Source organism: Burkholderia sp. BCC0397, from assembly GCF_902832865.1.
Lineage (GTDB): Bacteria > Pseudomonadota > Gammaproteobacteria > Burkholderiales > Burkholderiaceae > Burkholderia.
The window spans coordinates 56,691-111,013 of sequence record NZ_CADFDL010000019.1 but is presented as its reverse complement, the minus strand read 5'-3'; the positions used below and the strand labels follow the sequence as shown (position 1 = coordinate 111,013).

At 67.8% G+C, this 54,323-nt stretch carries 58 protein-coding genes and 1 pseudogene (2 of these 59 cut by a window edge); 26 read left to right on the top strand and 33 right to left on the bottom strand.

Annotated features, from left to right (window positions below):
• Window positions 1–44, top strand: partial view of a LysR family transcriptional regulator gene (locus tag HWX03_RS34405; protein ID WP_175874356.1) — the end only. The gene continues 940 nt to the left of window position 1, outside the view; 44 of the gene's 984 nt are visible here — the last part of the coding sequence; the start codon falls outside the window, past its left edge; the stop codon is at window positions 42–44.
• 29 nt (window positions 45–73) lie between these two features.
• Here HWX03_RS34405 and HWX03_RS34400 read toward each other — a convergent pair whose 3' ends face one another.
• The 4 genes from HWX03_RS34400 to HWX03_RS34385 form a co-directional block, all read right to left on the bottom strand.
• Window positions 74–712, bottom strand: coding sequence for a 2-hydroxychromene-2-carboxylate isomerase (locus tag HWX03_RS34400; protein WP_175874355.1), 639 nt, complete (start codon window positions 710–712; stop codon window positions 74–76).
• Between the two features lie 107 nt (window positions 713–819).
• Window positions 820–1,296 (bottom strand): SRPBCC family protein, encoded by a 477-nt coding sequence (locus HWX03_RS34395; RefSeq protein ID WP_175823588.1) that lies wholly within the window; start codon window positions 1,294–1,296, stop codon window positions 820–822.
• Between the two features lie 119 nt (window positions 1,297–1,415).
• Window positions 1,416–1,901, bottom strand: coding sequence for an SRPBCC family protein (locus HWX03_RS34390; protein WP_175874354.1), 486 nt, complete (start codon window positions 1,899–1,901; stop codon window positions 1,416–1,418).
• On the bottom strand, window positions 1,873–2,238 hold the full coding sequence (locus tag HWX03_RS34385) for a metalloregulator ArsR/SmtB family transcription factor (RefSeq protein WP_175874353.1): 366 nt from the start codon (window positions 2,236–2,238) through the stop codon (window positions 1,873–1,875). Before HWX03_RS34385 ends, HWX03_RS34390 begins: the two co-directional genes overlap by 29 nt.
• 204 nt (window positions 2,239–2,442) lie before the next feature.
• Between HWX03_RS34385 and HWX03_RS34380 the strand changes: the two genes are divergently transcribed.
• From HWX03_RS34380 to HWX03_RS34370, 3 genes are all read left to right on the top strand, one after another.
• Window positions 2,443–2,973 carry a GNAT family N-acetyltransferase gene (locus tag HWX03_RS34380; RefSeq protein WP_175823585.1) on the top strand — a complete coding sequence of 177 codons (531 nt, stop codon included), beginning with the start codon at window positions 2,443–2,445 and terminating at the stop codon, window positions 2,971–2,973.
• A gap of 11 nt (window positions 2,974–2,984) precedes the next feature.
• Window positions 2,985–3,770 (top strand): YhfC family glutamic-type intramembrane protease, encoded by a 786-nt coding sequence (locus tag HWX03_RS34375; RefSeq protein ID WP_175874352.1) that lies wholly within the window; start codon window positions 2,985–2,987, stop codon window positions 3,768–3,770.
• Window positions 3,771–3,936: 166 nt separating this feature from the next.
• Window positions 3,937–4,515 (top strand): hypothetical protein, encoded by a 579-nt coding sequence (locus HWX03_RS34370; protein ID WP_174429405.1) that lies wholly within the window; start codon window positions 3,937–3,939, stop codon window positions 4,513–4,515.
• 39 nt (window positions 4,516–4,554) lie between these two features.
• On the opposite strand, the gene HWX03_RS34365 is transcribed toward HWX03_RS34370, so the two are convergent.
• Window positions 4,555–5,139 carry a TetR/AcrR family transcriptional regulator gene (locus HWX03_RS34365; protein WP_175874351.1) on the bottom strand — a complete coding sequence of 195 codons (585 nt, stop codon included), beginning with the start codon at window positions 5,137–5,139 and terminating at the stop codon, window positions 4,555–4,557.
• A gap of 341 nt (window positions 5,140–5,480) precedes the next feature.
• Between HWX03_RS34365 and HWX03_RS34360 the strand changes: the two genes are divergently transcribed.
• A complete protein-coding gene (locus HWX03_RS34360) occupies window positions 5,481–6,185 on the top strand; it encodes an SDR family oxidoreductase (RefSeq protein WP_175874350.1) in 705 nt (234 codons plus the stop codon).
• Between the two features lie 49 nt (window positions 6,186–6,234).
• Here HWX03_RS34360 and fabV read toward each other — a convergent pair whose 3' ends face one another.
• Complete coding sequence (fabV, locus tag HWX03_RS34355) at window positions 6,235–7,437, bottom strand: enoyl-ACP reductase FabV (protein ID WP_174429403.1); 1,203 nt, start codon at window positions 7,435–7,437, stop codon at window positions 6,235–6,237.
• Between the two features lie 163 nt (window positions 7,438–7,600).
• On the opposite strand from fabV, the gene HWX03_RS34350 reads away from it, so the two are divergent.
• From HWX03_RS34350 to HWX03_RS34325, 6 genes are all read left to right on the top strand, one after another.
• On the top strand, window positions 7,601–8,134 hold the full coding sequence (locus tag HWX03_RS34350) for a MarR family transcriptional regulator (RefSeq protein ID WP_069749293.1): 534 nt from the start codon (window positions 7,601–7,603) through the stop codon (window positions 8,132–8,134).
• A gap of 89 nt (window positions 8,135–8,223) precedes the next feature.
• Entirely contained in the window at window positions 8,224–9,543 is a 1,320-nt protein-coding gene (locus tag HWX03_RS34345; RefSeq protein ID WP_175874349.1) for an SDR family oxidoreductase, read from the top strand.
• Window positions 9,540–10,010, top strand: coding sequence for a DUF2269 domain-containing protein (locus HWX03_RS34340; RefSeq protein ID WP_174385657.1), 471 nt, complete (start codon window positions 9,540–9,542; stop codon window positions 10,008–10,010). Before HWX03_RS34345 ends, HWX03_RS34340 begins: the two co-directional genes overlap by 4 nt.
• A gap of 93 nt (window positions 10,011–10,103) precedes the next feature.
• A complete protein-coding gene (locus HWX03_RS34335) occupies window positions 10,104–10,973 on the top strand; it encodes a DUF393 domain-containing protein (protein ID WP_175874348.1) in 870 nt (289 codons plus the stop codon).
• On the top strand, window positions 10,970–12,469 hold the full coding sequence (locus tag HWX03_RS34330) for a TIGR01777 family oxidoreductase (protein ID WP_175874347.1): 1,500 nt from the start codon (window positions 10,970–10,972) through the stop codon (window positions 12,467–12,469). The genes HWX03_RS34335 and HWX03_RS34330 overlap by 4 nt, the downstream gene beginning before the upstream one ends.
• Before the next feature lie 72 nt (window positions 12,470–12,541).
• The gene (locus tag HWX03_RS34325) at window positions 12,542–13,165 is read left to right on the top strand and encodes a glutathione S-transferase (protein ID WP_175823576.1); all 624 of its coding nucleotides are present in this window, start codon (window positions 12,542–12,544) and stop codon (window positions 13,163–13,165) included.
• 78 nt (window positions 13,166–13,243) lie between these two features.
• On the opposite strand, the gene HWX03_RS34320 is transcribed toward HWX03_RS34325, so the two are convergent.
• Complete coding sequence (locus HWX03_RS34320) at window positions 13,244–14,665, bottom strand: serine hydrolase (protein WP_175874346.1); 1,422 nt, start codon at window positions 14,663–14,665, stop codon at window positions 13,244–13,246.
• A 236-nt stretch (window positions 14,666–14,901) separates the two neighbouring features.
• Between HWX03_RS34320 and HWX03_RS34315 the strand changes: the two genes are divergently transcribed.
• The 5 genes from HWX03_RS34315 (at window position 14,902) to HWX03_RS34295 (ending at window position 19,078) form a co-directional block, all read left to right on the top strand.
• The gene (locus HWX03_RS34315) at window positions 14,902–15,321 is read left to right on the top strand and encodes an HIT domain-containing protein (RefSeq protein WP_089492911.1); all 420 of its coding nucleotides are present in this window, start codon (window positions 14,902–14,904) and stop codon (window positions 15,319–15,321) included.
• A gap of 254 nt (window positions 15,322–15,575) precedes the next feature.
• The gene (locus HWX03_RS34310; RefSeq protein ID WP_162838116.1) at window positions 15,576–15,740 is read left to right on the top strand and encodes a hypothetical protein; all 165 of its coding nucleotides are present in this window, start codon (window positions 15,576–15,578) and stop codon (window positions 15,738–15,740) included.
• Window positions 15,741–15,910: 170 nt separating this feature from the next.
• Entirely contained in the window at window positions 15,911–16,570 is a 660-nt protein-coding gene (locus HWX03_RS34305) for an isoprenylcysteine carboxylmethyltransferase family protein (protein ID WP_175874345.1), read from the top strand.
• Window positions 16,571–16,947: 377 nt separating this feature from the next.
• Window positions 16,948–17,385: a hypothetical protein gene (locus HWX03_RS34300; protein WP_027781621.1), complete on the top strand. Its 438-nt coding sequence runs from the start codon at window positions 16,948–16,950 to the stop codon at window positions 17,383–17,385.
• Between the two features lie 856 nt (window positions 17,386–18,241).
• A complete protein-coding gene (locus HWX03_RS34295) occupies window positions 18,242–19,078 on the top strand; it encodes a bifunctional allantoicase/(S)-ureidoglycine aminohydrolase (protein ID WP_174385663.1) in 837 nt (278 codons plus the stop codon).
• A gap of 469 nt (window positions 19,079–19,547) precedes the next feature.
• Here the strand turns inward: HWX03_RS34295 and HWX03_RS34290 are convergent, their stop codons facing one another.
• Window positions 19,548–20,456, bottom strand: coding sequence for a LysR family transcriptional regulator (locus HWX03_RS34290; protein ID WP_175874344.1), 909 nt, complete (start codon window positions 20,454–20,456; stop codon window positions 19,548–19,550).
• A gap of 121 nt (window positions 20,457–20,577) precedes the next feature.
• On the opposite strand from HWX03_RS34290, the gene HWX03_RS34285 reads away from it, so the two are divergent.
• The 3 genes from HWX03_RS34285 to HWX03_RS34275 are packed head-to-tail and all read left to right on the top strand — an operon-like array spanning window position 20,578 to window position 23,006.
• On the top strand, window positions 20,578–21,291 hold the full coding sequence (locus HWX03_RS34285) for a type 1 glutamine amidotransferase domain-containing protein (protein WP_175874343.1): 714 nt from the start codon (window positions 20,578–20,580) through the stop codon (window positions 21,289–21,291).
• Between the two features lie 21 nt (window positions 21,292–21,312).
• Entirely contained in the window at window positions 21,313–22,155 is an 843-nt protein-coding gene (locus HWX03_RS34280) for a type 1 glutamine amidotransferase domain-containing protein (protein WP_175874342.1), read from the top strand.
• Between the two features lie 56 nt (window positions 22,156–22,211).
• Window positions 22,212–23,006, top strand: coding sequence for an SDR family oxidoreductase (locus HWX03_RS34275; RefSeq protein WP_175874341.1), 795 nt, complete (start codon window positions 22,212–22,214; stop codon window positions 23,004–23,006).
• A gap of 491 nt (window positions 23,007–23,497) precedes the next feature.
• Here the strand turns inward: HWX03_RS34275 and HWX03_RS34270 are convergent, their stop codons facing one another.
• The gene (locus HWX03_RS34270; protein WP_175874340.1) at window positions 23,498–24,292 is read right to left on the bottom strand and encodes an aminoglycoside phosphotransferase family protein; all 795 of its coding nucleotides are present in this window, start codon (window positions 24,290–24,292) and stop codon (window positions 23,498–23,500) included.
• Between the two features lie 242 nt (window positions 24,293–24,534).
• Between HWX03_RS34270 and HWX03_RS34265 the strand changes: the two genes are divergently transcribed.
• Together HWX03_RS34265 and HWX03_RS34260 are read left to right on the top strand one after the other, a co-directional pair.
• The gene (locus HWX03_RS34265) at window positions 24,535–26,673 is read left to right on the top strand and encodes a PBP1A family penicillin-binding protein (protein WP_175874339.1); all 2,139 of its coding nucleotides are present in this window, start codon (window positions 24,535–24,537) and stop codon (window positions 26,671–26,673) included.
• 8 nt (window positions 26,674–26,681) lie between these two features.
• Entirely contained in the window at window positions 26,682–27,293 is a 612-nt protein-coding gene (locus HWX03_RS34260) for a trimeric intracellular cation channel family protein (RefSeq protein WP_175874338.1), read from the top strand.
• A 30-nt stretch (window positions 27,294–27,323) separates the two neighbouring features.
• On the opposite strand, the gene HWX03_RS34255 is transcribed toward HWX03_RS34260, so the two are convergent.
• The 10 genes from HWX03_RS34255 to HWX03_RS34210 form a co-directional block, all read right to left on the bottom strand.
• A complete protein-coding gene (locus HWX03_RS34255; protein WP_175874337.1) occupies window positions 27,324–27,713 on the bottom strand; it encodes a VOC family protein in 390 nt (129 codons plus the stop codon).
• Between the two features lie 105 nt (window positions 27,714–27,818).
• Window positions 27,819–28,640, bottom strand: a complete 822-nt coding sequence (locus HWX03_RS34250) for a heme ABC transporter ATP-binding protein (protein WP_175874336.1) — start codon at window positions 28,638–28,640, stop codon at window positions 27,819–27,821.
• Between the two features lie 19 nt (window positions 28,641–28,659).
• Entirely contained in the window at window positions 28,660–29,748 is a 1,089-nt protein-coding gene (locus tag HWX03_RS34245) for an iron ABC transporter permease (RefSeq protein ID WP_175874335.1), read from the bottom strand.
• A gap of 15 nt (window positions 29,749–29,763) precedes the next feature.
• Window positions 29,764–30,681 (bottom strand): ABC transporter substrate-binding protein, encoded by a 918-nt coding sequence (locus HWX03_RS34240; RefSeq protein ID WP_175874334.1) that lies wholly within the window; start codon window positions 30,679–30,681, stop codon window positions 29,764–29,766.
• Window positions 30,678–31,769 (bottom strand): ChuX/HutX family heme-like substrate-binding protein, encoded by a 1,092-nt coding sequence (locus HWX03_RS34235; RefSeq protein ID WP_175874333.1) that lies wholly within the window; start codon window positions 31,767–31,769, stop codon window positions 30,678–30,680. The genes HWX03_RS34240 and HWX03_RS34235 overlap by 4 nt, the downstream gene beginning before the upstream one ends.
• 49 nt (window positions 31,770–31,818) lie before the next feature.
• The gene (locus tag HWX03_RS34230; RefSeq protein WP_175874332.1) at window positions 31,819–34,098 is read right to left on the bottom strand and encodes a TonB-dependent hemoglobin/transferrin/lactoferrin family receptor; all 2,280 of its coding nucleotides are present in this window, start codon (window positions 34,096–34,098) and stop codon (window positions 31,819–31,821) included.
• Window positions 34,099–34,330: 232 nt separating this feature from the next.
• A complete protein-coding gene (locus HWX03_RS34225) occupies window positions 34,331–34,558 on the bottom strand; it encodes a hypothetical protein (RefSeq protein WP_175874331.1) in 228 nt (75 codons plus the stop codon).
• Between the two features lie 197 nt (window positions 34,559–34,755).
• Entirely contained in the window at window positions 34,756–35,139 is a 384-nt protein-coding gene (locus tag HWX03_RS34220; RefSeq protein ID WP_175874330.1) for a DUF6232 family protein, read from the bottom strand.
• Window positions 35,140–35,263: 124 nt separating this feature from the next.
• Entirely contained in the window at window positions 35,264–35,524 is a 261-nt protein-coding gene (locus HWX03_RS34215; RefSeq protein ID WP_011548992.1) for a DUF2866 domain-containing protein, read from the bottom strand.
• A 221-nt stretch (window positions 35,525–35,745) separates the two neighbouring features.
• Window positions 35,746–36,903 (bottom strand): porin, encoded by a 1,158-nt coding sequence (locus HWX03_RS34210; RefSeq protein ID WP_175874329.1) that lies wholly within the window; start codon window positions 36,901–36,903, stop codon window positions 35,746–35,748.
• Window positions 36,904–37,212: 309 nt separating this feature from the next.
• On the opposite strand from HWX03_RS34210, the gene HWX03_RS34205 reads away from it, so the two are divergent.
• On the top strand, window positions 37,213–38,019 hold the full coding sequence (locus HWX03_RS34205) for a MetQ/NlpA family lipoprotein (protein ID WP_175874328.1): 807 nt from the start codon (window positions 37,213–37,215) through the stop codon (window positions 38,017–38,019).
• A gap of 152 nt (window positions 38,020–38,171) precedes the next feature.
• On the opposite strand, the gene HWX03_RS34200 is transcribed toward HWX03_RS34205, so the two are convergent.
• The 4 genes from HWX03_RS34200 to HWX03_RS34185 form a co-directional block, all read right to left on the bottom strand.
• Window positions 38,172–39,287, bottom strand: coding sequence for a succinylglutamate desuccinylase/aspartoacylase family protein (locus HWX03_RS34200; protein WP_175874327.1), 1,116 nt, complete (start codon window positions 39,285–39,287; stop codon window positions 38,172–38,174).
• Window positions 39,288–39,511: 224 nt separating this feature from the next.
• Entirely contained in the window at window positions 39,512–40,294 is a 783-nt protein-coding gene (locus HWX03_RS34195) for an ABC transporter substrate-binding protein (RefSeq protein WP_175874326.1), read from the bottom strand.
• Between the two features lie 226 nt (window positions 40,295–40,520).
• The gene (locus tag HWX03_RS34190) at window positions 40,521–41,441 is read right to left on the bottom strand and encodes a LysR substrate-binding domain-containing protein (RefSeq protein WP_174429379.1); all 921 of its coding nucleotides are present in this window, start codon (window positions 41,439–41,441) and stop codon (window positions 40,521–40,523) included.
• A 67-nt stretch (window positions 41,442–41,508) separates the two neighbouring features.
• Window positions 41,509–42,456, bottom strand: a complete 948-nt coding sequence (locus HWX03_RS34185; RefSeq protein WP_174429378.1) for a helix-turn-helix domain-containing protein — start codon at window positions 42,454–42,456, stop codon at window positions 41,509–41,511.
• A gap of 107 nt (window positions 42,457–42,563) precedes the next feature.
• Between HWX03_RS34185 and HWX03_RS34180 the strand changes: the two genes are divergently transcribed.
• Both HWX03_RS34180 and HWX03_RS34175 read left to right on the top strand, forming a co-directional pair.
• Complete coding sequence (locus tag HWX03_RS34180; protein ID WP_175874325.1) at window positions 42,564–42,872, top strand: DUF3817 domain-containing protein; 309 nt, start codon at window positions 42,564–42,566, stop codon at window positions 42,870–42,872.
• A complete protein-coding gene (locus tag HWX03_RS34175; protein ID WP_175874324.1) occupies window positions 42,869–43,270 on the top strand; it encodes a CopD family protein in 402 nt (133 codons plus the stop codon). The genes HWX03_RS34180 and HWX03_RS34175 overlap by 4 nt, the downstream gene beginning before the upstream one ends.
• A 174-nt stretch (window positions 43,271–43,444) precedes the next feature.
• On the opposite strand, the gene HWX03_RS34170 is transcribed toward HWX03_RS34175, so the two are convergent.
• Both HWX03_RS34170 and HWX03_RS34165 read right to left on the bottom strand, forming a co-directional pair.
• Window positions 43,445–44,833 (bottom strand): NCS2 family permease, encoded by a 1,389-nt coding sequence (locus HWX03_RS34170; RefSeq protein ID WP_175874323.1) that lies wholly within the window; start codon window positions 44,831–44,833, stop codon window positions 43,445–43,447.
• 478 nt (window positions 44,834–45,311) lie between these two features.
• Window positions 45,312–45,944, bottom strand: a complete 633-nt coding sequence (locus HWX03_RS34165; protein ID WP_244132848.1) for a TetR family transcriptional regulator — start codon at window positions 45,942–45,944, stop codon at window positions 45,312–45,314.
• A 93-nt stretch (window positions 45,945–46,037) separates the two neighbouring features.
• Here HWX03_RS34165 and HWX03_RS34160 point away from each other — a divergent pair, with 93 nt between their 5' ends.
• The gene (locus tag HWX03_RS34160; RefSeq protein ID WP_175874321.1) at window positions 46,038–46,712 is read left to right on the top strand and encodes a class I SAM-dependent methyltransferase; all 675 of its coding nucleotides are present in this window, start codon (window positions 46,038–46,040) and stop codon (window positions 46,710–46,712) included.
• A 99-nt stretch (window positions 46,713–46,811) separates the two neighbouring features.
• On the opposite strand, the gene HWX03_RS34155 is transcribed toward HWX03_RS34160, so the two are convergent.
• From HWX03_RS34155 to HWX03_RS34125, 7 genes and pseudogenes are all read right to left on the bottom strand, one after another.
• The gene (locus HWX03_RS34155; protein WP_175874320.1) at window positions 46,812–47,330 is read right to left on the bottom strand and encodes a DUF3455 domain-containing protein; all 519 of its coding nucleotides are present in this window, start codon (window positions 47,328–47,330) and stop codon (window positions 46,812–46,814) included.
• 149 nt (window positions 47,331–47,479) lie between these two features.
• Window positions 47,480–47,664 (bottom strand): annotated as a pseudogene (locus HWX03_RS34150) (cyclase family protein); the annotation flags it as partial.
• A 19-nt stretch (window positions 47,665–47,683) separates the two neighbouring features.
• On the bottom strand, window positions 47,684–48,799 hold the full coding sequence (locus HWX03_RS34145) for an alkene reductase (RefSeq protein ID WP_175823547.1): 1,116 nt from the start codon (window positions 48,797–48,799) through the stop codon (window positions 47,684–47,686).
• A 64-nt stretch (window positions 48,800–48,863) separates the two neighbouring features.
• Window positions 48,864–49,670 carry a 2,5-didehydrogluconate reductase DkgB gene (dkgB, locus tag HWX03_RS34140; protein WP_175874319.1) on the bottom strand — a complete coding sequence of 269 codons (807 nt, stop codon included), beginning with the start codon at window positions 49,668–49,670 and terminating at the stop codon, window positions 48,864–48,866.
• 146 nt (window positions 49,671–49,816) lie between these two features.
• Entirely contained in the window at window positions 49,817–50,767 is a 951-nt protein-coding gene (locus HWX03_RS34135) for an LLM class oxidoreductase (RefSeq protein WP_175874318.1), read from the bottom strand.
• 13 nt (window positions 50,768–50,780) lie between these two features.
• Window positions 50,781–51,104 (bottom strand): hypothetical protein, encoded by a 324-nt coding sequence (locus HWX03_RS34130; RefSeq protein WP_011549010.1) that lies wholly within the window; start codon window positions 51,102–51,104, stop codon window positions 50,781–50,783.
• Between the two features lie 28 nt (window positions 51,105–51,132).
• Window positions 51,133–52,335 (bottom strand): MFS transporter, encoded by a 1,203-nt coding sequence (locus HWX03_RS34125; protein ID WP_175874317.1) that lies wholly within the window; start codon window positions 52,333–52,335, stop codon window positions 51,133–51,135.
• Between the two features lie 101 nt (window positions 52,336–52,436).
• On the opposite strand from HWX03_RS34125, the gene HWX03_RS34120 reads away from it, so the two are divergent.
• Complete coding sequence (locus tag HWX03_RS34120; protein WP_175874316.1) at window positions 52,437–53,378, top strand: LysR family transcriptional regulator; 942 nt, start codon at window positions 52,437–52,439, stop codon at window positions 53,376–53,378.
• Between the two features lie 70 nt (window positions 53,379–53,448).
• Here the strand turns inward: HWX03_RS34120 and zwf are convergent, their stop codons facing one another.
• Window positions 53,449–54,323, bottom strand: the 3' portion of a protein-coding gene (zwf, locus tag HWX03_RS34115) for a glucose-6-phosphate dehydrogenase (RefSeq protein ID WP_175874315.1). 601 nt of this gene lie beyond the right edge of the window; 875 of the gene's 1,476 nt are visible here — the last part of the coding sequence; the start codon falls outside the window, past its right edge; it ends in the stop codon at window positions 53,449–53,451.

Below are 54,323 nucleotides of genomic sequence, written 5' to 3'. Positions count from 1 at the left end.
TGCGCGAGGCCGTGCCGATGCTCGTCGAAGGGCGCGACGGCTGAAGCGGGCGGCGCCGGGTGGCGGTTCGCCGTCAGCCGCGCCGGATTCCTTCGGGCAGCGCGCTGATGCGGCGCACTTCGGGCGAGTCGAGCCACGCGCGCGACGTCGCGCAGTCGACGAACATGTCGGTCGCGTCCTCGCCCCAGAACAGGTCGCCGTCGAGTGCGAAGGTCGGCACGCCGAACACGCCGTCGGCGATCGCGCGATCGGTGTTCGCGCGTAGCGCGTCCTTGACCGGCTGGGCCTCGACGGCCGTCACGCCTTCCGGAAAGCCGACGGCTTCGCATAGTGCGGCGAAGCCTTCCGGCGTCGAGACGTCCTGGCCGTCGCGCCAGATATGCCGGAAGATCCGCCGGATCGCGTCGCGCGAGCTGCCCATCGCGATCGCGAGGCGCAGCGGCTTGATCGGATTGAACGGGTGCGCGGGCGGCATCCGGAACGCAATGCCGAGCTTGTCCGCGCGGTATTGCGCATGCCGATAGGTGAACACGCGTTTGGCCGCGATCTCCGCCGGCGCTTTCTGGCCCCAGTGCGTGAGCAGCGCGCCGAGCACGATCGGCCGCGGCTCGAACGCGGCGGCGGGCGGCAACCGGTCGAACTGTTCCTGTTGCAGGTAGGCGAACGGCGAAACGAAATCGAAATACCAGCTGGCGGTGCGCGCGGCGTTCATCGCGGGTGTCTCCTCGGGCGGATCCGGGTGGGGCGGGTGCGGGTCAGTGTCGCACGCGGCGGCGTTTCGCGCTGCCGCACCGTTTTCCGTCGCCGGCGCGAACGGCGCTAGGCGGCCTCCACCAGCGCCGCGAGCCGCGCCAGCGCCATCTGCCAGCCGGTCTCGTTGTCGGCGGCCGGCACGCCGGGCGGGACGCCGTCGTGCACGGCGTCCACGCGCGTGCCGCCCGCTTCGTCGGACAGCGTGATCGTGATCGTCATCGCGCCGCGCAGCATCGGGTCGTCGGTTTCGAATACATCGATCTCGACGATCTGCTGGTCCGGCACGAGCGTGACGAAGCGGCCGTGATAGGTGTCGGTGTGCGCGGTGGTCTTGCCGGTGTCGGCCGACGGCGCGTCGTAGCTCAGCGACACGCGCAGCGCGCCGCCTTCGCGCGTGTCGTATGCGTGCACGCGGCAGGTCATGCCGTCGGGCACTTTCCATTGCTCGACCGCGTGCGGGTCGAGCAGCGCGCGGTAGACGCGCCCGCGCGGGGCGTTCAGGTGCCGGCTGACCCGGGTCGAATGCGTGTGCGTGTGCAACATGTTGCCTCCCGCGAAGCGCGCGCGACGGTGCACGCCGGCGTCCGGCGTGTCGTCATGCCTTCTTCAGGAATCCTAGACGCGGGCGCGGCGGCATGCAATGACCGCACGCGAAGCGACGTTCAGCGCAGGGTGGCGGCGAAGGCGTCGAGCTGCGTGATGCAGGTGTTCCAGCCCTCGAAAAAACCGAGCGCTTCGTGGCGCTCGCGCGTCGCGGCGTCGGGATGCATCACGCGCGCCTCGTAGCGGCTGCCCGCGTCGTCGTCGGCCATCGTGACGATCGCCGTGAAGCCCAGCCACGGCGTCTGCGGCCGCCAGCCGCCCGCGAGCATCGACGTGAACGCGATGCGCGATTCCGGCACGATTTCGAGGAAGCAGCCGGGGTTGTCGCTCGTGCCGCCGTCGGGGCCGCGCATGAACGTATGGAAAGCGCCGCCCGGCCGCAGGTCGAACGCGCGCACCTCGGTGGTCCACGGCTTCGGGCACCACCATTCCTTCAGCAGTTCGGGGTCGGTCCATGCGCGCCACAGCGCGTGGCGCGGCGCGCGCAGCGTACGCGTGATGACGAGATCGTGGGCTTCAGCGGGTTCGACGTGGCTGGCTGACATCTTGCTCCTCCTGGTGACGGCGTTCGACGAATTCGACGAGACGATCGGATCGCGCTTCCCACTGCGCGCGCTGTGCGGCGAGCCATGCCTCGGCCTCGGTCAGCCGGCTGCCGACCAGTACGCAGGTGCGCGAACGGCCGGTTTTCCGGGTTGCCACGAGGCCGCTGCGCTCGAGCACGGCGACATGCTTCATGAACGACGGCAGCGCCATGTCGAACGGCGCTGCCAGCGCGGAGACGGTCCGCTCGCCCTGGCCGAGCGCGCTGACGATCGCGCAGCGCGTCGGGTCGGCGAGGGCATGGAACACGTCGCTGATGCCGGGTTGAATGTTATCCATTTGGCTAAGTGTAGGCGATGTCGAAACCGATGCAGCGAAAATTTCCGTCGCGTACGATGATGGGGCGGTAACACGCGCCGACCGGGCGCCGCGTTGCCGGACGCCCGCCGTCGTCGCGCGAGCCTCGATGCCTGGCCGGCGTTCGTACCGATTCCAGCCCATGCCGAACCCGCGCGTGCGGCCCACCTGATTACCGGAGATGGCATGACCGAACCTGTTACCGTCCGCCGCGTCGGCGCGAGCGAAGCGATGGCCTGCGTCGATGCGCTGGCCGACGTGCTGATCGATTGCGTCGAAGGCGGCGCGTCCGTCAGCTTCATGTTGCCGATCGAGCGGCACACCGCCGTCGCGTTCTGGACGCGTGTGGCCGAGGGCGTCGCGAACGACGAGCGCATTTTGCTCGTCGCCGAGGATGCGTCCGGCCGGATCGCCGGCACCGTGCAGGTCGTGACCGCGCAGCCCGAGAACCAGCCGCATCGCGCGGACATCTCGAAGATGCTCGTGTCGCGGCATGCGCGCCGGCAGGGCATCGCCGCGCGGCTGATGGCGGCGGCCGACGCGGCCGCGCGCGACGCCGGCAAGACCGTGCTCGTGCTCGACACGGTGACGGGCGGCGACGCCGAGCGGCTGTATGAACGGGCAGGCTGGCAGCGCGTCGGCATCGTGCCGAACTATGCGCTGATGCCCGACGGCGCGCTGTGCGCGACGACGTTTTTCCACAAGCAGCTCGCGTAACCGCGTCGACCATGCATCCGGTCGCTCCGGCGCTGCTGCTCGCCACGCTTGCGGCCGGTGTCGTGGCATTGATCGCGCCGGCGTGGCTTGCTGTCGTGTGGCGTCGCCGCACGCAGGTGCCGTTGCGCGTGTTTTGCTACGGGATGCTGACCTTCTTCGTGTTCCAGCCGGTATTGCGCCTGTCGTGGCAGGCGCCGCTGTTCCACTGGCTCGGGACCGAGCCGCGCTGGCATCTGCCGATGCTCGTGTTCGCGGCGTTGACGGCCGGGCTCTTCGAGGAATGCGGGCGCTGGGTCGCGTTCCGGTATCTGCTGCCGAAGCGGCACGACGCGCAGACGGCGGTGATGCTCGGGCTCGGGCACGGCGGGCTGGAGGCGATGTTGCTGGTTGGTGCCGGGTTTGTCGTGCTCGGCGCCGGCTACCTGCTCGCGCATGCGGGCTTCGTCGTGCCTGAAGGCGCGCAGTCGCTGATCGGATCGCAGTTCGCGGGGATGACGCTCGCGTCGCCGTTTCTCGCGCTGTTCGAGCGCGTGAGTGCGATGGCCGCGCATGTCGGGCTGTCGCTGATCGTGCTGCAGGCGTTCGTGCGCGGCGCGAAACGCTGGCTCGTGTATGCGATCGCCCTCCATTTCGTGTTCGATCTCGCCGCGGTGCTGCTGACGCGCTACTGGCACGTCGATACCGTGCTGGTCGAGGGGCTTTTGTTCGTGGGTAGCGTTGCGTTGCTGTGGTTGGGGGTGCGCTGGAGCCGACGGGGAGCAGGCGCTGGCGATACGCGTACGGGGCACGTCGTGTGACGGGCTTGGCACGTGTCAGTCGTATGCGGCGGGGCCCCGAGCGTGCCGGCAGCCGCCTCGCGAACGGAAACCCGCCAGAAAGAAAAGCAGAACCGGGCGCCCCGGTCCGATATATTCACGTTCGCGCAGAAAGACGCCAACGACACGCCACGAAACCGCCGCCTCGATGAAACGCTCCCATGTCGCTTTCGCCCTCACGGGCCTGCTCGTCGCGCTGCCGATTGCCGCATATGCGCTCGTCAAGCCGCTGCGCGTCGTCGCACCCGCGCTGGTTCCCGGCGTGTCGTGCCCGAGCGCCGACATCTGCACGGACGATGCCGCGAAGCTCGGCGACGCGCAACAGCTCTATCGCGATGGCTACGCGCGCGCGGCGGTGGCCGTCGGCGCGTTCCGCGACGCACCGCGCGTCGTGTTCTGCTCGACGCGCACGTGCGCCGACGCATTCGGCCTCGGCACGCGGGCGGCGCTGACGCTCGGCGATTTCGGCGTGGTGATCGCGCCGCGCGGCTGGCAGACCTACTTTCTCGCGCACGAGCTGATCCATCACCGCCAGGCGGAGGTGCTCGGCAACCTCGCCGTCTTGACCAAACCGCGCTGGCTGATCGAAGGGATGGCGTATGCGCTCAGCGACGATCCGCGTCATCCGCTGAAGGAGCCGTTCGAATCGTGGCGCACGCAGTTTGCCGCGTGGAATGCGGCGCGCGGCACGCAGCCGCTGTGGGATGCCGCGCGGGCAATCGAATAGCGCGACAAGGGCGTGGGCGCTGCGTCGAAGGGCGCGCCGTTACGCCGACGTGACCGAATCGCCGCGTCGGCCGGTCAGCGCGTCCCGCCCCGCGTCCAGAATCTCGTCGGCCAGCGCGGGATCGCTGCCGGTGATTGCGCGGGACAGCACGAGCGCACCGACCATCTGGCTGAAGACCGCAAGCGCGTCGCGACGCGTCTGCTCCGGCGTGGCGCCGTCGGTCGCCACCATCCGTTCCAGTCGATCGAGATACGCGGCGAGCCCGTGCGCGTAGCATGCGCGCGCCGTATCGGTCAGCCGCGGCGCATCGCCCGCGAAGCCGGACAGCGGGCACCCGCCCTCGACGTTGTCGCGATGCGCGGGCGACAGATACGCGGCCACCTGCGCGTCGAGACTGCCGGCGTTCGGCGAATCCGCGCGGTCGTGCATCGCCTTTTCCATCACTTCGGCGACCAGCGCGTCTTTCGACTTGAAGTGGTTGTAGAAGCCGCCCTGCGTGAAGCCTGCCTCCTTCATCAGCTCCGTCAATCCCACGGCGTCGACGCCGCGCACGCGAAACAGCCGCTCGGCGGCCGCGACGATCGCGTTGCGGTTTTCCGCCGCCTGTTGTCTCGAGACGCCCATCGATCCCTCCCTCGTTCCGGCAATTGCGTCGATTGAAAAACACAATGGCGATCACCATTGACGCGCCGGCATCACGCTGGCACCATGCATCGCAAAGACGATGGTGATCGACATTGAGATTCGAGTGTAGCCGACTTCGCGGACGAAGCGAAGCAACCGGTGCGGCACGGATCGACGTTGATCAGGGTCTAGGGTGCGGCGAGGCGCGGGCGGCGGGACGGCCTGGCTTTCGGCACCGGCGGTGCAACGGTTCGGTACGCGATGGCAGCGTGGTTTTTCACCGGATCCCGAGCGTGCGGCGAACCGGCGCGCACGGGATCGAATCTCCGAAAGGATGGGTCATGAAGATCGAAGGTGCAGTCGTTTTCGTCACGGGCGCGAACCGCGGGCTTGGCCTCGAGTTTGCGAAGCAGGCGCTCGCCAGAGGGGCGCGCAAGGTCTACGCGGCGGCGCGCGATCCGGCCAGCGTGACGCTGCCGGGCGTCGTGCCCGTGAAGCTCGACGTGACCGATCCGGCGGCGGTCGCCGCGGCCGCCGATGTGGCGCGCGACATCACGCTGCTGATCAACAACGCGGGCATCGCGCGGCTCGGCAGCCTGACCGACGACGGCGCGGTCGACGCATTGCGCGCTCACCTGGAGACAAACGTGTTCGGGATGCTGGCGATGTCGCGGGCGTTTGCGGGAACCCTCGCGGCCCACGGCGGCGGCGCGATCCTGAACATCCTGTCGGTCGCGAGCTGGGTGAACCGGCCGATCCTGTCGGGCTACGGCGTATCGAAATCGGCCGCATGGGCGCTGACCAACGGGCTGCGCCATTCGCTGCGCGAGCAGCGCACGCAGGTGGTCGGGCTGCATGCCGGCTTCATCGATACCGACCTGACGGCCGGCCTCGACGTGCCGAAGGCCACGCCGGCCGACGTCGTGCGCCAGGCGTACGACGCCCTCGAAGCGGGGGCGGAGGAAGTGTCGACCGACGAGTTCACGCGGCAGGTGAAGGCCACGCTGTCGTCGGGCGTCTATCTGGAAGAACCGGCGCCGCGTTGACGCCGCCGGCAATGCGGACCCGCCGCAAGCGTGGCGGCGGGTCGTGCCGTCAGACCGTCGTGTCGATGATGCCCGGGATCTTCACGTCCGGGTTCACGTCCGCGTCGTAGTCGACGCCGGCGATCTCGAAGCCGAACAGACGCAGGAACTCGGTCTTGTAGCCGGCGAAGTCGGTCATCTCGTACAGATTCTCGTTCGTCACCTTGTCCCACATCGCGACGACCTTCGCCTGCACCTGCGGATCCAGTTCCTTGTAATCCGCGCGCAGACGGCCTTCTTCGTCGATGTGCGGCGTCGCGCCGTACAGGCTGTCCTTCAGGAGCCCGTACACCTGCTCGATGCAGCCTTCGTGCGTGCCGGTTTCCTTCATCACCTTGAACAGCAGCGACAGGTACAGCGGCATCATCGGGATCGCCGAGCTGGCCTGCGTGACGACGGCCTTCAGCACCGACACGCGGGCATCGCCGCCGTGCGCGGCCAGCTTGTCGCGGATCGACAGCACCTTCTTGTCGAGATCCTTCTTCGCTTCGCCGATCGAGCCGTTCCAGTAGATGTCGTGCGTGATCTGCTCGCCGAGGTACGTGAACGCGGTGGTCTTCGCGCCGTCGGCCAGTACGCCGGCTTCATCCAGCGCGTCGATCCACATCTGCCAGTCCTCGCCGCCCATCACCGCGACGGTGCCGTCGATCTCTTCCTGCGTCGCCGGTTCGAGCGACACTTCGCGGATCACTTCCTTGTCGGTGTCGAGGCCGCGGAACGTGACGGCCTTGCCGATCGGCTTGAGCGTCGAGCTGATGGTTTCGCCCGTCTTCGGGTGCGTGCGGCGCGGCGCCGCGAGGCTGTAGACGACCAGGTCGACCTTGCCGAGATCCTGCTTGATGGTGTCGATCGTGACCTGTTTGATCTTGTCGGAGAATGCGTCGCCGTTGATGCTGCGCGCATACAGGCCCTTTTCGGCGGCGAATTTCTCGAACGCGGCGCTGTTGTACCAGCCGGCCGTGCCCGGCTTCGTTTCGCTGCCGGCGCGCTCGAAGAACACGCCGAGCGTGTCCGCGCCCGAGCCGAATGCGGCCGAGATCCGGGCGGCGAGGCCGTAGCCGGTCGACGCGCCGATCACGAGCACCTTTTTCGGGCCATTGGCGATCGGGCCGTGCGAAGTCACGTAGTCGATCTGTTCCTTGACGTTGGCTTCGCAGCCGACGGGATGAGTCGTCACGCAGATGAAGCCACGCACGCGCGGTTTGATGATCATGGAAACCTCTGTCTATCAGAAAGGCGGGGACGGCCTGAAATCGGAAAAATCCCGCGCATTGTAAAGGAAGCGGCCGATCGCGGGCGGGCGCGGCCGGAAGGTGCCGGATCGCCCGGTTATTTCTCTCTTGACAGAAATAACTGAAATGAATAAATTTCCGGACATGGAACTCACACCGATTGCCGAACGATTCATTCTCCACTGGGGCGAAATGGGCTCGCGGTGGGGCGTCAACCGCACCGTCTCGCAGATCCACGCGCTGCTCTACCTGGCCGGCCGGCCGGTGGCAGCGGACGAAATCGCCGAGACGCTCAACGTCGCGCGCTCCAACGTCAGCACGAGCCTGAAGGAGCTGCAGGCATGGCGGCTCGCGAAGGTCGTGCACGTGCTGGGCGATCGCCGCGACCACTTCGAGACGTCGACCGACATCTGGGAGTTGTTCAAGCTGATCGTCGAAGGGCGGCGGCAGCGCGAGATCGAGCCGACGCTCACGGTGCTGCGCGATTGCCTGACGAATCCGGAGATCGCGAACGAGAGCCGCGAGACCGAACAGCGCATTCGCGACACGCTGCAGTTCGTCGAGACGCTCACGACCTGGTCGGACGAGATGCTGCGGCTCAAGCCCGATACGCTGATGAAGGCGCTGGGCATCGGCGCGAAGATCAGCCAGACGGTCAGGCGCAAGTCGTCGAAGTAGGCGGTAAACGGGAGAGCGGGCACGCAGCCCGCTTTTTTAGGGGTTGTTATTTCTGTCTGTACAGAAATAACTGTAAATAGAGGATGAAAATGAACGCAGCCTTGCCGTCGGCCTGCCCGCCCGAGCGCACCGGCGCACGCGGCATGACCGTGCTCGTCTGCGGCGCGAACGGCTTCATCGGGCGGGCGCTGTGCGCGCGGCTCGAAGCCGGCGGGCATCGCGTGCTGCGCGGCGTGCGTCGCGCGGTCGGCCCGCACGACGTCGCGATCGACTTCGCGCAGGACGTCGATCCGCACGCGTGGCTGGCGCGGCTGAAGGGCGTCGACGTCGTGATCAACGCGGTCGGCATGCTGGCCGACCGACGCGGCGCGACGCTCGACGCCGTGCATCGCGCCGCGCCGTGCGCGCTCTTTACCGCGTGCTGCCGTGCCGGCGTGCGGCGCGTGATCCAGATCTCGGCGCTCGGGGTCGAGCGCGGCGATACGCGGTACTTCGCGAGCAAGCAGGCGGCCGACCGTTTTCTGCAGACGCTGCCGATCGACTTCCGCATCGTGCGCCCCGCGCTCGTCTACGGGGCGGCCGGCGCGTCCGCGCGGTTTTTCCGGATGCTCGCGAGCCTGCCCGTGCAGGTGCTGCCGGCGGACGGCCATCAGCGGCTGCGCCCGGTGCATGTCGACGATCTCGTCGAAGTCGTTGCGCGGCTCGTCGTGCCAGCGGGCGATTCGCAGGCGGCGGGCAGCCGGGTGATCGACGTGGTCGGCCGCGACGAAGTCGAATACCGCGAGATGCTGGCCGGCTACCGCGCCGCGCTCGGATTTTCGCCGGCGGCCCGCGTGACGCTGCCCGGCCCGCTGGTCGGCGCGGCGGCCGCACTGCTCGGCGTGTTGCCGGGGGCGATGCTGACGCGCGACACGTGGACGATGCTGCGCGGCGGGAACACCGGCGATCCGGCGGCCACCGCGGCCGTGCTCGGCCGGCCGCCGCGCGGTATCGGCAGCTTCATCGGCGCGGACGCCGCCGCGCTGCGCCGCGACGCGCTCGCGATGTGGCGGCGCCCGTTACTGCGGGGCGCGCTCGCGATCGTATGGATCTGGACGGCGATCGCCAGCGCATTCATCCATCCGCTGCACGCGAGCCTCGCGCTGCTTGCGCCTGCACATCTGACGGGGCTGCCCGCACTGATCGCGCTTTACGCGGCCAGCGCGCTGGATTTCGCGTTCGGCATCGCGACCGTCGTCGCGCCGTCGCGGCGCCTGTGGGCTGCGCAAGCGGCGCTGATCGTCGCGTATTCGGCGGTCATCGCGGTCACGATGCCGGGCCTGTTGGCCGAACCGTTCGGCCCCGTGCTCAAGAACGTGCCGATTCTCGCCATCCTGTTGATCCTGTTTTCAGAAGAAGAACACGCATGAATACCTATCTCGTCATCAAGGCGCTTCACATCCTCTCCTCGGTGCTGCTGGTCGGCACGGGGTTCGGCACCGCGTTCTACCTGTTCTTCGCGAACCGCACGCGGTCGGTGCCCGCGATCGCGGCCGTGTCGCGGCTCGTGGTGCGCGCGGACTGGTGGTTCACGACGCCGGCCGTGCTTTTCCAGCCGGCGTCCGGGTTGTGGCTCGCGCACACGGCCGGCTGGCCGTGGCATACGCCGTGGCTGCTCGCGTCGATCGTGCTGTACGCGGTCGCCGGTGCGTGCTGGCTGCCGGTCGTGTGGCTGCAGCTCGAACTTGCATCGATGGCGAAGCTCGCGCACGCGAACGGCGACGCCGCGTTGCCGGAGCGCTACTGGCGCTATGCGAAGCGCTGGGAACTGCTCGGATATCCGGCGTTCTTCGCGATGCTGAGCGTCTACTTCCTGATGGTGGTCAAGCCGATGTAAGTCCGCGCCGTCGCGCGGGAGCGGCGGCGTACGCGGGAAAGCAGTCAATCGATCGATTCATGATGCTTGCGATAACAAGAAGGAGTGCAAAGCATGGACTCAAGTGAATTGGTTCTCTACTTCGACGGGCGATGTCCGTTATGCATCGCGGAAATCCGGCGTCTCGGCGCCCGCGACGCACGACACCGGCTGGCTTTCGTCGATATCGCCGAGCCGGGTTTCGATCCGGCGCCGCTGGGCGTCGACTTGCCCGCGCTGAATCGCGAACTGCATGCGCGACTGCCCGACGGACGCATGCTGACCGGTATCGACAGCATTCAGGCTGCCTATACGCTGGTCGGGCGCCGCTGGGTCGTCCGGCTGCTTCGCGTGCCGGCGATGCGTGCCGTGTTCGCGCCGCTGTATCGCCGCCTGGCACGCAATCGGCATGCCGTATCGCACTGGCTCGGGTATCGCGCGGAAGCCTGCTGTGAAGGCGGTGCGTGCGGCATCGGCACGAACGCCGAAAATGCGGCAGCGAATCGCCTGGCGCACGACACTCCGCGCCGCATCGTCGTGCGCTGGATGTACGCAGCGGCGATCGCGCACCTGCTCGTCGGCGTAGTGATTCCGTGGATTGCCGGCGCATCCTGGCTCGACGCGTATCACCGCGACATCGAGTGGCATTTCTGGGCGGGAACCGCACCCGAAGCCGCGCGCGCCCAGCAGGTCTGGTGGATGTCGCTGATCGCCGCGACGGTGCAGTGCGCAGCGGTCTGGATGCTCGCGCTTGTCCATCTCGGCAACCGGTTGCGGAAACGGGAAGTGTGGGGCTGGCTGCTGGCCGGCCTGCTGATCTGGGCGCCGCAGGACATGCTGTTGTCGTGGCAGGCGCAGGTGTGGGGCCACGTGGCGGTCGACGTTGCCGCGCTCGTCGCGATGGTGCCGCCGCTGGTCTGGTTGTGGAGGAGGGATACCGCATGAACACGTTGCCTGCTTTCGACTGGGCGCTCAACCTGCTGATCGTGCAGGGCGCGATGGGCGCATTCGATACGCTTTATCACCACGAACTCACGCAGGACCTGCCGCACAGCCCGCGCGCGCGGCTCGAACTGGCGATTCATGCGGTGCGGTCCGTGCTGTACGGTCTCGTGTTCGCATCGATCGCGAACGTCGCGTTTCACGGCGCGTGGGTCGCGGCCGTCGCGACCGTCGTGCTCATCGAGGTGGTGCTGACGTTGTGGGATTTCGTCGTCGAGGACCAAAGCCGCAAGCTGCCGGCGACCGAGCGCGTGCTGCACACGCTGCTGGCCGTCAACGGCGGCGCGTTGTTCGGGATGGTCGCGATGCAACTCGCGGTGTGGGTGCACGAGCCGACCGCGCTGCACGCGATCGACCTCGGCTGGCGCGGCTGGCTGCTCAGCCTGTTCGCCGTCGGCGTGACGGTATCGGGCGTGCGCGACGGGATCGCCGCGTGCCGCATCGCGCCACGTGCGCCGGCCGACAACCCGTTCGCGGGGCAGCGGCCGGGCAACGTGCTCGTCACCGGCGGCACCGGCTTCATCGGCGAAACGCTCGTGAACCAGTTGCTCGATGCGGGGCATGCGGTCACGTTGCTGGCGCGCGATCCGCTGCGCGCGGCCTACCTGTTTCAAGGCCGCGTGCGCAGCGTGACGTCCGCCGACCAGTTGCAGCCGCACGAGCGCTTCGACACGGTCGTCAATCTCGCCGGGGCGCCGGTGCTGGGTGCGCGCTGGAGCACGCGCCGGCAGGCGCTGCTGCTCGCCAGCCGCGTCGGCGTCACGCAGGCGCTGATGCGCTGGGTCGAGACTGCCGAGGTCAAGCCGCGCACGTGGATCCAGGCGTCCGCGATCGGCTACTACGGCGTGCGGCCGGGCGACGAACGGCTCGACGAAGGCAGCCGCGTGGGCACGGGCTTCATGTCGGATCTGTGTCGACAGTGGGAAGCGGCCGCGCAGCCGCTCGAGCAGCACGGCATGCGCGCGGTGGTGCTGCGGCTGGGCCTCGTGTTCGGCCCCGGCGGGGCGTTGCGCCCGATGCTGCTGCCGCATTACTTCGGGCTGGGCGGGCGATTCGGCGACGGCGCGCAGGTGATGAGCTGGATTCACCGCGACGACGTGCTGCGGATCGTCGCGCGCGCGATGTCGAATGCGGGCATGCGCGGCGTCTACAACGCGGTCGCACCGGTGCCGCTGACCCAGCGCGCGTTCGTGCAGGTCGTGTCGAAGGTGCTGCGCCGCCCCGCGTTTCTGCACGTGCCGGCCGCGCCGCTGCGCGCCGCGATGGGCGAGATGGCCGAGTTGCTGCTGGACGGGCAGCGCGTGATGCCGGCACGGCTGCATCAGGACGGATTCATGTTCCGCTACCCAACGGCCGAGCACGCGCTGCGCGACCTGACGAATCGGCCGCACACCGATTTCGCGCCCGCGGCCTGCCGTTTCCCGCGAGGTCGTGTATAAATTCGGCGTGAACGCGTTCGGCGCGTGACGTGCGCCCCGAACGCTCTGCCCCCGACCCCACAAGGAGATTGCATGCTGCACATCCTCGGCAAGATTCCGTCCATCAACGTCCGCAAGGTGCTGTGGCTGTGCACCGAACTGAACCTGCCGTTCGAACAGGAAGACTGGGGCGCGGGCTTTCGCACGACTCACGATCCGGCCTATCTCGCGCTGAATCCGAACGCGCTCGTGCCTGTCATCAAGGATGACGATTTCGTGCTCTGGGAATCGAACACGATCATCCGCTACCTCGCGAACCGCTACGGCGGCGATGCGCTGTATCCGGCCGAGCCGCAGGCGCGTGCGCGGGTCGACCAGTGGATCGACTGGCAGGGCTCGGACCTGAACCGCGCGTGGGTCGGCGCATTCCTCGGCCTCGTGCGCAAGTCGCCCGACCACCAGGATCCGGACGGCATCGCGCAGTCGATCGCGGGCTGGACGAAGCACATGCACGTGCTGAATGCGCAACTCGAAAAGACGGGCGCGTACGTGGCCGGCAACACGTTCACGCTCGCGGACATTCCGATCGGCCTGTCGGTGAACCGCTGGTTCGGCACGCCGTTCGAGCGGCCGGACCTGCCGGCGGTGTCGCGCTATATCGAACGTCTCGCGACGCGTGAGGGTTTCAAGCAGTACGCGGGCAGCGCGAATCCGTAATGCAGCGCGGCTAGTGCGTGAAGCGGCGTCGTCGCCACGACTGCCGCCGTATCGCGTCCGGCGGGCAACCGCCCGTCGTCACGCACCGGGCGCCGGCACCGCGTCGAGCACGCGTGCGAGAAACGCCTCGTGATTCCACGCGGCTTCCGGCCGCGACAGCCCGAGCCGTACGACCACCAATTGACGGCTCGGCACCACGCTCACGAACTGGCCTTCATGGCCGACCGCATGAAACGCGTCGGCCGGCATCGCCCGCGCGTGCGGATCGCGATCGTTGAACGGCTCCGGCACCTTGACCCACAGTTGCGCGCCGAACTCCTGCCGCGACGACTGCGGTGTCGCGCGCGTCAGGTAACGCACCCAGCCTTCCGGCAGCAGCCGCTGCCCGTTCCACACGCCGTCCTGCAGCAGAAGCTGCCCGAAGCGCGCCCAGTCGCGCGCGCTCGCATACATGTACGACGCGCTGACGAGCGTGCCGGACGCATCGGGCTCGAACACCGCGCTGCGCATCCCGAGCGGCGCGAACAGCGCGCGGCGCGGAAACGCGAGGTAGTCGTCGTCGCTGCCGCCCAGCGCTTCGCGCATCACGCGCGCGACGATCGCGCTCGTGCCGCTCGAGTACGACCACTGCGCGCCGGGCGTCGCGGCAAGCGGCTTCGCCGACGCGAACCGCGCGGTATCGGGCTGCGTGAACAGCATCACCGCGACGTCGGACAGCGGGTCGTCGTAGTCCTCGTTGAACTGCAGGCCGCTCGTCATCCGCAGCAGTTCGTCGAGCGTGATGGCCGCGCGCGGATCGCCGCTGCCGCGCCATTCGGGCAGCAGCGCCGACGCGTCCGGCGACAGCTTGTGCTGCGCGACCAGCGTGCCGACCAGCGCGGCCGTGACGGTTTTCGTCATCGACCAGCCGGGCAGCGGCGTATCGGCCGTGAAGCCGGGCGCATAGCGTTCGGCGATCACCTGGCCGCGCCACATCACGACCACCGCGCGCGTACGCCGCGGCCGCGCCGGATCGGGTTCGTCGAACGCGCGGTCGAGCGCGGTCTGCAACTTGTGCGCGTCGATGCCGGCGGGCGGCATGGCCGGTGTGGATGGGGCGGGTGGCGCGGGCGGCGGATCGGGGAGGGGCGGCAACGCGGCGGGCAAGGTGGCCGCCGCTGCACCGGTCGGCGACCCCAGTGCGAGCGTGCAGCCGAGTCCCGGCCGGAAGTCGGCTTCGCGTTCGGCGAAGCCGGCGAAGGTCGCCACCGCGCGATGATGGTCGGGGTCGATCGACGGGCGCACCAGTTTCAGCAGCGGATGGACGCCGGCCATGATGTCGACGTCGATCACGGACGCGGCCGGGCGGCCCGACACGAACACGCCGGAACACAGCGCCTTGGCCGCATAGCCGGTCGCGATCGGCGCGAGCCGGGACAGCATGTAGCCTGTGTAGCCGATCGCGGCAACGAGCGCGAGCGCGACACCGCGCAGAATCAGCTTCTTGAGGGGGATCGTCATGCGCGAGCATCCTCGGTGGCGTGCCGGCCGGCAACGATCCGGCAGTGTCGCAGGTTCGGGCGATGCGGTGCAATCGCGGCCGCGTGACGCGTGATGACGGCCGCATGCATTTGCGTTGCCGCGCGCTCGACAGTTTCGGCACGCGTCGAGCGAGTTGATGTCGGGCCGGCCGTCGGCCGATAATCGTCCGGCATTGCTCTCCCAGTCCCACTGTCCAACCGAGATCGGAAAACGCCATGTCCTACGACAACAACAACCCGTTCGCCAAAATCCTGCGAGGCGAACTGCCGTGCGTGAAGGTCGCCGAAGACGACGCGACGCTCGCGATCATGGACCTGATGCCGCAGGCCGACGGTCACGTGCTCGTGATTCCGAAGGAGCCGGCCGCGCAGATCTTCGAGCTGTCCGGCGATGCGGCCGCGGCCGGCATCCGCATGACGCAGCGCGTCGCGGCGGCGGTGCGCGCGGCGCTCGAGCCGGACGGCGTGTTCATCGGCCAGTTCAACGGCGCGGCAGCCGGCCAGACGGTCCCGCACGTGCACTTCCACGTGATTCCGCGCTGGGAAGGCGCGGAGTTGCGGATGCATGCGCGCGACATCGCCGACGCGGCGACGCTCGAAGCGCTCGCGCAGCGCATTCGTGCCCGCTTCGTGTAACAGCCCGACCGCACTGGGTGCAGCGGCCCGCCCACCGGCTGGCTGCTGCCCCGCCTAAGCCTGTTTCAGCGGTCACGCGAGGTAACACGTGTAACCGCCCGGGAAACTCGGCCGGCCAGGCCCGGCGCTAGACTCCGCGCATTGTTTCACCGAGCGACAGGAAGGGCGGATCGCCCCTTCGTGCCGGCGGCCGCCTGTCGCGGCGGCACGGCCTTCGCGCGGTGCCATTCGTCTTTCGCGCAGGGAACCGAGCCATGTCCAGACTTCTCATCACGCTTGCCCTGATCGGCGGCCTGTCCGGCTGCTACGTCGCGCCGCCGTACGGCTATGCGCCCGCGCCGGCCTACTACGGCTATGCGCCTGCATATTACGCGCCGCCCGTCACCGTCGGCATCGGCGGCCACTTCCACATCCGCTGATTCGGCGTCGCGCGCGGGCCCGTCCGTCCGGCCCCGTCCGCCGCCTTTCGCCGGACGATTCGCGCGGCGAAGTCGCGCCGCATGACGGCGCACACGGCGCACACGGCGCACACCGCACGGGGTGCGCAGTTCCTATACTTCACAGGAAAGCGCATTCCTGTGAGGCCGTCATGACAGCCACCCGCAAGGTCGTCGTCCTGTCGGGCGTATCCACGCTCGTCTATCTCGGGCTCGCCGTGCTCGGCAGCGGCGGGTTCGCTGCGTTCTTCTCGCATCCGCAGCTGACCGTCGTCGCGATCGCGACACTCGCGATGGCCGTCGCCGCGCTGTTCACCGAAGGCAACCTGAGCAGCGGCGAGCGCGAGAGCCGCGACAACCGCTGGGTGCTCGCGGCGTTCGCGGTGAGCGGCTTCCTGCTCGCGTACCTGCCCGCGCTGACCGACCGGCTCGACGTCTGGACCTTCGGCGGCGAGACGGTGCGCTGGATCGGCGTCGTGCTGTACCTCGTGGGTGGTGTGCTGCGCATCTGGCCCGTGTTCGTGCTCGGCAAGCGCTTCAGCGGGCTCGTCGCGATCCAGCCGGGCCATACGCTCGTGACCGGCGGCATCTACAGCCGCATCCGCAATCCGAGTTATCTCGGCCTGGTCGTCAATTCGCTCGGCTGGGCGCTGGTGTTCCGCTCGGGCGTCGGCGTGCTGCTGGTCGTGCTGACGCTGGTGCCGCTCGTCGCGCGCATCCGCTCGGAGGAGGCGTTGCTGCGTTCGCAATTCGGCGCCGAATACGACGCGTATTGCGCGCGCACGTGGCGGTTGCTGCCCGGCGTGTACTGACCCCGTCATCTTTCCTCTGACCGTCGTTCGGACGCCCGCTTACGCCGTGTGCAGATGTGTTGCCACGTGTGTCTCAAACGTGCGAGCGCGTGCATGAACGGTCTGTCGGAAGCCGGGGCCGGACCCTTGTCGGAGCCAATACGGGCAAGGGTTTCAGCCGGATTCGGCAGGCTCGTTCGACAGGCGTGATTCGTAAACAACTTGTTACGAGAATGTCCACGGCAGGAATGCGAGACCGGTGCTATTCTTCGCCGCAAGCTCATTGAAATGAATTGGTCCGCGGTTCGGCACAATGCCTGGCCCGATGTCGATCGATTCAGATCGTCGTAACGAGCGGACCTCGATAACCAGAATTGCGAACAAGGAAGAATACGGGAATGTGGAAGAAAATCGCCCCCGCTCTCGTCGTCGCCGTGCTGACCGGCGCGACTGCACTGCCGGCCGTGGCCGGTGACTTGAACAACGCGCTCGGCGGCGCGCTCGGCGGGGTTGCCGGCGCAGCGGTCGGCGGCGCGGTCGGTGGCAGCACCGGCTCCGTCATCGGCGGCGCGATCGGCGGCGGCGCCGGCGGCGCGGTGACGTCGAACCGTCGCGAGCGCACCGGCGCGATCATCGGCGGCGCCCTCGGCGGCGGCGCAGGTACCGCGGCAGGCAACGCGATGGGCGGCCGCACGGGCGGCCTGCTGGGCGCGGCGGTCGGCGGCGGCGCCGGCGCGGCACTCGGCGGCAACATGTCGCGCAGCTCGTACGATCGCGATCACGGCGACCGCGGCTACCGTCACCGCAAGCATCGTCACCACCGCGACTGGGACTGATCGCCGCTGGCGCGGCACGGTGCGCGACCCGCGCACCGGCGCGCCGACGGCGTCGGCATCCCGACGCGAGCTTCAGCCCGGCGCCCCGCCGGGCCGCTTCGCCGGCCAGACCGGCGATTCTCCTCCGGCTGCATCAGCCGCTGCCATGTGCCCGATCGACGGGCCGGCTATCCCTCCCGCTGTTTTCTCCGTTTCTCGACGACATCAGTTCGATATCAGTTGCCGCGTCCGAATGTGCCCGGACAGGATTGGCCGCATCACATCTGCTTTTCCTTGGACACGTCGGTTCGTTCCAACCTGACCTGACCGTATCCCGCGACCCTGCCGCAGCGATCCGCTGCCGCGCACGTATCGTTCGCCTTCGATCCGCGTAACGCGATGCATCGAGATCGGCACTTGCACGCCGCGTTGCCGTGCGCGGACGCATCGCGAGAACATCGCAACCGTCAGGATTTCCCTGATAGTCGGCGCTCCCCGCAACGCCTCCCCACCGCGCATCGCGGGCGCCGGCGAGTAGTGGGAAATCGAATGGATGTCATCGCAACATTTAATTGGTCGATCGGGATCGACTTCGCTATCGTCGGCGATGCTCGCGTACCGAGTCGAACCGTGCCGCCGTCCGCGTCTCGCCGCATGATCGCGAGCGCCGCGGCCCGGCCGGCCCGACAACCCGGGCCGCCGCGTCCGCTGAACCGGACGGACCCGACGCGAAGCCTGGCCGACCGACCGAAGGCGCATGCGCTTTCAAGCCACCCCGGCAACGATGTCCCGCCGCCGCATGCGTGCCCCACGCGCATGCGAACCGCCCGATGCCGTTTGCGCCAGGGGCCGGACCAACCCATTGCCTGGATGCACTATGTCTAAGACAACGTATTACGCGCCGCATGGCGGCCACCCGCCGCAGACGGATCTGCTGACCGATCGCGCGATGTTCACCGAGGCGTACGCGGTGATCCCGAAGGGTGTGATGCGCGACATCGTCACGAGCTGGCTGCCGTTCTGGACGAACACGCGCCTGTGGGTGATCGCCCGCCCGCTGTCGGGTTTCGCGGAAACCTTCTCGCAGTACATCGTCGAAGTGAATCCGGGCGGCGGCAGCGACAAGCCCGAGCAGGACAAGAACGCCGAAGCCGTGCTGTTCGTCGTCGAAGGCGAAGCCGAGCTGACGCTGCAAGGCAAGCAGCACACGCTGAAGCCGGGCGGCTACGCGTTCATTCCGCCGGGCGCGGACTGGACGCTGCACAACGTCAGCGATGCCGCGGTGCGTTTCCACTGGGTGCGCAAGCACTATCAGGCCGTCGACGGCATTCCGCTGCCGGAAGCGTTCGTGACCAACGAGCAGGACGTCGAGCCGATCCCGATGCCGGGCACCAACGGCGCATGGGTGACGACGCGCTTCGTCGACATGAGCGACATGCGTCACGACATGCACGTGAACATCGTGACGTTCGAGCCGGGCGGCGTGATTCCGTTCGCCGAAACGCACGTGATGGAGCACGGCCTGTACGTGCTGGAAGGCAAGGCCGTTTATCGCCTGAACCAGGACTGGGTCGAGGTGGAAGCCGGCGACTTCATGTGGCTGCGCGCGTTCTGCCCGCAGGCGTGCTATTCGGGCGGGCCTGGGCGTTTCCGTTATCTGCTGTACAAGGATGTGAACCGTCACATGAACTTGTTGCTGAATCCTGCGCGCTGAAGCGCGGCGCAGGTCGGACATGAAAACCCGCCGGTGTTTGCCGGCGGTTTTTTTTCGGGTTATTCGTGGGTTTCGTTGGATGCCCGGTGCCGATTCCGGACATATGCCGGGTCAGCAAAACGCTCGCGCGGTCAAAGGAAGTGTCCCGAGTAGCTCGGCCGGTCGGCGAGCTTACTGGCGATCAAGTGCCGCACCTTGCCTTCGGTCTCCCACACGCCGTACACCGGGAGCAGGGCGGCGCCGACCACCTCTTTGCGGTACGCCTCCAGCAGTCCATTGGAACGGAATTCAGCCTCCGGCTGCGTATCGCGGATTGACGATGCTTCGCGCGGCCGTGCTAACCGTGTCAGCTTCGAATCGGACGTGCATTCCGACCTGTCTCGAACCGGGCGGCGCAGCCGAACAGGGCGATGCACCCAAGGCGGGTCACGCAGGATGGCGCGCTAGGTCAACCCGTGTCGCAACGGGTTCAAGCCTCGGCTGCTGACGTGACCAGCATGTCGATCAAGTTGCGGGACGCGGCCGACAGGCGGCGATGCGGCGCATAGATGACCGAAAACGGCCGTGTGCGACCCCGCAGATGGGGCAGCACTTCGACGAGATTCCCGGCCCGGATCCGATCCTGAACGATGAAGTCATAGGTCTGGCAGATGCCGGCGCCACTCTGCGCCATCGAAACGACACCCAGCACATCGTCGGAGACCGCGACGTTCGAAGGCGGCAGCCATTCGATGTCCTGATCGCCGTCCCGGAACACCCAGGGCGCGATACGGCCGCTGCTGGGCAGCATGAATGGCAAACAAAGATGGTCCTCCAGATCGGCCACGTTTCCCGGCGTGCCGGCTTGCGCCACGTACTCGGGCGACGCAACGAGGCACAGCGCCGCATCCTCGAGCTTGCGCGCGACCAGGCCGCTGTCCGGCAATTCGCCTAGACGGATCGCCAGGTCGAAACCCTCGGCCACCAGATCGACGTTCCGGTTCGCGATGTTCAGCTCCACGCGAACGTGCGGGTGTTCCCGCGTGAACCGCCGAAGCAGCGGCGGCAGACGATAGTGCCCGTACGTCGTTGGTACGCTCAGCCGGACATGGCCGGTCAAGGTGCCACCGTGCCCCTGAATGGCCCGCTCGGCGTCATCGATCAGCAGGAACGCCGCGCGTGATTGCTCCAGATAGAGCCTGCCGTGCTCCGTCAGGCTCAACCGCCGAGTCGAACGACGCAGCAACTGCGTACCCAACCGGGCTTCCAGACGTGTGATGGCTCGGCTCAACACGGAAGGCGTGCTGCCCAATGCCACCGCACCGGCTGTCATCGAGCCCTTTTCGACCACCGTCACGAATGCTTCCACGTCGCCGAGATGGTCGAATTTCCGTGCCATCTTGTCCTCCAAAGAACAAATGATTTACTTTTGTGTCAGTTTATCTCCTCGAACGAGCCAAATAAAGTGCGTGCTTCGTGACTGAATTGTCGAGTCACCCACCGACATCTGGAGCACAGGCATGAATGGCGAACCTCGCGACCGACAGGATTTGTCGGTCCTTTTCGTACTCACGAGCCACGCGAAGAAAGGCTCGACCGACGAGCCGACCGGTTTTTATCTCGGCGAAGTGACGCATCCGCTGGCCGAACTCGACGCGGCTGGTATTCCCGTCGAATTCGCATCGATTCAGGGCGGTGAACCGCCAGTCGACGGGCTCGATCTCGACGACGAAATCAATGCTCACTATTGGAGCGATGCCGCTTTCCGCGACGCACTGCGCCACACGCAGCGGCTGGGCGATGTCGACGCATCGAAATATGCCGCGGTCTTCTTTGCCGGCGGTCATGGCGCAATGTGGGATTTTCCCGGCAATGCCGACGTGGAAAAGGTGACGCGAGCGGTCTATGAGGCGGGTGGCGTGGTCGGTGCGGTATGTCACGGTCCGGCCGCACTGGTCGACGTGAAACTTGTCGACGGTACATATCTCGTCGCCGGCAAGAATCTGAGCGCATTCACGGATGAAGAAGAACGGGCGGTCCAGCTCGATCGCGTCGTCCCTTTCCTGCTCGCGAGCACCTTGACGCAGCGCGGCGCACTTCACCATCCCGTGCCGAACTGGACGGCGAAGGTCGTCGTCGACGGACGGCTCGTGACTGGCCAGAACCCGCAGTCGGCTTCCGGCGTGGGCGCGTCCATGCGTCATCTGTTGCTCACCCGTTCACGACAAGCTTGAAATTTCCCGATGGAGAAAGTCATGCATTCGATGCGCAAGCTCGCCGTTGCCGCCATGCTCGGCATTGCCGCGTACGGCGCTCACGCTGCCAACGTCCTCGTGGTGTTGTCGGATTCCGATCACCTCGACCTGAAGGACGACAAGGTCTTCGCGACGGGCTTCTACCTGAACGAGCTGATGCAGCCCGTGAAGGCGCTGCTCGATGCGGGTCATCAGGTGACCTTCGCCACGCCGGAGGGCAAGGCACCGACGATGGACGTCACGTCGGCCGACAAGATGTACTTCAACGGCGATGACAAGGCGATGCGCGACTACCGGGCCTTGCTCGACAAGCTGCAAATCACGTCGCACACGCATTCCCCGGTGATCAGCCTATCGCGGGTGGAGCAGATCGGTTACGCGCACTTCGATGCCGTCTATGTTCCCGGCGGCCATGCGCCGATGCAGGACCTGTCGACCAGTGCCGCCGTGGGCAGATTGCTGGCCGACTTTCACGCGCGCGGCAAGACCACGGCGCTCGTTTGCCACGGCCCGATTGCGCTGCTGTCGACCCTGCCCGATGCGCCGGGCTTTACACGAAAGCTCGCGGCAGGGAACGCGGGCGACGGCGATCCGAAATGGATCTATGCCGGTTACCGGATGACGGTGATCAGCAACGCGGAAGAAGAACAGGCCAAAGGGCTGCTCGGCGGCGGCGCGATGAAGTTCTATCCGCAGACTGCGTTGCAACGCGCGGGTGGAATTTATAGCAGTAACAAGATGCCGTTTACCGCATACATGGTGACCGACCGTGAATTGATCACGGGACAAAATCCCGCATCGGCTCTGGACGTCGCCGGCGAAATGCTGAAGCGGCTCAAGTAATGCCGTGCGATAGACCGGCAGTGCCGGTTCCTCGATGAGTAAAGGAGAAGCAAACCGTGGATCTGCAACTTGAAGGAAAAACTGCGATCGTCACTGGCGCCACTGCCGGCATCGGCATGGCGATCGCGCGAACGTTGGCCGGGGAAGGCGTGGCGGTCACGATCACCGGGCGGCAACGCGACAAGCTCGACGCGGCCGTCGCCGAGCTCTCCGCTACCGCGCAGCGCGGCAGCGTGCGCGGAATCGTCGCCGACGTGAGCGGCGATCGCGGTGTCGCGGAACTGATCGATGCACAGCCGGACACGAATATTCTCGTGAACAATCTCGGCTACTACGAAGCCAAGCCGTTTGCCGAGATCACCGATGACGACTGGCTGAGAATGATCGACGTCAACGTGATGTCGGGTGTACGGCTGTCACGTCATTACTTTCCTCGCATGCTTGCGAAGAACTGGGGGCGTGTGATCTTCATGTCCAGTGAAGTCGGCGCATTCACGCCGCCGGACATGGTGCACTACGGTGTCAGCAAATCGGCTCAACTCGCGGTCTCGCGCGGAATGGCCGAACTGACGAAGGGGACGGGCGTCACTGTCAACAGCGTACTGCCCTCCGCTACGCGCTCGGAAGGCATCGTGGCGTATCTTCGGCAGACCGCGCCACGACCCGATATGAGCGACGCGGAAATCGAATCGCACTTCTTCGACACGTATCGTCCAAGCTCGCTGATTGCCCGCATGATCGAGGCCGACGAAATTGCCGCGATGGTGGCGTTGCTTGTCAGTCCTTTGGGCGCGGCATCCAATGGCGCTGCGGTACGCGTCGAGGGCGGCACCTATCGGTCGATTCTCTGAACAGGCACCGCTATATGGACGCACAGGCCTTCGTCGCGCTCGTCGAGGTGAAGCGGGTTCCGGCGTGGTGCTGGCGCAAGCCCCACGAGCGCCGCGCAACAGCGGCAAAAGATGCCGGCCGGGCTTGAACTCGGTCGCGCGATAGTCGGTCGCGTTCTCGTTGTCCTCGGAGGCCTACGGTAACGCCAGCGTCACGTGGATATCCCGGGTCCCGCGCATCGGAATCCGTCCGGCACCGCGGCAGCAGCCGGCCAGGTCGCACATGGCCGTGGAGAGGTCGACATGCCTGGCTGCTAGCGCAGCCCGCCGGACAACGATTCCGAAATCTCTCGAAGCTTTCATCGATATTGACCAAAGGCACGCGGTTACTCAAGTTGTCGGCGATCTAGCCCTTATGGTCGAGTGCCTGAAACAGGCCGAATGCCGGTGGTCTTCGCGGCTTTCCCTCCGGAAATCCGCGATGGACCTGTTTTCATGGTCGCTGCGTATTGCTACAGGCCGAGCGCGATTGCCGCGAGTTGCGCAACCTCCAGCCGCGTATCGGCCGGCAACTCGTCTTCCATCAACCACACGGCCGACAGCCCAGCCCACGCGAGTATCCATTGCAGCAACCGCCGCCGGTCGAGCTGCGCGGCATCTGCCACGACCGCGACACGCCGCTCGAAACGCACGGGATCGACCGCGATGTCATGCGCAGGATTGCAGAACAGGTTCGCGTAATCGAACGTGCGCTCGCCGCGCAGCCCTTTCGGGTCGATCGCGCGCCAGCCGCGATCGCCGAAATGAAGGATGTTGTCGTGGTGAATGTCGCCGTGCAGCACGACTTCGTCGCCGGAGGGCTCGGCCAGCAACTGGCGGGCGATCGTTGCCGAGCGGCGCAGTGCGTCGTTGTCGGCGTCGTTCGACAGCAGCGCGTAGAACCAGTCGTGCAGCGGCACGACCGGAGGTAACTGCGGTGCACGATGCGCGTGCAGCCGCGCGACGACGTCGCAGGCGATGCGCATCGTGTCGTCGTCGTGACCCGCTGCCGACAACGCGGCCAGCGACGGCGCCGGCTGCGCGCGTTCGAGCAGGATCGCGTCGCCGTCGTGCTGCCACACCTGCGCGGCGCCTTGCCCGTTCCACCAGGCCATCAGTGCATTGCCGCGGCGCTCTTCGTCGCACGTCGCGACTTTCAGCATCGCCGGCCGCGCGTGCCAGACGACCGGCAACAGGCCGCCGCTCGCGGTCAGGATCGGGCCGCCGTCGGGGACGAGGCCCCACAGGTCGAAGTATCGATCGAACATCCGACGATGGTACAAGCGAACCGGCTCGCGTGCCCGTCGCGCTCGGCCGCGACGCCATGCCGCGGACCGGCATACGCGGCGCGAGCGGGCTCCGAAGCGCTTCCCTAAATAAAATTTAGCCAGCCAAACTTTGGCTAAAGAATGTTCCGGTTTCGCGCCATCCCTTCGACAATGCGCGCCTTTCGTGACCGATCGGCGCCGCTCGCGCGCCGGCCGTCGCGGCACTGAAGAAGGAGCCCGACATGACCGACCCCACCGCCAACCCACCGCCACCGCCCGCGCCGCCATCCGCACCGCCGCGCCGCCGCCGCGTATGGCGTACGCTCGCGGGCGCGCTGCTCGGCCTGGCGCTCGCGTGCGCGGGCATCGGCGCATGGACGATCGATCGCATCTGGACGCAGTTGCCGTCCGTCGAACACCTGGCCGTCTATCGTCCCGCGCTGCCGCTGCGGATCTTCTCGCGCGACGGCGACCTGCTGGCCGAATACGGCGTCGAGCGGCGCGAGTTCGTGCCGCTCGAACGCATCCCGCCGCTGATGCGGCATGCGCTGCTCGCGGCCGAGGACGCGAAGTTCTACGAACACGGCCCGGTCGATGTGGGCGGCCTCGCGCGCGCGACGTTCGCGAACGTGGTGACGGGGCAGCCGGGGCAGGGCGGCAGCACGATCACGATGCAGGTCGCGCGCAACTTCTACCTGACGCGCGACAAGGTGCTGAGCCGTAAGCTCGCCGAGATCCTGATGGCGGCCAAGCTCGAACGCGAATACAGCAAGGACAAGCTGCTCGAGCTGTACATGAACGAGATCTATCTGGGCGAGCGCGCGTACGGCTTTGCGGCCGCCGCGCACGTGTACTTCGGCAAGCCGCTCGACGCGCTGAGCGCGGGCGAGGCGGCCGTGCTCGCCGGGCTGCCGAAGGCGCCGTCCGCGTTCAACCCGGTCGTCAACCCGGCGCGCGCGACCGCGCGGCGCAACTACGTGCTCGGCCGGATGCATGCGCTCGGCCAGCTCGACGAGGTGACGTATCGCGCGGCCGTCGACGCGCCGATCGCGCTGGCGACCACGCCGCCGCCCGGCATCGTCGCGGCGCCGTACGTCGCCGAGCGCGCGCGCCGGATGATGGTCGAGCGGTTTCATGACGACGCGTACACACTCGGCCTCGACGTGACGACCACCATCTCGATGCGCGACCAGCGCGCGGCCGAAGCCGCGCTCGAGCGCACGCTGAGCCGCCAGCCGCGCGCGAAGCGCGAGGCGCGCACCGGGCTCGAAGGCGCGCTCGTGTCGCTCGATGTGGCCACCGGCGACATGCTCGCGCTGGTCGGCGGCGCGGATTTCAACCGCAACGTGTTCGATCATGCGCTGCAGGCGTATCGCCAGCCGGGGTCGAGCTTCAAGCCGTTCGTCTATTCGGCGGCGCTGGAGAAGGGCTACTTCCCCGGCGTGCTCGTCGACGATACGCAGCGCACGCTCACGCACGCGGAAACCGGCGCGCGGCCTTGGCGTCCGCGTAATTTCGGCAATCGCTACGAAGGCTTCATCCCGGTGCGGCGCGGGCTCGTGCGCTCGAAGAACCTGGTCGCGGTCAGCCTGATGCAGGCAACCGACGCGCGCTACGTGCAGCAGCACGCGGTGCACTTCGGCTTCGACGCGCAGCGCAATCCGGCGTCGCTGCCGCTCGCGCTCGGCGCGGGCGCCGTAACGCCGCTCGAACTCGCGAGCGCCTACAGCGTGTTCGCGAACGGCGGGACGCGGATGGAGCCGCGCCTGATCCTGTCGGTGAAGCAGCGTCACGGCGGCGCGATGTACGAGGCGACCGTGCCGGCGGGCGAGCGGGTCGTGTCGGCACGCAATGCGTTCGTGATGGACAGCATGCTGCGCGACGTCGTGCGGGCCGGCACCGCGCGCGGCGCGCTCGCGCTGCGGCGTGACGATGCGGCCGGCAAGACGGGCACGTCGAACGGATCGAAGGACGTGTGGTTCGCCGGCTATTCGTCGGGCATCGTCGCGGTCGCGTGGCTCGGCTACGACACGCCGCGCCCGATGGGGCGCGCGACCGGCGCGACGCTGGCGTTGCCCGTCTGGCTCGACTACATGAAGACGGCCGTCGACGGGCGCACGCCGCTCGATGCGACGCCGCCGCAGGACGTCGCGCTCGTCGACGGCGATTTCGTGTACGCCGAATACACGCGTGGCACGTGCACGGCCGACGTGCCGGCGTATATCCGCAGCCGCTTTGCATGCGGCGGCGCGGCGGCCGTCGATGCGCCGGATGCACCGAACGCACCGGCCGGCAACGGCAAGCGCGACGAACCGATGCCTGCCGCCGTCGATGCGGCCGAGCGCGAACGCGTGCTCGACCTGTTCCGGACCGACGACTGACGCGCGCGATGCACACGCTTTATCTGATTGCGATCGTCGCGGAAGCGATGTCGGGGGCGCTGATGGGCATGCGCCGCGGGATGGACCGCTTCGGGCTCGCGCTCGTCGGCGCGGTGACGGCGCTCGGCGGCGGCACCGTGCGCGACGTGCTGCTCGGCCACTATCCGCTCGGCTGGATCGCGCATCCCGAATACCTGGTGATCACGCTCGTCGCGGCGACCGTCGCGTCGTGGGCGGCACGGCACGTCGCGCGGATGAAGACGCTGTTCGTCACCGTCGATGCGATCGGCCTCGCGGCATTCACGATCATCGGCTGCGACGTCGGCGCGTCGACCGGCACGGCGCCGATCATCGTCGTGCTGGCCGGGGCGATCACGGGCGTGTGCGGCGGGATGCTGCGCGACCTGCTGTGCAACGAGATGCCGCTGATCCTGCGCGAGGAACTGTATGCGAGCGTCGCGTTCGTCACGGGTTCGCTGTATGTCGGGATGCAGCATCTCGGTATCGACGCGGGGTTCGCGACGCTCGTCGCGCTCGCGGCCGGCTTCTCGATGCGGATGCTCGCCGTACGGCTCGGCTGGAAGATGCGCAGCTTCGGCGCGGCGGACGTCGAGCACTGAGCGCTCGCGCCGATGCCTGCCGGCCGGCACTCAGTCCGGCTGCATGACCTGAAAGACGTTCCCTTCCGGATCGATGCCGTCGACCATCCGGTACGGGAAGCCGTCGTAGCGCTTGATATCGTGCACGGTCACGCCGTCGCGCGCGAGCCGGTCGCGATACGCGTCGATATCGGCGTCGATTCTGAATACGAGCTTCACGTTGCTGGTGGCCGCGTGCGCGTTCGTGCTTGCGGATGCGGCTGCATGACGGAACGCCGGGCCGGCCCGATGCAGCGCGAGTTCGATCGCGCCTGCGTCGAGCACGGTCCATTCGCCGTCGATTTCCTCGATGACGGGCAGTGCGAAATGCCGTTGATAGAACGTCTTCAGCAACGCGACGTCGCGGACGTACAGGATGATGCGGGTCATCGGAAGTGGCACGGAGTTTTCCTCGAAGGGGAGAGACGAACGATCTCGAGCGAAGGCCGCCGACGACGGCAGCACGCGACATCGAGCGACGCAACGATCTTGCGATACACGCCCACGCTACGCGGGCACCATCACCGGCGGTGTCCCGTCGCCGGTTTCCACCATCCTCACCGCGAAGCCATAGCACTGCGCGATATGGGCGGGCGTCATCACGTCGCGCGGCGCGCCATGCGCGACGATCGTGCCGTCGGCGAGCATCGCGATCGTATCCGCATGCCGCGCGGCGAGGTTCGGATCGTGGACGATCGCGAGCACGCCGAGTTGCCATTCGCGCGCGACGGCGCGCACGGTATCGAGCAGCCGGTGCTGGTGCGCGAGGTCGAGCGCGGCGGTTGGCTCGTCGAGCAGCAGATAACGCGGGCCGGCTTCCGTTGCGTCGTGGTCCGGCCACAGCTGCGCGAGGACGCGGGCGAACTGCACGCGCGCGAGTTCGCCGCCCGACAGCGTCGTGACGTCGCGGCCGACGAGCGCATCGGCGCCCGCGCGTTCGAGCGCGCGCCACGCGATGTCGCGATCGCGGTGTGACGTGGCACCACTGCGCCGCGCATGCGGATAGCGGCCGAGCAGCACGATTTCATCGACGCTGAACGGGAACGCCGGCTGCGCGGCCTGCGGCAGCACCGCGCGCAGGCACGCGAGCCGCGGCGCGTCGATGCGCGCGAGCGGTTCGCCGTTCAGCGTGATGTCGCCCGTCACGCGCACGCCGTTCGGCGCGACGCTGCCGGTCAGCTCGCCGGCGAAGGTTTTCAGCAGCGTGCTCTTGCCTGCGCCGTTGCGGCCGAGCAGCGCGGTCACGCGGCCGGGTTCGATCGACAGCGACAGGTCGCGCAGGATCGTGTCGTGCCGGCGGGCGACGTCGAGGTGGTGGGCAGTCAGCATGGTCGTCGTGAAGAAGGGATTACCTGCCGAGCGCGCTGCGGTTCTTCCACAGCAGTGCGAGGAAGAACGGCGCGCCGAGCAGCGCGGTCAGCACGCCGAGCGGAATGTCGGCGGGCGCGGCGACGGTGCGCGCGGCAAGATCGGCCGCGAGCGTCAGCAACGCGCCGAGCAACGCGGCGCCGGGCAGCACGATGCGCTGGTCGGGGCCGCACGCGAGGCGCACGCAATGCGGCGCGACGAGCCCGATAAAGCCGATGATGCCCGCGCACGACACGAGCGCGCCGACCGTGAGCGCGACCGCGACGAGCACGCGCCGCTTCAGTTGCTGCACGGGCACGCCGAGATGCAGCGCTTCGGTTTCGCCGAGCTGCAGCGCGTTCAGCGCATCGCGTTCGCGCACGAGCAGCACGCAGCCGATCGCGACGCACGGCGCGACGGCCGCCAGCGTCGACCATTGCGCGCCGCCGAGGCTGCCGAGGCTCCAGAAGGTCAGCGAACGCAGCTGCGCGTCGTCGGCGACGAACGTGAGCAGCCCGATCGCCGCGCCGGCCAGCGCATTGATCGCGATGCCGGCGAGCAGCAGCAGCGGCAGCGCGAGCCGGCCGTGCGATGCGGCCAGCCGGTAGACGAGCGCCGCGACCGCGAGGCCGCCCGCGAACGCGGCCACCGGCAGCGCGGCCGCGCTCGCGTGCGCGGCAAAGAGCGCGGGACCGAGCACGATCAGCGTGGTCGCGCCGAGCGCGGCGCCGCTCGACACGCCGACGAGCCCCGGATCGGCGAGCGGATTGCGGAACAGCGCCTGCATCGCGGCGCCGGTCGCGCCGAAGCCGCCGCCGACCAGCAGTGCGAGCACGACGCGCGGCGCGCGGATGTCGAACAGCACCGCGCGCGCCTGTTGCGCGGCCACGTCGCCGCTCAGCGCGGCCCAAGCTTCCGCCAGCGGAATGCGGTACGCGCCGACGCACAGCGCGACGACGGACATCGCGCCCACCAGAACGGCGAGCGCGGCCAGGACGAATGGCGCGAAGCGGCGCGACGTGCCGAGGCGCGCGGCGCCGGCGCGCGAGGTGGGCGACGGCGCGTTGAAGGGCGAAGCGTGAGCGGGCATCGGGTCGGTCCGGAATCAGGCGAGCGCATCCGACAGGCGTCGATGCAGGGTCGTGACGGCGAGCGGCAGGCGCGGGCCGAAGCCGAGCAGGAACAGCGCGTCGAGTGATACGACGCGCCGTGCGCGGCCGGCCGGCGTCATGCTGAAGCCGGGTGTCGCGAGCAGCGCGGCGTGACCGCCGACGGCCGCCAGCCCTTCGTCGGAGATCAGCACGACGTCGGGCGCGGCCGCCGCGAGCGCCTCGGTCGTCAGCGGCTTGTAGTGATCGAAGCCCTGCATCGCGTTGCGCGCGCCCGCATAGCGGATCATCGCGTCGGCGGCCGTGCGCTGGCCGGCGACGAGCGCCTGGGTGCCGGTATGGTTCAGCACGAACAGCACGCGCGGCGGCTGCGCGCCGCCGGGCACGCGCGCGGCGACCGCGGCGCGCGCGGCCTGCCAGTCGCGATCGAAACGCTGCAGCAGCGCGGTGCCGGCGTCGCGCACGTCGAGCGCCTGCGCGACGCCGGTGATCTTCGCGCGCACCGATTCGACGTCGTGGCGCTCGTCGAACGTCGTCACCGTGACGCCGGCGCCTTTCACCTGCGCGAGCGCCGTCGGCGGGCCGGCTTCCGCCGAGGTCAGCACGAGATCGGGCCGCAGCGACAGCAGCCCTTCGGCCGACAGCGCGCGCTGGTAGCCGACCTTCGGCAGGCGCTTCGCGGCGTCGGGATACGTGCAGGTCGTGTCGGCGCCGACGAGCCGGTAACGCGGTGTCTCGGCGCCGCCGAGCGCGAAGGTGGTCTCCGCGAGCGCGCCGCCGATCACGATCACGCGCTTCGGGGCGGCCGGCGCGGCCTGGGCGAGCACGCCGCCGGGCAGCGCGCCCGCGAGCGCGCCGGCCGCCGCGCCGGCCAGCAGCGTACGGCGGCGCGGATCGAACGGCCGCGCGCTCACCGCGCGCCCCCGCGTGCGGCCGCCGGCAGCGTCGCGACGAGCGCGCGCCAGTCGTCGCGCTCGACCTTGCCGGGCTTGCGCTCGCCGAACAGCAGCGCGACGTGGTCGCCCTGCCGGTCGAACAGCTCGAGCGACGTGACGATGCCGTCGCTCGTCGGCTTCTTCACGACCCATGCGGCGGCGATCAGGTCTTCGCGTACATGCAGGTTGAAGCCCGGATCGAGGACGTTGATCCACGCGCCGACCTCGCGCACGTTCGCGACGGGGCCCGTATGGATCTGGATCATCCCCGCGTTGCCGACGAACACCATGATCGGCTGGCCGCTTTTCGCTGCGTGTTCGAGCACGTGGCGCAACGCATGCGCGGTTTCGACCGGATACGCGTAGTGCGGATCGGCGAGGCGCAGCGCCTGCATGCGGCTCACGCCGAAGCGCTGCGTGATGCCGAAGAACTGGTGCGTGTCGGTCATCGCGTCCCACGCGGCGCGAAAGCCCGCGACGTCGATCTCGGTGTCCGCGCGCTCGGGCGTTTTCGGCGCGGCGGGCGCGACCTCGAGGCCGGGCTCCTGCGACGGCGCGCGCCAGCGTTCGACGAACGCGTCGTATGCGGCGTGATCGCTGTGCGCGCGCAGGTAGACCTTGTGGATCGCGTGGCCTTGCGCATCGAAGAACTGCAGGCTCTTCAGCGGGCCGTGCGCGGTCTCGTCGCGCACCGCGAACGCCGACACCCAGTGACGATAGAAGATGCGCAGGTCGATGTCGCCGAGCGCGAGGCCGACGGGGCCGTCGTGGCTCATCTGCGCGTACTCGCCGTCCTTTTCGTGGACGGCCGTGTCGTTGCGCGTCAGCGCCATCACGCGGCCGAGGCGCGGCATTTCCTCGAACATCGCCGGAAAGCGCGCGTCGAGCCGCACGACGTGCTCGCCGACGAACGCGGCGAGCGCCTCGGCTTCGCTGACGCCGAGCGCCTGCGCGACGTCGCGGTTGCGCAGCTGGCGCTCGGTCTTGAGCTTGACGAACGCGTCGCGCAAGGCGGCGGCCGCGCGGGCCGGCGTGGCCGATTGACCGGGAAGGGCGGATTGCATCATGTCGGACTCCTTCAAGTAACGGTTGGGGTGGCAGCGCGGGCAACGCGCATCAGAAATCCACTTTCATGCTGACGGCGACCGTGCGGCCGGGCGACGAATACGCATCGAGCACCTGCGCGTCGGACGCGAGGCCGCGCACGTCCGACCAGTTCCAGTACTTGCGGTCGAACAGGTTGCGAATGCCGATGGTGGCGCTTACGTGCTTGTTGAAGCGGTAGCCGCCGCGCAGGTCGACGACGAATGACGACGGCGGCGCGAAGCACGACGTTCTAGTCCCCGGGCACGCGCTCGCCGGGATGTCCTTGTCGCGTTTCGCGGCCTGGAACAGCAGGTCGCTCTGCACGAACCAGCGCTCGCTCGGCTCGTAGCGCACGCCGAACACGGCCGAGAACGGGGTGATCGTGTCGAGCGGCTGGCTCGCCGCGCCGTCGTTCTGCGTCGAACCCTTGGTGAAGGCCATCGCCGTCTTCAGCGTGATGCCGTTCGGCATCACCCATTCGGCGCGGCCTTCGAGGCCGTGGATGCGCGCGTCGGCGAAGTTCACGTACTGGAACACGAACGGGTCGACCGGCCGGCCGCTGCCGGCGATCGTCGTGCGCGAGATGAAGTTGCGGTAGCGGCCGGTGAACGCGGCCGCGCTGTAGCGCACGACGCCGTAGCCGGTGCCGGCCTTGCCGCGCAGGCCGGCTTCGAACGTGTCGCTGGTTTCGGGCTTCAGGTTCGGATTGCCGATCGACGTGTAGCCGTACACCGGGTTCGAGAAGCTGCTGTTCACCTGGTCGGGCGTCGGCGCGCGAAAGCCGTGCGCGTACTGCACGTACGGAATGACGGCGGGCGTGATCTCGTAGAGCACGGCGACGCGCGGCGACAGTTCGTTCGCGCTGGTCGACACGGCCTTGCCGGTGAACAGCGGATCGTTTTCGGTCGGGCTCAGCCGGTACGTGTCGAAGCGCAGGCCCGGCGTGACGAGCAGGCGGCCGAAGCCGATCTGGTCCTGCACGAACGCGCCGAACAGCGTGTAGTCGGTGTCGGGGAACGCCTTGTTCGGGAACGCTTCGCCGACGCCCGGCACCGTGCCGTCGCGCCTATTCGTCACGCGCGACAGGCTGCCGTCGACGCCATAGAGCAGCTTGTGCGCGAGCGGGCCGGTCGAGAAGCCGCTCTCCGCGAACGCGGCGCCGCCGAACGTGCGTTCCTTGTACTGGTTGTCGCGCGAACGCGAAGGCTGCCTGCCGCGCGTCTCGAACGCGTACTGGTCCTGCTTGGCGTCCTGGTAATAGAACTGCACGTGCGCGGTCTGGAACCAGCGGAATGCGTCGTCGCGGAAGTCGTAGTCGACGCTGAAGCGGTTGCGCTCGAGCCGGTCGTGGGTCGTGAGGCCGAGCGTCGCCGGCGCATTGATCGCCGACAGCACGTCGGTGCTCACGCGCCGCTGCACCGTTTCGGCGGTGAACTTGATCGTGTCGCGGGTGGTGGGCGTCAGCACGAGCTTGCCGAGCAGCGATTCCGAATACACGTCCTGCGGGTTCGACGTCGTGCGCAGCGTGCTCGCCGAGTTGTTGCCGCCGCGCGTGTCGACCTCGTGGCCGCGCCGGCCGTCGGCGATGATCATCCCCTGGATGCGATCGTTGCCGCCCGCGGCCGACACGGTCGCGCCGATGCTGCGATCGGTCGAGTCGTAGCTCGGCCGGAACGAGAAGTAATAGGGCTTGTGGTAGACCGACAGCAGGTCGCGCGGGTCCTTCGTGATGAAGTTCACCGCGCCGGTCAGCCCGTCGCTGCCGTAGAGCGCCGACGCCGGCCCGCGCAGGATCTCGATGCGCTTGAGCGTGTCGAGATCGGCGTAGTCGCCGCGGCCCGCTTCGAGCGGGCCGAACGAAAACGCGTTCGGCAGGCGGATGCCGTCTTCCATCAGCAGCACGCGATTGCCTTCGAGGCCGCGGATGTTGATGCTCGAATCGCCGTCGCGGCCGCCGCCGAGCGCGGCGTTGCCGGGCCGGTACGCGGTGCGGCGCACCGTGACGCCCGGCTCGTAGCGCAGCGCGTCCTTGATGTTGGCGGCCTGCCGTTCTTCGAGATCCTCGTCGGTGATCACCGACACGGACGCCGCCGTGCGGCTCGCCGCGGTGGCGGTGCGGGTGGCCGTGACGGTGACGGGGTCGAGCAGCGCCGCATTGCCGCGCGCGGACGCGGCGGCGGTGGTCAGGACGGCGGCAGGCGGGGTGGCGCCTTGCGGCGACGAATCGGCGTGAGCAGTGGCAGCGGACAGGCCGAACGCGCCGAACAGCGCGGCACAGATCGGCCGCCGCGCCAGCGTATAGCAATGCACAGGTGGTCTCCCATTGACGATAACAAGCCCGAAGGCTGGCTGGGTGACGCGTTCACCTGGCTGGCCCGTTTGCGCGCGACGTGCGGCAAACGGCGATGTGAAAGGCAACTGACAACTTTACCAGTGTAAATGAGAATCATTATCAATACAAGGACGCAAAGCGACCCATGCGAGTGAGCGCTCGCATGCACGGCTCGCCCGAGCCGGGGCGGAAATTTAGGAGAAACCGGCCCTAAGCCAGCGCTTCGATGCGAATCAGCAGATTGCGGGCATGCGCGATGAACGCCTCGTGCGTCGCGCGATCGCTGTGGCTTTCGATGCCGGCCTGTTCGGCGAACGCGATCTGTTCGGTGTAGAGCTCGACGAGCGCACGGCGTGTGTCAGGCGGAAGTGCGCGGATCATCGACACGATCAGCAGTTCCTGCGCGCGAAGCATGCCGGACAGCGATTGGGGGTTCATGCTGGCCTCCTCGGACGATGCGGCGGCGGGCCGCTCTTTCCATACTAGGCGGTCGGCGTCCGCAACGGAGGCGAGGTGCGTGCGTGACGGCGAGCGGCACGCGATGCGACGCGAACGTCGTGCGATCCGACCTTCGCCGCGTGCGTGCGGGCCGCGCGAACCGGCGCGGGCACGGATGTGAACGGATGCGAACGGAATCAGCCGGCCGTGACGGCGGCCTGCGCATCGCGCACGACCTGCGCGACGCGTTCGACGAACTCGGCGTCGACGCTCGACAGCGCTTCGCGCTTGCCGTCGGGCATCTCGACCATCAGGCGATACGTGATGTCCTGCGTGACCCAGGTGAGATAGCCGACGACGGCGAGCATCACGCCGACCACCAGCGCGGCGCTCGATGCGCCGATGCCGCCGCCGAGGGCGATGGCCGCGCCGATCAGCGAGATCAGCGACGGCACGAGACGGTTCTTCGGAATCTTGACGACGTCGACGTGGCGGATGTCACGCAGTGCGAATACCTGCCCGGCGGTCGACAGGCCGTTGCGCGTGACCATGACGCCACGTTCGTTGAATGCGTTTTCCATCGTGTGTTGCGTGGACGAAAACGCGCAGCGTAGCAGGTTTCGTTGCCGCGTCAAACGAGACCGACTGCCGCACGATGCGTGCGGCGCGGCCGACAGACGGGAAGCGGGTGGAACGGAAACGCGTTCAGAACTGCAGCCGGCCGTCGCCGTAAAGCCGGCCCGGCACGTGCGACGCGACGACCTCGGCGATCTCTTCGTCGGTCGATTCGGCCGGCACGATCTGGCGCCGCGCGGGCGCGTCGAGATGCATCGTCCATTCGACGAGGCGATACGGGCGGCCCCAGGGGCGCTGCATTTCCACCGAGACGCGGCAACTCTGGACCGGCAGCGAGTGTTGGCACGTGAGAATCGCGTGCAGATGGCTGAAAACGGTATCTTCGATCATCGTGGCCTCCGATCCTGTCTTGTGGGCAGTTGATGGCGGTGCCGTAGGGGTGTCTCAAAAAAAAAGCCGCCGATGCTCAGGCGGCCAACAGGGGGGGTGAGAGCATCCTCTCAGCCCAGAATTAAGCGAAACTTAAAAGCCCATAAAAAAGCGCCCCGCGTGGAGCGGGGCGCTGCTTGCCGTCGTGATCCGCGCGTTGAGCGGACAGTTAAGCGGATGCTTTAGAACTTGTGACGGATACCGATACGTGCGGCGATCTGGTTCTTCGAACCCGTGCCCGACGTATTGAAATAGCTCGTGCTCGAGCCGATCTGCGCTTGCACGCCCTTGCCCGAAGCCTGCTGGTACACGACCAGGCCGTACACGTCCGTACGCTTGCTGAGTGCGTAGTCGGCGATACCGTTGACCTGGTTCCAGTGCCACGAATTGCCGTTCTGCGTCGCGTTCGTGTACGTGTAGCCGAGGCCGCCCGACAGTGCCGGCGTGAATGCGTACTTCGCGCCTGCTTCATATGCGTTGTAGAACGTGCCGCCCGCGCCCGACACGGTCGAGAACTGCGTACGCGTCCACAGCAGCCATGCCGTTGCCGGGCCCCAGACGTAGCGGCCACCCACGCCGTACGTGCGCAGGTCGCGGACGTTGCCGGTGCTCAGGTTCGCGATCGTCGTCGAGAAGCCCGGCGTCGACTGGCTCGGGAAACGGATGTCCGTGTACGCCGCGCCGACCGAGATCGGGCCGTTCGCGTAGTTCAGGCCGAAGCTGTATGCGCGCGACGAGCCTGCGGTCGTCGTCGTGCCCGTCGTCGTGGCCGGTGCGCCGGCGAAGTCGGTCGAGTTCGAGAAGCCGTACAACGCGCCGAACGTGAAGCCCGAGTAGTTCGCGCTCTGGAACTTCACGGCGTTGTTGATGCGGCTCGACGTGAGCTGGTCGATGTCGTTCACGTGGTACGCGTAGTTACCCGCGACCGTGTTGCCGCCCGTCGAGTAGTTCGAACCGAGGATGTCGGTCGAGAACGAGTACTGGCGGCCGAACGTGACCGTGCCGTATTGCGACTGGCTCAGGCCGACGTAAGCCTGGCGACCGAAGATCGCGCCACCCTGGCCGATCGTGCCGTTGCCGCTGTTGAAGCCGTTTTCGAGTACGAAGATCGCCTTCAGGCCGCCACCGAGGTCTTCGGTGCCGCGCAGGCCCCAACGGCTGCCCTGGGCCACGCCGTCGTCGTACTTGAACAGCTTGCCGCTACCGCCGTTGGCGGTCTTGCTGTGGTTCACGTAGCTGATACCGGCATCGATGACGCCGTACAGGGTCACGCTGCTTTGTGCGTGCGCCGTGCCGGCCGTTGCTGCCAGGGCGGCGATGGTCAACAGTTTCTTGTTCAAAGGATTCTCCGAGCGAATAAATGGCGTGTCCAGTTGCGGTTCCGGCGCTCTCTACGGGCGCTTTCACGGACCGGCGCAACTTTATCGGCGGGCCACGTAATGAATATGACAGTGACTGTCATATGAAGAATGTGTGGTGCCGATGCGACACCGGATTCTGCCCGGTTGTATAGCGGGGAGTTATACCGATTTCGGCTGAGATTCGATCCCGATCCGGAATATGCACATGAAATAAGCTTGGTTGATGGCGTTCGGGCCCCGTGCCACGATCCGTGCTCCAACAAACGACACGGGACAAGAGGACACCCCATGCGACATTCGATCCTGACCGGCCTCGGCGCACTCGCCGCCGCGCTGGCATTCGCCGCGCCCGGCGCGCACGCCGACCCGCAAACGCTGAAGATCGGCACGATGAGCGGCCCCGACGCGCAGATCTGGACCGAAGTGACGAAGGTCGCCGCGCGCGAAGGCCTCGCGATCAAGGTCATCGAATTCAACGACTACGTGCAGCCGAACGCGGCGCTCGATTCCGGCGATCTCGATGCGAACGGCTTCCAGCACCAGCCGTTCCTCGACAGCCAGATCAAGCAGCGCGGCTACAAGATCGTCAACGTCGGGCTCACCTATACCGCGCCGATGGGCTTCTATTCGAAGAAGCTCAAGTCGCTGAAGGATTTGCCGGTCGGCGCGAAGGTCGGGATCCAGAACGATCCGTCGAACGGCAACCGCGCGCTGTTGCTGCTGCAGAAGTACGGGGTGATCAAGCTGAAGGCCGGCGCCGGCACCAACGGCGTGAACGCGACGCCGCTCGACGTCGCCGAGAACCCGAAGAAGATCAAGATCGTCGAACTCGACGCCGCGCAACTGCCGCGCGCGCTGCCTGACGTCGATGCCGCGTCGATCAACACCGACTACGCGGTCAAGGCCGGGCTCACGCCGGTGAGGGATGCGATCGCGATCGAGGATCTGCGCGGGCCGTACGCGAACCTGATCGCGGTGCGCGCGCAGGACAAGGACAAGCCGTGGGTGAAGAAGCTCGTCGCGGCCTATGAATCGGACGACGTGCGCAAGTTCATCGACCAGAAGTTCGGCGGCGCGATCGTGCCGGCGTTCTGAACGGCCTTCGCGCGCAGCGGCCGGCGGCGGATCGCCGGCTGCCGACGCGCACCCCGGAAAGCAAATCGCCCGCGCAAGCGGGCGATTTCGTTGGTGCAGGCGATGGCATGCGAAGCGCGGTATGACCCGGCGTGCGGGCCGCGCGCTCAGGCTCAGGCGGACAGCAGCGAACCGGTGCGGATCGCGGTCGCGCCGGCGATGCGCGCGACTTCCATGCCGGCCGTCGCGAAGCGCACGATCTGGCGCGCGTACAGCACGCCCGACACGCTGCTCTTCAGTGTGACGACGCGATCGGTCAGCGGATCGACGATGTCGGCCACGGCCTGGCCGGCCTCGATCATCACGCCGACCGGCGTGCGGAACACGATCACGCCCGACACGGGCGCGACGAGCGGATCGGTGCCCGCGAGCGGCGTGGCCGGATGCGCGAGCGGCGGCAGCGGCGCCGGCGTGCCTTCGACGACGCCGCGCTCGGTCAGGTAGTCGACGATCGCCTGCGCATCCTTTTCGGCGAACTCGTACGACACGTCGCGTTCGCTGCGCAGTTCCACCGTGACGGAAATCGCGCCGTTCGGGATCGGGAAGCGGTCGCCGAAGCGGCTGCGCAGATCCGACCAGCAGAAACTGTGGATTTCGTCGAACGGGTTGCCGACCGAGTTCAGCGCGAGCAGCGACGCCTTTGCATCGAGATAGCGCGCCAGCGGCTCGACGTCCGGCCACAGATCGGGATTCGTGTACAGGTGCATCACCGCATCGCTGTCGCAGTGCAGGTCGAGCACGATATCGGCGTCGAACGACAGCTTCTGCAGCGCGAGGCGCTGCGAGTCGAGTTCGGTGCGCGGTTTCTGTTCGTCGAGCGCTTCGCGCATCGCGGTGCGTACGACGGCGAGATTGCGCTGCGCGTCGTTCGTCAGGCGGGTTTCGACACGCGGCAGCACGAGCGCCGCGAGATCGTAGAAATTGCGGTTGAAGTTCTGCATCGAGCCGAGCTCGAAGCGGCCGAGATGATCGCCGAACACGTGTTGCGACAGGCCGATCGGATTGGGCACGGGCACGATGACGACTTCGCCGCGCAGCTTGCCGGCCGTCTCGAGCGCGGCGATCTTGCGGCGCAGCAGCGTGGCGACCAGCATGCCGGGCAGCTCGTCCGCGTGCAGCGACGACTGGATGTAGACCTTCTTGCCGCCGCGCGGGCCGTAGTGGAAGCTGGTGATCTGGCGTTCGGTGCCGACGGCGGGGGAAATCAGCGGATGGGTCTGCGTTTGCATGATGAGGGAGTGCGGCGCAGCCGCGAATGATCCGTGTGCGTGGGAGATCGATTGTACGTTGCCTTTCTCGCCGCCATCAAACCGGCGCCGGAGCGCGCAGTTTTCCGTTGCGAATCATCAGGTTGGCGCGAAAAAAAAAACGTCGCCCGCGCCGCGTGCAAAAAAAACGGGCTCCTTTGAGGAGCCCGTTCCCTTCGCGCCGAACCGCGCGTCTGTCGGCCGTATTACTTGCCGTAGACGTCGAAATCGAAGTACTTCTTCGCGATCTTGTCGTACGTGCCGTCCTTGCGCATGCCGGCGATCGCGCCGTCGATCTTCGTCTTCAGGTCGGTGTCTTCCTTGCGCAGGCCGATACCGGCGCCGTTGCCGAGCGTCTTCGGGTCGTCGAGATCCTTGCCGGCGAAGTCGAAGTTCGCGCCGCGCGGCGTCTTCAGGAAGCCGATCTCGGCTTGCACCGCGTCCTGCAGCGCGCCGTCCAGACGGCCGGAGATCAGGTCGGCGTAGACCTGGTCCTGGTTCTGGTAAGGCACGACCTTCACGCCCTTCGAGGCCCAGTACGTCTTCGCGTAGGTTTCCTGGATCGTACCCTGCTCGACGCCGACCGACTTGCCCTTCAGCGATTCGGCCGTCGGCTGCAGGTTCGCGCCCTTCTTCGTGACGAGACGCGTCGGCGTGTTGAACAGCTTCGCCGAGAACGCGATCTGTTCGGCGCGCGCCGGCGTCATCGACATCGACGACAGCACCCCGTCGAACTTGCGGGCCTTCAGCGCCGGGATCATCCCGTCGAAGTCGTTTTCGATCCACACGCACTTCGCGTTGATGCGGCGGCAGATCTCGTTGCCGAGATCGACGTCGAAGCCGACCACCTTGCCGTCGGCGCCTTTCGATTCGAAAGGCGGGTAGCTTGCGTCGACGCCGAACCGCACGGTCGACCAGTCCTTCGCGTACGCGCTGCCGGCCGATACGGCGAGCAGGGCCACGGTCACAGCCGCAAGAATCTTTTTCACTCGGTGACTCCTCGTTTTGTTCGATGGGTGCGCGGTTGTGCCGCGCCGTAAGCCTTCGGCCCGCCGCGGCTTCGCGTCGGACAGTCCGTTTCGCCCGCCCGATGGGGGCGCGCGACGTGCGGAAGATTATCAAGACAAAATACCGGCAGGGCGCCTAGGACAAGCCCCGATACCGGGCCCGGCGGCGGCGCGTCGGGTGCGCTGCCGTTTCATACACAGGAACGATTCAGCCGAGCGTTTCGTTGACCGCGCGCTGCAGGCACGTGACGAAGTGCGACACGGCTGGCGTGGGCAGCAGGTCGCGCCGCGCGATGATCGACAGGTCGAAGCGCGGCATGCTTTCGTCGAGTTCGGCCGTGCGGATGCCGAGCGGCGCGACCATCGCGGCGAGCGGGCGCGTGAAGCAACCGATCACGTCCGAGCGCGCGACGAGCCCCAGCGTCACCGCGAACGACATCGGCGAGCGCAGCAGACGTTTCGGCAGCGGCAGCCCGTGCGCCTCGAACATTCCGACCATCACGCTGTGCGGAAACTGCTCGGCGCCGACGGTGACGATCCACTCGGCGTCGAGCAGTTCCTCTAACCGGCGCGCGTGCGCGAGCGGATGACCGTCGCGCATCACGATCGTGAATTCGGTCGACAGCAGCGGCAATTGCGTGAGATCGCGGTCGAGCGCGGGCACATGGTGCATCGCAGCGATGTCGAGCGTACCGTTGCGCAACTGCGCGAGCGCATCAGGCACCGTCACTTCCTCCAGATGCAGGCTGACGTTCGGCATCGCCCCGCGGAACGCCGTCACCGCGTGCGGCAACGCGGTCAGCGCGATCGACGGCATCGTGCCGACCGCGACGCGGCCCGACATCTCGCCTTTCACCTGCTCGACGGCTTCGACCGTGCGGCGGATGTCGCCGAGCAACTGCTCGGCGCGCGGCAGCAGCGCCTCGCCGCAGGCGGTCAGCTCGACGCCGCGCACGCTGCGCACGAGCAGCTCCGCGTTGAGCGCCGTTTCGAGCTCGCGGATCGTATGCGTGATCGCCGGCTGCGTGACGCCGAGCTCGCGCGCGGCGGCGCGCAGGCTCTTGAGGTGCGCGGCGGAGACGAACGCCTGGAGCTGCGCGATGTTCAGGGGATTGCGGATGCGGGTCATCGGTCGGGTCCGGTTGGCGCAAAAGGGGGCGGCGGGTTCATGCTTCAGGTGGCGATCCCGATGCACGTCACGCATCGGCGCGCGCGCGGAACGCCTGCCGATAGCGCTGCGGCGACGTGCCGACGATACGCGCAAACCGCTCGCGAAACGCGGTGACCGAACCGAACCCGGCTTCCGTCGCCACGTGTTCGATCGACAGCTCGGTCACCTCCAGCAACTGCTGCGCGTGCCTGACGCGCGCGGTCTGCAGCCATTGCCCGGGCGACGTGCCCGTCTGCTCCTGGAAGCGCCGCGTCAGCGTGCGCACGCTCGTCGACGCCTTGCGCGCGATCGCATCGAGCGTCAGCGGCTTGCGCAGGTTGGCCTGCAGCCAGTCCATCAGGTCGTGCAGCCCGTCGCCGCCGGCCGGCCATTCGGGCGCGATGAACTGCGCCTGCCCGCCTTCGCGCACGCGCGGCGCCACCGCGCTGCGGGCGGCGTCGACCGCGACCGCCGCGCCATAGTCGGCCTGGATCATGTGCAGGCACAGATCGAGGCCGGCCGCCGCACCGGCCGAGGTCAGGATCTGGCCGTTGTCGACGAACAGTACGTTCGGGTCGACGTCGACGTTCGGGTAGCGGCGCGCGAGTTCGGCGGCCGCGAGCCAGTGCGTCGTCGCGCGCAGGCCGTCGAGCAGCCCGGCTTCCGCGAGCACGAACGCGCCGCTGCAGATCGACGCGATCCGGCGCCCGCGCGCGGCCGCCGCGCGCAGCGCGTCGAGCACGCGGCGTGACGTGGGCGCGAGCGGTACCGACGTGCCGGGGACCATGATCGTATCGGCGTCGGCCAGCGCATCGAGGCGAAACGGCGGGCGCAGCTCGAACAGGTCGCCGCCGACGCGCGGCTGCTCGCTGCACACGCGTACACGGTACGCCTGCTCGATATTGGGCGCCCGCACGCGCGCGAACGTGTCGCAGGCGACGCCCAGGTCGAACGGGACGACATCGGGCAAAGCAAGAACGGCGACCGTGTGCATGGCGTGTGCGGCCGTGGCCAGAATCCGTTGAAAGATGTCATTCTAGCCAATGGCTCGAACCCGCACCACACGCGACAATCGCGGCGGACCTACCTGGAGCCCTGCCGATGAAACAAGACGATCGCAACGCGTTGCGGAACCTGCAATACCTGTCGCTGCTGGAGGCGACCACGCTCGTCGCGCTGGTGTGCGTGGCCGTGCCGCTCAAGCATCTGGCCGGGTATCCGGTCGCGGTATCGATCATGGGCCCGGTTCACGGCATCGCGTTCGTGATGTACGTCTGGGCGGTGGTCGGCACCGCATCGAGCGGGCTGTGGAGCAAGGGCGACGTCGCGCGGCTCGTGCTGTCGGCCGTCGTGCCGTTCGCGGGGCTGGCGAGCGCCGGCTGGATCGCGCGCAGGCGGCACGCGCGATGATCTACCTGGCGCTGAAGGCCGTGCATCTGGTCGCCGTCGTCACGTTCGTCGGCGGGCTGTTGTTGTCGTCCGTCGGGGTCCGGATTGCAAACCTCGCCGTGCATCGCGCGGTGCGGCGCTGGGACCGCACGGTGACGGCGCCCGCGCTCGCGATCGTCTGGATCGCCGGCATCGCGCTCGCGCTGAGCGGTCACTGGTTCGGCGCCGCGTGGCTGTCGGTGAAGCTTGCGCTCGTCGTCGCGCTGTCGGTGCTGCACGGGATCCTGGCCGGCACGCTGCGGCGCATGGAGCGCGACGATCTCGTCGTCGCGCCGGCGCCGTGGCTCGGGCAGGCGGCGGGCGCGGCGATCGTCGCGATGGCGATCGTCGTCGGGCTGGTCGTCATCAAGCCGTTCTGACGGGGCGCGTGTCGCGCCGTTTTCGCGAAGCGCGTCACGCGGCGCCGCGCGGACAAAAAAAGCCTGGAAACTCGCGTTCCCAGGCCGGGAGACCATCGACGACGATGGTGGAGGAGACGATCTCGTTCCGATGCGCGCCGCCTTTCTGCAGGCGACGTCGCGCATGTCTCGCGGTCAGATGGCCCAGCCGCCGAGATAGAACGTGACGAGCACGGCCGCGATGAGCACGGTGCCGACGTTGAGCTTGCGGAATTCGCCGCTCGCGAGGCGCCCGATCACGAGCGTCGAGAAGCCGAGCATGATGCCCGTCACGATGTTCGCGGTCAGCACGATGAACACCGCGCACACGAGGCCCGACATCGCGTCGACCATGTCGTCCATGTGCAGCTTGCTCACGCTGCCGAGCATCAACAGGCCGACGTACATCAGCGCCGGCGCAGTGGCGTACGACGGCACGAGGCCCGCGAGCGGCGAGAAGAACATCACGACGAGGAACAGCAGGCCGACCACGGCGGCAGCGAGCCCCGTCTTCGCGCCGGCGGCCACGCCGACGCTCGACTCGATGTAGGCCGCCGCCGGCGCGCCGCCGAGGAAGCCGGAGAAGATCGAACTGACCGAATCGGCGGTCAGCGCACGGCCGCCGTTGATGATGCGGCCGTTCTCGTCGAGCTGGCCGGCCTGCCCGGCGACCGCGCGGATCGTGCCGGTCGCGTCGAACACGGCGGTCATCACCAGCGCGAGCACGCTCGGCAGCACGGCCATCGACAGCGCGCCCTTGATGTCCATCGCGCCGATCAGCGATGCGTGGCCCGGTGCGCTCAGCGACGGCAACGCGAAGATGCCGCGGTACTTCACGGCCGGATCGAACACGAGGCCGATCAGCGAGATCGCCACCACGACGAGCAGGATGCCGCCCGGCACGCGCCGCTTCTCGAGACCGAAGATCGCGGCGAGGCCGACGACCGACATGATGACCGGGAACGCGGTGATCTGGCCGAGCGAGACGGGCAGGCCGGCGCCCGGATTCTTGATCACGAGGCCGACGTCGTTCGACGCGATCAGCAGCAGGAACAGGCCGATGCCGATCCCGGTGCCGTGCGCGACGCCCGCGGGCAGGTTGCGCAGGATCCACGAACGCACGCCAGTCACCGAGATGCCGGTGAACACCAGGCCCATCAGGAACACGGCGCCGAGCGCGACCGTCGGGGGCAGCCCCTTGCCGAGCACGAGGCCGAACGCGGTGAACGCCGTCAGCGAAATCGCGCAGCCGATCGCGATCGGCAGCTTCGCCCACAGGCCCATCAGCAGCGAGCCGAATGCGGTGGTGAGACACACCGCGACGAACACCGCGCTCGTGTCGAAACCGGCCTTGCCGAACATGCCGGGCACGACGAACACGGAATAGACCATCGCGAGGAAGGTGGTCACGCCGGCAATGATCTCGCGACGTTGCGTGCTGCCGCGCGCCGAAATGCCGAAGTACCGGTCGATGACTCCCGTGGTGCCAAAGTCAGTTTCTTCCGCGCCGACGCCGACCGTCGGCTGCACCGGGGTATCACTCATGAGCTTGCTCCTTTATCAGCATGCTGAAACGGCCGGTAGCGGACCGTCGTCAGGGTGTCTCGTATCTGGTTGAAATAATCGGCAACGTCGTGGAGACGCGTGACGCATGACGCGTAGCGTGGTCGACGCCCGTCGCGTGTGCTTTGCCGTAGCGGAGGTTAGGCGAACGGCCCATCACGTCCCATTGGGGGAAGAGCATGCAGCGCATGTCGCAGCGCTTATATCGGCGTGCAACGGGGCTTCGTCGGCGCGGAACGCGTGTATACGCCTAGTTGGAATCCGTTAAGTCGATTATTTGAACGCGGGGCCGGCAGGCAGGGCGGGGGGCGGGCGGCGCATCGAATCTTACGAAGGTCTTTCGGCGGCGCTGCGCAGGCGCGGGGAAACGGCCGCGTGTGACGCGATTTGCCGCCATGTACAACTTGCATCCGGATGATACCGGTGCCGCGCGGAGGCTGCGCTCGCGCCCGTTCGCGCGTCAAGCGAGCGCGAGTTGCGCGAGGTACGCGCAAAACATGTCGGCCATCGCACTCGAGTACGCGTGGATTTCCTCCGGCGTGCGTTCGGTTTCCGAAAACGTCTTGCCGGCGCTGGTGAGCGTGGTCATGATCAGCTCGGAGACGAGCGCGCGCGGGCCGTCCGGCACGTCGGGCAGCGCCTCCTGCATGAAGGCGCTGAAGATTTGATTGCCGGCCGCCCTCGCCTCCTGCGCCTCGGGCGCGTCGCGATAAAGCGGCGCGGCATCGTCGAGCGCGATGCGCATCCGCGCTTCGTCGCATTCCGACCGGATGAACGCATGGACGACCGTTCGCAGCCGCTCGGGCGGCGTCTTTTGCTGATCTTCCAGCATCCTGCACAGCATCTCGGACGTCTGCCGCCATTCGTCGTGCTGGAGCCGGAACAGCAGCGCGGCCTTGTTCGGGAAGTACTGGTACAGCGAGCCGACGCTCACGCCGGCGCGCTCGGCGACGCGCGCCATCGTGAAGCGCTGCGCGCCTTCGGTGGCCAAAACCTGAATAGCGGCCTGCAGCACGTCGTCGACGAGCCGGGTCGAGCGGGCCTGCCGAGGCTGTTTGCGCGAGGCGATCGGGACGTGGCGACGGGCGGTCATGACGGGTCTGCGAATGCGAATAGTAAAACCTGAATAGTTCGTCATATTCTAGTCGGGCGCACTGACGCATTCAACCTGACACCGGAGATTCGCATGACCACCCTGATTCACGACCCGTTGGCATCGCTGCTCGCACGCCTGTTCGACGAAGCCGACGCGTCGTCGCCCGCGACGAGCCCGGACTTCGCCAACGTGTCGCGCGACGAGCAAGCGCGGCTGATGCGCAGCAAGACGGACTACGCCGATCTGTATGCGCGCCTGAAGGACTATCCGCTCGCCGTGTCGCGCGAGACGGGCACGCTGCTGTACATGCTCGCGCGCAGCGGCGGCGCCAAGGCAATCGTCGAATTCGGTACGTCGTTCGGCATCTCGACGCTGCACCTCGCGGCCGCGTTGCGCGACAACGGCGGCGGCCGGGTAATCACGAGCGAGTTCGAAGCGTCGAAGATCGCGCGGGCGCAAGCGAACCTGACAGCAGCCGGGCTGGCCGATCTGGTGGAAATCCGCGAAGGCGATGCGTTGCGCACGCTGGCGACCGATCTGCCGGACACGGTCGATTTACTGCTGCTCGACGGCGCGAAGGCGCTGTATCCGGAGATTCTCGCACTGGTCGAGCCGCGGCTCAGGGCCGGGGCGTTCGTCGTGGCCGACAACGCCGAATACAGCCCCGACTATCTTGCTTACGTGCGTGCGCCGGAAAACGGCTATCTGTCGGTGCCGTTCGGCGGCGACGTCGAATTGTCGATGCGGATAGTCCGAGCGGCCTGAACGAGCGTATCGGCGGTTTCACGTTTCCGTGCCTGAAAGATAGGAAAGCTGAATAAGCGGAAGCGTGACGATCGCCTGATGCTTGCGAAGCTGTGCGCGTCACTTCAGGAACACGTAGCGCGCGAAGTACGGGAAGCGGCCGACCGCATGCTCGGTCGCGCACGTCGTCGCCGGCGGCATGCCGCCCGACGTATCGAGCCGCTGCACGAAGCGCACGCCGGCGAGCGTGCCGGTTGCGGCCGGCGTCGCCGCGAGCAGCAGTTGCGGAACGCTGGCCGCGCTTGCGCTCGGCACTTCCGCGAGCTTCTTGCCGGTGACGCGGCTACCGTCGAGCGCTTCCCACGACGGCCCCGCGCCGTGCCGCACGACGAGCGTGCCGCTTTCATCGAACAACATCGCCTCCGGCCGCTGGAAGGTCCATGCGAGCCGGTGTTCGGCATCGTATTCGCATGTGTAGATCTGCACGCCGGTCGCGGTGGTGGACAGCACCGGCGTGGCCGGCGCTGGCGGCGTGAGGCCGGCGGCCTCGTCGGCATGTGCGGGCGCGGTAACAGCCGCCAGGGAAAGACCGGCCGCAAGGGCCAGCAGCATGTCGCGTGTCGGGGAGCGGCTGGGCATGACGGGGCGTCCTTTCAGGTCGGGTGACGGTCGTACGGCGTCGATCTCGTCAACGTTAGACGCCGATCGCACAGGCTGCAATGCGGAAATGACAATCGCGGCGATAGTCGCCGCGATTGCCGAAAGGGCGGACGCGCGATCAGCGGATCGCGACCGGTCTGCACGAGGCCGACGGCCTGCTCGATGACGCAGGCTGTCAGCAGGTTGCCGAGCCGATCTCGTCGTTCGCACCGTGCACGGACGGATACCAGTCGGCCGCCGCGGCGTGGGCTGCTTGCGCGGCCGCGAACGGCAGGATCGCGGCGAGCGCGAGCCGGGCGAGCGTCGCTTTCATTCCAGACTCCTGTCGATCGTTACGCCGCGGCTTGCGCGAGCGTCGGGTAGTCGGTCAGGCCGCGGGCGCCGCCGCCGAACAGCGTGTTGCGATCGTGCGGCGCGAGCGCGGCGCCGGTGCGCAGCCGCTCGGGCAGGTCGGGGTTCGCGACGAACGGGCGGCCGAATGCGACGAGGTCGGCCCAGCCGGCGGCGATCGCTTCGCGGGCGCGCTCGGCGGTGTACGCGCCGGCATAGATCAGCACGCCCGGGTACACGGCGCGCAGTTGCTGCTTGAAGGCGACCGGCATCAGCGGCGCGTCGTCCCAGTCGGCTTCCGCGATGTGCAGGTAGCCGACGCCGAGTTCGCCGAGCAGCTTCGCGGCGGCGAGGTAGGTCGTTTCCGGATCGTCGTCGACGCAGCCGTTCAGCGTGGTCAGCGGTGCAAGGCGGATGCCGACGCGCGACGCGTCGCCGGTGCCTTCGATCAGCGCCTGCGTGACTTCGCGCAGGAAGCGCAGCCGGTTCTCCAGCGAGCCGCCATACGCGTCGGTGCGCGTATTCGCGTTCGAATCGATGAACTGGTTCACGAGGTAGCCGTTCGCGCCGTGCAGTTCGACGCCGTCGAAGCCGGCTTCGATCGCGTGGCGCGCGGCGGTGCGGTATTGATCGACGATCTCGCGGATCTCGTCGATCGACAGCGCGCGCGGCTCGGACGCCTGCACGAAGCCCGGCGTGCTGCCGTCTTCGCCGGCGATGAACACGTTCACGCCCTTCGCCTGGAGCGGCGACGACGACACCGGTTGTGCGCCGCCGAGCAGGCTCGTGTGGCTCAGTCGGCCGACGTGCCACAGCTGCGCGAAGATGCGGCCGTGCGCGGCATGCACGGCGTCCGTCACCTTGCGCCAGCCGGCGACTTGCGACGGCGTGTAAATGCCGGGCGTCCATGCGTAGCCCTTGCCGAGCGGCGCGATGTAGGTGCCTTCGCTGACGATCAGGCCCGCACTCGCGCGCTGCGCGTAATACGCGGCCATCAGTTCGTTGGCTTCGTCGCCGGGCTGGCTCGCGCGCGAGCGCGTCATCGGCGGCATCACGATGCGGTTCGGCAGCGTCAGCGCGCCGAGTTGCAGCGGTTGGAAAAGCGGGTCCTGGGTCATGATGGTGTCCGGTCGGTTGTGTCGCGGCCGGCGGGCCGCGGACGGGTCATATCGGATGAGGGCCCTAGTCCCACTTCGGCGCGAGGCCGGCCGGGTCGACTTCGCGGCCGTTGCGTTCGAGCGCGGCGATCTGCGCCATGTCTTCGTCGGTCAGGCGCAGCGTCTGCGCGAGCAGGTTGCTCGCGAGGTTCTCGCGCTTGGTCGACGACGGAATCACCGAGTAGCCGAGCTGCAGCGCCCATGCGAGTGCGACTTGCGCCGGCGTCGCGTCGTGACGCTGCGCGATCGCGCCGATCACCGGGTCGCCGAGCACCTTGCCGTACGCGAGCGTCATGTACGACGTCACGTGGATGCCTTCGGCGTTCAGGAACTCGACCAGCTTGCGGTTCTGCAGGTACGGGCTCAGTTCGATCTGATTGGTCGCGATCGCGTCCTTGCCGACGGCCGCGATTGCTTCCTTCGTCAGTGCGATGTTGAAGTTCGAGATGCCGATCTGGCGCGTGAGGCCCTTCGCCTTCGCATCCGCCAGCGCGGTCATGAACGCGTCGATCGACACGCCGTTGTCCGGCGCCGGCCAGTGGATCAGCGTCAGGTCGACGACGTCGGTGCGCAGCTTGCGCAGGCTTTCCTCGAGGCTGGCCGCCAGCTTTTCCGGTGCGTAGTTGTCGACCCAGATCTTCGTCGTGAGGAACAGGTCTTCGCGGCGCACGCCCGACGCGGCGATCGCTTCGCCGACTTCGGCTTCGTTGCCGTAGATCTGCGCGGTGTCGATCGCGCGGTAGCCGACTTCGAGGCCGTTGCGGACCGAGTCGATGACGACCTGGCCTTGCAGGCGGAACGTACCGAGGCCGAATGCGGGAATCTTGCTCATCATGTGCTCCTGAAAGGGGGCGATTGCGGTATGGAAGTCATTCTGGCGCTTGAGACTGATGAGATAAACGCCTTCATAAGTCAAAAATATTTGATTTAAAGTCAAATATTGATCGTGCCGCGGGCGCGTGCGGGCCGTGGCCGGCCTTATGCGGCGCGCGTCTGCGGATGCGTTTTCGGATGGAACACGGGCAGCACGTCCGCCGCGATCTCGGCCATCGTCTCGTCGAGCGGCCGCCGGTTGCGGCGGAAATGCAGGCCGATGTGCTGCACGCCCGCGTCGCGCATCGCCGCGAGTTCCTCCGTCAGCGCGACGCGTCCCGCGCGGGCGCCGAAGCGGTGCCGCTGCAGCGGTTCGTGCGGATCTTCCGCGAGGTCGAGGTGGATGAAGCTCACGTAAGGCTTGTCGCCGGCCACCGCGTGCCAGTTCGCGGCGCGCTGCAGGTGATCGGCCGGCGTCCCCGGATACGCGAGGCAACCGTCCATGTGCTCGCCGATCCACGCGGGCGTCTGCTGCGCGAGACCCGCGACGAGCAGCGGCACCGGCGAACGGGCGGCGGGCAGCACTTCCAGGCCGGGCGGCAAGTGCCCGCGCGCGCCGTCGCGCAGCAGCGCGATCTGGTCGCGGAAGTTCTCGCCGCGCGTGGCGAAGTCGCGGCCGAACAGCGGATATTCGACCGGCCGGTCGCCGCTCGCGACGCCGAGCAGCAGGCGACCGCCGCTCAGTTCCTGGATCGTCGCGGCCGATTTCAGCGTGAGCAGCGGTTCGCGCAGCGGCAGCACGACGGCCGCGGTGCCGAGCAGGATGTCGTGCGTGATTCCCGCGAGGTAGCCGAGATACGAGAACGTTTCGAACACCTGCGCGGCGTCGCCGAACGACGGATCGTACACCGGCACGTCGCGCACCCAGAGCGCGCGGAAGCCGAGCGTGTCGGCCAGTTGCGCGAGTTCCGCGTGGATTTCCAGGTCGGGCACGCCGGGGTGGCGGCCGTCATGCCGGCGTTTCGCGTTGCCGGACGGGGTCCAGTCGTTGTCGAGCGGTAGCTCGATGCCGATGCTGAAGCCGCCGTCGGCGAGCGTGTCGAGTGAAGTGGACATGGTCGGGCTCCGTTCAGACGGCGCGCAGGCTGCCGTCGAGTCGGTAGAAATCGAGCGACGACGCGGTGAAGAACGAGCGCGACGTGCCGGCGGCGAAATCGTCGATATGCACGACGGTTGCGCGATCGGCTTCCTGCCACGAGATCGCGTAGGTCTCGCCGGCAATGGGCTGCCACGTGTATTCGACTTCACCCTTCGCGCCCGCGTACGGGCCTTCGGTGATCTCGTAGCGCATGTGGCGGCCGTCTTCGTCGTACGCGTTGAGCGCGGTGAGGCCGTCGTAACGGACTTCGAAGGTCTTGCCGGCGAACGGCGGACGTTGGGTCGATGCGTTCATGCTGGTAGCTCCTGCAAAAAGGTGACGTTCAATGGGCGAGTTCGACGGGTTCGGCCGTGCGTTCCGGCAGGCCGTGGCGACGGTCCAGACGGCCGCTGAGCGCGGTGAGTGCAAACGCACCGAGCGTGACGACGGCGGCGATCCACGGCGTGTGGCCGAGGCCGACGTTCGCGACGATCAGGCCGCCGAGCGACGACCCGCCGGCCACGCCGAGGTTGAAGGCGGCGATGTTGAAGCCCGATGCGACGTCGGTGGCGTCCGGCGCGAAGTGGCGCGCCTGCTTGACGACGTACACCTGCAGCCCCGGCACGTTGCCGAACGCAACGGCGCCCCACGCGAGCATCGTCAGCACCGCGAGCCATTTCACGTGGATCGTGAAGGTCAGCGCGAGCAGTACGATCGCGAGCAGCAGGAAGATCCGCTTGAGCGCCTTCACGGGGCCGACGGCGTCCGCGAGCTTGCCGCCCCACACGTTGCCGACCGCGACCGACACGCCGTAGCCGACGAGCACGAGGCTGACCTGCGACGGCGTGAAGCCGGCGATCTGTTCGAGCAGCGGCGCCATGTACGTGAACGCGATCAGCGAGCCGCCGTAGCCGACGGCCGTCATCGCATAGACGAGCAGCAGGCGCGGCTGGGCCAGCACGCGCAGCTGGCGGGCGAGCGGCGCCGGCGGCGTTTGCGGCAGCCCGCGCGGCACGAAGGCGACCGCGCCGACGAACGCGACGAGGCCGAACAGCGCGACGACCAGGAACGTCGCGCGCCAGCCGAAGTGCTGGCCGATGAAGGTGCCGAGCGGAATGCCGGCGACGAACGCGACGGTCATGCCGCTGAACATCGTCGCGATCGCGCTCGCGGCCTTGTCCTTCGGCACGAGCGTGGTCGCGATGATCGAGCCGACCGAGAAGAACACGCCGTGCGCGAGGCCGGTGAGGACGCGTGCGACGATCAGCGATTCGTAGCCCGGCGCCTGCCACGCGACGAGGTTGCCGACGGTGAAGAGCGCCATCAGCCCGGCGAGCAGCGCCTTGCGCGGCACGCGGCCGGTGAGCGCGGTGAGGAGCGGCGCGCCGATGGCGACGCTCAGCGCGTACAGGCTTACGAGCAGGCCGGCGGACGGCAGGCTGACGCCGAGGTCGGCACCGATCGTCGGGATCAACCCGACGATCACGAATTCGGTGGTGCCGATGGCAAAGGCGCTGATGGTCAGCGCAAGCAACGCGAGTGGCATGACGGGATCCGGGTTTCAGTCAGAATGGATCGCAGTGTGCCGGCTTTACTTTTGCTGAAAAACTGGTCTATAAACCAAATTGTTTTGATTTCAAGTCAACAATGAAGATCACCCTCGACGAACTCCAGGCCTTTACCGCCGTGGTCGACACCGGTTCGATCACGGCCGCCGCCCAGCAACTCGACCTCACCGTGTCGGCGACGAGCCGCACGCTCGCGCGGCTCGAGGAGAAGCTGAAGACCACGCTGCTGCGCCGGACCACGCGCCGGCTCGAGCTGACCGAGGAAGGGCGCGCGTTCCTGCAGGATGCGCGCGCGATCATCGAATCGGTCGAGAACGCGGAAGAGCAGATGGTCGCGCGGCGCGAGATGCCGTCGGGGCGCCTGCGCGTCGACGCCGCGACGCCGTTCATGCTGCACGTGATCGTGCCGCTCGTGCGCGGCTATCGCGAGCGCTTCCCGAAGGTCGACCTGGAGCTGAACAGCAACGAGGGCATCATCGACCTGCTGGAGCGGCGCACCGACGTCGCGATCCGGATCGGCCGGCTGAAGGATTCGACGCTGCACAGCCGGCGGATCGGCAACAGCCGGGTGCGTATCCTCGCAAGCCCCGACTACATCGAAGCGCACGGCCAGCCGCGCAAGGTCGAGGATCTGCCGAAGCACACGCTGCTCGGCTTCACGCAGCCCGAATCGCTGAACGTATGGCCGATCCTCGGCACGGATGGCGAGCCCTACCGCATCGAGCCCGGCGTCTGGTCGTCGAGCGGCGAGACGCTGCGGCAGCTCGCGCTGGAGGGCACGGGTATCGTGTGCCTGTCGGATTTCGTGACCGCGCAGGATCGCGAGGCCGGGCGGCTCGTGCAGGTGCTCGCGCGGCAGACGCTCGATGTCGAGCAGCCGATCAACGCGGTGTATTACCGGAACACGGCGATCTCGTCGCGGATCGCGTCGTTCGTCGATTACATGATCGAGGTGCTCGGCGGCGGAAGCGGCAGCGATGTGCCGGGGCGGCGCAAGGCCGCGTGGCTGAGGTCGCAGTAGCGACGCAGCGCAGGCGGCGCTGCCCTTCGGGAACGGGCGTGCCGCGCGGCGGCACGCCGTCGTGCTGCGATTACGCCTCTTCGGCCCACGACATCCCGTCGCGCGCGAGCAGCGCCGACGAAGCCGCGGGCCCGAACGTGCCGGCCGTGTACAGGCGCGGCCGGTCGCCGAGCTGCTTCCAGCCGTCGAGGATCGGCTCGACCCACGACCAGGCGGCTTCGAGCTCGTCGCGGCGCATGAAGTGCGTGAGGCGGCCGCGGATCACGTCGATCAGCAGCCGTTCGTACGCTTCCGCGCGCCGTTCCGGAATCGCCTGCTGCAGGTCGAGGTTCAGGCTCACCGGCACCATGTTCATCCCGCTGCCCGGCTCCTTCGCGAGCATCTGCAGCTGGATCGATTCTTCCGGCTGAAGCTGGATCACGAGGCGGTTGCCGTAATTGCGCGGGCCGGTCGGGATGATCGAGAACGGCATGTCGGCGAACTCGATCACGATTTCCGACTGGCGGCGCTGCAGCCGCTTGCCGGTGCGCAGGAAGAACGGCACGTTCGCCCAGCGCCAGTTGTTGATGTGTGCGCGCAGCGCGACGAAGGTTTCCGCGCGGCTGTCCGCCGGCACGTTGTCTTCCTCGAGATAGCCCTTGACCGGCTGGCCGTCGACCGCGCCGGCCGTGTACTGGCCGCGCACCGTGTCGCGCGCGACGTCCGACAGCGACATCGGCCGCAGCGAGCGCAGCACCTTCAGCTTCTCGTCGCGCACCGCATCCGGGTCGAGCGATACGGGCGGCTCCATCGCGACGATGCACAGCAGTTGCAGCAGGTGGTTCTGCACCATGTCGCGCAGCGCGCCGGTATGGTCGTAGAAGCCCGCGCGGCTGCCGACGCCGACCGTTTCCGCGACCGTGATCTGCACGCTGCGGATGTTCGGCGCCTGCCACAGCGGCCCGA

What these genes read in the sequence shown, in the direction of transcription:
- HWX03_RS34400 (WP_175874355.1), bottom strand. Translation starts at nt 712, where the DNA reads ATGAACGCCGCGCGCACCGCCAGCTGGTATTTCGATTTCGTTTCGCCG.
- HWX03_RS34395 (WP_175823588.1), bottom strand. Translation starts at nt 1,296, where the DNA reads ATGTTGCACACGCACACGCATTCGACCCGGGTCAGCCGGCACCTGAAC.
- HWX03_RS34390 (WP_175874354.1), bottom strand. Translation starts at nt 1,901, where the DNA reads ATGTCAGCCAGCCACGTCGAACCCGCTGAAGCCCACGATCTCGTCATC.
- HWX03_RS34385 (WP_175874353.1), bottom strand. Translation starts at nt 2,238, where the DNA reads ATGGATAACATTCAACCCGGCATCAGCGACGTGTTCCATGCCCTCGCC.
- HWX03_RS34380 (WP_175823585.1), top strand. Translation starts at nt 2,443, where the DNA reads ATGACCGAACCTGTTACCGTCCGCCGCGTCGGCGCGAGCGAAGCGATG.
- HWX03_RS34375 (WP_175874352.1), top strand. Translation starts at nt 2,985, where the DNA reads ATGCATCCGGTCGCTCCGGCGCTGCTGCTCGCCACGCTTGCGGCCGGT.
- HWX03_RS34370 (WP_174429405.1), top strand. Translation starts at nt 3,937, where the DNA reads ATGAAACGCTCCCATGTCGCTTTCGCCCTCACGGGCCTGCTCGTCGCG.
- HWX03_RS34365 (WP_175874351.1), bottom strand. Translation starts at nt 5,139, where the DNA reads ATGGGCGTCTCGAGACAACAGGCGGCGGAAAACCGCAACGCGATCGTC.
- HWX03_RS34360 (WP_175874350.1), top strand. Translation starts at nt 5,481, where the DNA reads ATGAAGATCGAAGGTGCAGTCGTTTTCGTCACGGGCGCGAACCGCGGG.
- fabV (WP_174429403.1), bottom strand. Translation starts at nt 7,437, where the DNA reads ATGATCATCAAACCGCGCGTGCGTGGCTTCATCTGCGTGACGACTCAT.
- HWX03_RS34350 (WP_069749293.1), top strand. Translation starts at nt 7,601, where the DNA reads ATGGAACTCACACCGATTGCCGAACGATTCATTCTCCACTGGGGCGAA.
- HWX03_RS34345 (WP_175874349.1), top strand. Translation starts at nt 8,224, where the DNA reads ATGAACGCAGCCTTGCCGTCGGCCTGCCCGCCCGAGCGCACCGGCGCA.
- HWX03_RS34340 (WP_174385657.1), top strand. Translation starts at nt 9,540, where the DNA reads ATGAATACCTATCTCGTCATCAAGGCGCTTCACATCCTCTCCTCGGTG.
- HWX03_RS34335 (WP_175874348.1), top strand. Translation starts at nt 10,104, where the DNA reads ATGGACTCAAGTGAATTGGTTCTCTACTTCGACGGGCGATGTCCGTTA.
- HWX03_RS34330 (WP_175874347.1), top strand. Translation starts at nt 10,970, where the DNA reads ATGAACACGTTGCCTGCTTTCGACTGGGCGCTCAACCTGCTGATCGTG.
- HWX03_RS34325 (WP_175823576.1), top strand. Translation starts at nt 12,542, where the DNA reads ATGCTGCACATCCTCGGCAAGATTCCGTCCATCAACGTCCGCAAGGTG.
- HWX03_RS34320 (WP_175874346.1), bottom strand. Translation starts at nt 14,665, where the DNA reads ATGACGATCCCCCTCAAGAAGCTGATTCTGCGCGGTGTCGCGCTCGCG.
- HWX03_RS34315 (WP_089492911.1), top strand. Translation starts at nt 14,902, where the DNA reads ATGTCCTACGACAACAACAACCCGTTCGCCAAAATCCTGCGAGGCGAA.
- HWX03_RS34310 (WP_162838116.1), top strand. Translation starts at nt 15,576, where the DNA reads ATGTCCAGACTTCTCATCACGCTTGCCCTGATCGGCGGCCTGTCCGGC.
- HWX03_RS34305 (WP_175874345.1), top strand. Translation starts at nt 15,911, where the DNA reads ATGACAGCCACCCGCAAGGTCGTCGTCCTGTCGGGCGTATCCACGCTC.
- HWX03_RS34300 (WP_027781621.1), top strand. Translation starts at nt 16,948, where the DNA reads ATGTGGAAGAAAATCGCCCCCGCTCTCGTCGTCGCCGTGCTGACCGGC.
- HWX03_RS34295 (WP_174385663.1), top strand. Translation starts at nt 18,242, where the DNA reads ATGTCTAAGACAACGTATTACGCGCCGCATGGCGGCCACCCGCCGCAG.
- HWX03_RS34290 (WP_175874344.1), bottom strand. Translation starts at nt 20,456, where the DNA reads ATGGCACGGAAATTCGACCATCTCGGCGACGTGGAAGCATTCGTGACG.
- HWX03_RS34285 (WP_175874343.1), top strand. Translation starts at nt 20,578, where the DNA reads ATGAATGGCGAACCTCGCGACCGACAGGATTTGTCGGTCCTTTTCGTA.
- HWX03_RS34280 (WP_175874342.1), top strand. Translation starts at nt 21,313, where the DNA reads ATGCATTCGATGCGCAAGCTCGCCGTTGCCGCCATGCTCGGCATTGCC.
- HWX03_RS34270 (WP_175874340.1), bottom strand. Translation starts at nt 24,292, where the DNA reads ATGTTCGATCGATACTTCGACCTGTGGGGCCTCGTCCCCGACGGCGGC.
- HWX03_RS34265 (WP_175874339.1), top strand. Translation starts at nt 24,535, where the DNA reads ATGACCGACCCCACCGCCAACCCACCGCCACCGCCCGCGCCGCCATCC.
- HWX03_RS34260 (WP_175874338.1), top strand. Translation starts at nt 26,682, where the DNA reads ATGCACACGCTTTATCTGATTGCGATCGTCGCGGAAGCGATGTCGGGG.
- HWX03_RS34250 (WP_175874336.1), bottom strand. Translation starts at nt 28,640, where the DNA reads ATGCTGACTGCCCACCACCTCGACGTCGCCCGCCGGCACGACACGATC.
- HWX03_RS34245 (WP_175874335.1), bottom strand. Translation starts at nt 29,748, where the DNA reads ATGCCCGCTCACGCTTCGCCCTTCAACGCGCCGTCGCCCACCTCGCGC.
- HWX03_RS34235 (WP_175874333.1), bottom strand. Translation starts at nt 31,769, where the DNA reads ATGATGCAATCCGCCCTTCCCGGTCAATCGGCCACGCCGGCCCGCGCG.
- HWX03_RS34225 (WP_175874331.1), bottom strand. Translation starts at nt 34,558, where the DNA reads ATGAACCCCCAATCGCTGTCCGGCATGCTTCGCGCGCAGGAACTGCTG.
- HWX03_RS34220 (WP_175874330.1), bottom strand. Translation starts at nt 35,139, where the DNA reads ATGGAAAACGCATTCAACGAACGTGGCGTCATGGTCACGCGCAACGGC.
- HWX03_RS34215 (WP_011548992.1), bottom strand. Translation starts at nt 35,524, where the DNA reads ATGATCGAAGATACCGTTTTCAGCCATCTGCACGCGATTCTCACGTGC.
- HWX03_RS34205 (WP_175874328.1), top strand. Translation starts at nt 37,213, where the DNA reads ATGCGACATTCGATCCTGACCGGCCTCGGCGCACTCGCCGCCGCGCTG.
- HWX03_RS34200 (WP_175874327.1), bottom strand. Translation starts at nt 39,287, where the DNA reads ATGCAAACGCAGACCCATCCGCTGATTTCCCCCGCCGTCGGCACCGAA.
- HWX03_RS34190 (WP_174429379.1), bottom strand. Translation starts at nt 41,441, where the DNA reads ATGACCCGCATCCGCAATCCCCTGAACATCGCGCAGCTCCAGGCGTTC.
- HWX03_RS34185 (WP_174429378.1), bottom strand. Translation starts at nt 42,456, where the DNA reads ATGCACACGGTCGCCGTTCTTGCTTTGCCCGATGTCGTCCCGTTCGAC.
- HWX03_RS34180 (WP_175874325.1), top strand. Translation starts at nt 42,564, where the DNA reads ATGAAACAAGACGATCGCAACGCGTTGCGGAACCTGCAATACCTGTCG.
- HWX03_RS34175 (WP_175874324.1), top strand. Translation starts at nt 42,869, where the DNA reads ATGATCTACCTGGCGCTGAAGGCCGTGCATCTGGTCGCCGTCGTCACG.
- HWX03_RS34170 (WP_175874323.1), bottom strand. Translation starts at nt 44,833, where the DNA reads ATGAGTGATACCCCGGTGCAGCCGACGGTCGGCGTCGGCGCGGAAGAA.
- HWX03_RS34165 (WP_244132848.1), bottom strand. Translation starts at nt 45,944, where the DNA reads ATGACCGCCCGTCGCCACGTCCCGATCGCCTCGCGCAAACAGCCTCGG.
- HWX03_RS34160 (WP_175874321.1), top strand. Translation starts at nt 46,038, where the DNA reads ATGACCACCCTGATTCACGACCCGTTGGCATCGCTGCTCGCACGCCTG.
- HWX03_RS34155 (WP_175874320.1), bottom strand. Translation starts at nt 47,330, where the DNA reads ATGCCCAGCCGCTCCCCGACACGCGACATGCTGCTGGCCCTTGCGGCC.
- HWX03_RS34145 (WP_175823547.1), bottom strand. Translation starts at nt 48,799, where the DNA reads ATGACCCAGGACCCGCTTTTCCAACCGCTGCAACTCGGCGCGCTGACG.
- dkgB (WP_175874319.1), bottom strand. Translation starts at nt 49,670, where the DNA reads ATGAGCAAGATTCCCGCATTCGGCCTCGGTACGTTCCGCCTGCAAGGC.
- HWX03_RS34135 (WP_175874318.1), bottom strand. Translation starts at nt 50,767, where the DNA reads ATGTCCACTTCACTCGACACGCTCGCCGACGGCGGCTTCAGCATCGGC.
- HWX03_RS34130 (WP_011549010.1), bottom strand. Translation starts at nt 51,104, where the DNA reads ATGAACGCATCGACCCAACGTCCGCCGTTCGCCGGCAAGACCTTCGAA.
- HWX03_RS34125 (WP_175874317.1), bottom strand. Translation starts at nt 52,335, where the DNA reads ATGCCACTCGCGTTGCTTGCGCTGACCATCAGCGCCTTTGCCATCGGC.
- HWX03_RS34120 (WP_175874316.1), top strand. Translation starts at nt 52,437, where the DNA reads ATGAAGATCACCCTCGACGAACTCCAGGCCTTTACCGCCGTGGTCGAC.